The sequence below is a fragment of the Micromonospora sp. NPDC047756 genome (assembly GCF_055587245.1).
This window is the reverse complement of sequence record NZ_JBVJGQ010000006.1, coordinates 72,273-126,454: the sequence shown is the minus strand read 5'-3', so window position 1 is coordinate 126,454 and position 54,182 is coordinate 72,273. Positions and strand designations below refer to the sequence as shown.

55 protein-coding genes (1 of these 55 only partly in view) are annotated in these 54,182 nt (G+C 73.1%); 22 read left to right on the top strand and 33 right to left on the bottom strand.

Annotated elements, in window-relative coordinates; all coding sequences use genetic code 11:
• Positions 1-681: the 3' portion of an aldo/keto reductase gene (locus ACZ6NZ_RS20570; protein WP_112587412.1), read on the top strand. The gene continues 291 nt to the left of window position 1, outside the view; 681 of the gene's 972 nt are visible here — the last part of the coding sequence; the start codon falls outside the window, past its left edge; its stop codon occupies positions 679-681.
• 230 nt (positions 682-911) lie between these two features.
• Here ACZ6NZ_RS20570 and ACZ6NZ_RS20565 read toward each other — a convergent pair whose 3' ends face one another.
• Positions 912-1,832 (bottom strand): hypothetical protein, encoded by a 921-nt coding sequence (locus ACZ6NZ_RS20565; protein WP_465859587.1) that lies wholly within the window; start codon positions 1,830-1,832, stop codon positions 912-914.
• Between the two features lie 697 nt (positions 1,833-2,529).
• Between ACZ6NZ_RS20565 and ACZ6NZ_RS20560 the strand changes: the two genes are divergently transcribed.
• A complete protein-coding gene (locus ACZ6NZ_RS20560) occupies positions 2,530-2,721 on the top strand; it encodes a DUF5703 family protein (RefSeq protein ID WP_053655860.1) in 192 nt (63 codons plus the stop codon).
• Positions 2,722-2,772: 51 nt separating this feature from the next.
• On the opposite strand, the gene ACZ6NZ_RS20555 is transcribed toward ACZ6NZ_RS20560, so the two are convergent.
• Together ACZ6NZ_RS20555 and ACZ6NZ_RS20550 are read right to left on the bottom strand one after the other, a co-directional pair.
• Positions 2,773-3,435 carry a hypothetical protein gene (locus tag ACZ6NZ_RS20555; protein ID WP_465859585.1) on the bottom strand — a complete coding sequence of 221 codons (663 nt, stop codon included), beginning with the start codon at positions 3,433-3,435 and terminating at the stop codon, positions 2,773-2,775.
• Between the two features lie 58 nt (positions 3,436-3,493).
• Complete coding sequence (locus tag ACZ6NZ_RS20550; protein ID WP_465859583.1) at positions 3,494-4,822, bottom strand: M20/M25/M40 family metallo-hydrolase; 1,329 nt, start codon at positions 4,820-4,822, stop codon at positions 3,494-3,496.
• A 148-nt stretch (positions 4,823-4,970) separates the two neighbouring features.
• On the opposite strand from ACZ6NZ_RS20550, the gene ACZ6NZ_RS20545 reads away from it, so the two are divergent.
• The 3 genes from ACZ6NZ_RS20545 (at position 4,971) to ACZ6NZ_RS20535 (ending at position 6,953) form a co-directional block, all read left to right on the top strand.
• On the top strand, positions 4,971-5,582 hold the full coding sequence (locus ACZ6NZ_RS20545; RefSeq protein ID WP_366611217.1) for a hemerythrin domain-containing protein: 612 nt from the start codon (positions 4,971-4,973) through the stop codon (positions 5,580-5,582).
• 84 nt (positions 5,583-5,666) lie between these two features.
• Positions 5,667-6,647: a LysR family transcriptional regulator gene (locus tag ACZ6NZ_RS20540; protein ID WP_366611215.1), complete on the top strand. Its 981-nt coding sequence runs from the start codon at positions 5,667-5,669 to the stop codon at positions 6,645-6,647.
• Between the two features lie 60 nt (positions 6,648-6,707).
• Entirely contained in the window at positions 6,708-6,953 is a 246-nt protein-coding gene (locus tag ACZ6NZ_RS20535; protein ID WP_366611213.1) for a hypothetical protein, read from the top strand.
• A 58-nt stretch (positions 6,954-7,011) separates the two neighbouring features.
• On the opposite strand, the gene ACZ6NZ_RS20530 is transcribed toward ACZ6NZ_RS20535, so the two are convergent.
• The 3 genes from ACZ6NZ_RS20530 to ACZ6NZ_RS20520 are packed head-to-tail and all read right to left on the bottom strand — an operon-like array spanning position 7,012 to position 10,132.
• A complete protein-coding gene (locus tag ACZ6NZ_RS20530) occupies positions 7,012-7,362 on the bottom strand; it encodes a DUF3140 domain-containing protein (RefSeq protein ID WP_091408434.1) in 351 nt (116 codons plus the stop codon).
• Entirely contained in the window at positions 7,362-7,577 is a 216-nt protein-coding gene (locus tag ACZ6NZ_RS20525; protein ID WP_465859580.1) for a hypothetical protein, read from the bottom strand. The genes ACZ6NZ_RS20530 and ACZ6NZ_RS20525 overlap by 1 nt, the downstream gene beginning before the upstream one ends.
• Positions 7,574-10,132: an ATP-dependent Clp protease ATP-binding subunit gene (locus tag ACZ6NZ_RS20520; protein WP_366611209.1), complete on the bottom strand. Its 2,559-nt coding sequence runs from the start codon at positions 10,130-10,132 to the stop codon at positions 7,574-7,576. Before ACZ6NZ_RS20520 ends, ACZ6NZ_RS20525 begins: the two co-directional genes overlap by 4 nt.
• A 140-nt stretch (positions 10,133-10,272) precedes the next feature.
• Between ACZ6NZ_RS20520 and ACZ6NZ_RS20515 the strand changes: the two genes are divergently transcribed.
• The 5 genes from ACZ6NZ_RS20515 (at position 10,273) to ACZ6NZ_RS20495 (ending at position 15,506) form a co-directional block, all read left to right on the top strand.
• A complete protein-coding gene (locus ACZ6NZ_RS20515; RefSeq protein WP_366611207.1) occupies positions 10,273-10,665 on the top strand; it encodes a PIN domain-containing protein in 393 nt (130 codons plus the stop codon).
• 152 nt (positions 10,666-10,817) lie between these two features.
• A complete protein-coding gene (locus ACZ6NZ_RS20510; RefSeq protein WP_030332749.1) occupies positions 10,818-11,078 on the top strand; it encodes a hypothetical protein in 261 nt (86 codons plus the stop codon).
• 6 nt (positions 11,079-11,084) lie between these two features.
• A complete protein-coding gene (locus tag ACZ6NZ_RS20505) occupies positions 11,085-12,179 on the top strand; it encodes a hypothetical protein (RefSeq protein ID WP_465859577.1) in 1,095 nt (364 codons plus the stop codon).
• Positions 12,172-14,847, top strand: coding sequence for an FtsK/SpoIIIE domain-containing protein (locus ACZ6NZ_RS20500; RefSeq protein WP_465859576.1), 2,676 nt, complete (start codon positions 12,172-12,174; stop codon positions 14,845-14,847). Before ACZ6NZ_RS20505 ends, ACZ6NZ_RS20500 begins: the two co-directional genes overlap by 8 nt.
• Positions 14,844-15,506, top strand: a complete 663-nt coding sequence (locus ACZ6NZ_RS20495) for a hypothetical protein (RefSeq protein ID WP_465859574.1) — start codon at positions 14,844-14,846, stop codon at positions 15,504-15,506. The genes ACZ6NZ_RS20500 and ACZ6NZ_RS20495 overlap by 4 nt, the downstream gene beginning before the upstream one ends.
• Positions 15,507-15,723: 217 nt before the next feature.
• On the opposite strand, the gene ACZ6NZ_RS20490 is transcribed toward ACZ6NZ_RS20495, so the two are convergent.
• Both ACZ6NZ_RS20490 and ACZ6NZ_RS20485 read right to left on the bottom strand, forming a co-directional pair.
• Positions 15,724-17,001 (bottom strand): cupin domain-containing protein, encoded by a 1,278-nt coding sequence (locus ACZ6NZ_RS20490; RefSeq protein WP_465859573.1) that lies wholly within the window; start codon positions 16,999-17,001, stop codon positions 15,724-15,726.
• 9 nt (positions 17,002-17,010) lie between these two features.
• Positions 17,011-17,316, bottom strand: coding sequence for a hypothetical protein (locus ACZ6NZ_RS20485; RefSeq protein ID WP_091408405.1), 306 nt, complete (start codon positions 17,314-17,316; stop codon positions 17,011-17,013).
• 157 nt (positions 17,317-17,473) lie between these two features.
• On the opposite strand from ACZ6NZ_RS20485, the gene ACZ6NZ_RS20480 reads away from it, so the two are divergent.
• On the top strand, positions 17,474-18,235 hold the full coding sequence (locus ACZ6NZ_RS20480; protein WP_465859572.1) for a DUF72 domain-containing protein: 762 nt from the start codon (positions 17,474-17,476) through the stop codon (positions 18,233-18,235).
• A 44-nt stretch (positions 18,236-18,279) separates the two neighbouring features.
• Here ACZ6NZ_RS20480 and ACZ6NZ_RS20475 read toward each other — a convergent pair whose 3' ends face one another.
• The 10 genes from ACZ6NZ_RS20475 to ACZ6NZ_RS20430 form a co-directional block, all read right to left on the bottom strand.
• On the bottom strand, positions 18,280-18,708 hold the full coding sequence (locus ACZ6NZ_RS20475; RefSeq protein ID WP_347661067.1) for a DUF2267 domain-containing protein: 429 nt from the start codon (positions 18,706-18,708) through the stop codon (positions 18,280-18,282).
• Complete coding sequence (locus tag ACZ6NZ_RS20470; RefSeq protein WP_396795076.1) at positions 18,701-18,886, bottom strand: hypothetical protein; 186 nt, start codon at positions 18,884-18,886, stop codon at positions 18,701-18,703. The genes ACZ6NZ_RS20475 and ACZ6NZ_RS20470 overlap by 8 nt, the downstream gene beginning before the upstream one ends.
• A gap of 111 nt (positions 18,887-18,997) precedes the next feature.
• Positions 18,998-19,870 carry a DUF72 domain-containing protein gene (locus tag ACZ6NZ_RS20465; RefSeq protein WP_465859571.1) on the bottom strand — a complete coding sequence of 291 codons (873 nt, stop codon included), beginning with the start codon at positions 19,868-19,870 and terminating at the stop codon, positions 18,998-19,000.
• 48 nt (positions 19,871-19,918) lie between these two features.
• Positions 19,919-20,317, bottom strand: a complete 399-nt coding sequence (locus tag ACZ6NZ_RS20460; RefSeq protein WP_124823205.1) for a TraR/DksA family transcriptional regulator — start codon at positions 20,315-20,317, stop codon at positions 19,919-19,921.
• 164 nt (positions 20,318-20,481) lie between these two features.
• A complete protein-coding gene (locus ACZ6NZ_RS20455) occupies positions 20,482-21,144 on the bottom strand; it encodes a nucleoside/nucleotide kinase family protein (RefSeq protein ID WP_465859570.1) in 663 nt (220 codons plus the stop codon).
• A 41-nt stretch (positions 21,145-21,185) separates the two neighbouring features.
• The gene (locus tag ACZ6NZ_RS20450) at positions 21,186-21,791 is read right to left on the bottom strand and encodes a winged helix-turn-helix domain-containing protein (RefSeq protein WP_355007887.1); all 606 of its coding nucleotides are present in this window, start codon (positions 21,789-21,791) and stop codon (positions 21,186-21,188) included.
• Between the two features lie 247 nt (positions 21,792-22,038).
• Positions 22,039-22,572 (bottom strand): winged helix-turn-helix domain-containing protein, encoded by a 534-nt coding sequence (locus ACZ6NZ_RS20445; protein WP_465859569.1) that lies wholly within the window; start codon positions 22,570-22,572, stop codon positions 22,039-22,041.
• Between the two features lie 50 nt (positions 22,573-22,622).
• The gene (locus tag ACZ6NZ_RS20440; RefSeq protein WP_465859568.1) at positions 22,623-23,111 is read right to left on the bottom strand and encodes a rhodanese-like domain-containing protein; all 489 of its coding nucleotides are present in this window, start codon (positions 23,109-23,111) and stop codon (positions 22,623-22,625) included.
• Positions 23,112-23,152: 41 nt separating this feature from the next.
• On the bottom strand, positions 23,153-23,608 hold the full coding sequence (locus ACZ6NZ_RS20435; RefSeq protein ID WP_465859567.1) for a cysteine dioxygenase: 456 nt from the start codon (positions 23,606-23,608) through the stop codon (positions 23,153-23,155).
• Positions 23,609-23,720: 112 nt separating this feature from the next.
• The gene (locus ACZ6NZ_RS20430) at positions 23,721-24,098 is read right to left on the bottom strand and encodes a signal peptidase I (protein ID WP_465859566.1); all 378 of its coding nucleotides are present in this window, start codon (positions 24,096-24,098) and stop codon (positions 23,721-23,723) included.
• Between the two features lie 64 nt (positions 24,099-24,162).
• Between ACZ6NZ_RS20430 and ACZ6NZ_RS20425 the strand changes: the two genes are divergently transcribed.
• On the top strand, positions 24,163-24,555 hold the full coding sequence (locus tag ACZ6NZ_RS20425; RefSeq protein WP_366611183.1) for an ankyrin repeat domain-containing protein: 393 nt from the start codon (positions 24,163-24,165) through the stop codon (positions 24,553-24,555).
• Positions 24,556-24,586: 31 nt separating this feature from the next.
• Complete coding sequence (locus ACZ6NZ_RS20420; RefSeq protein WP_465859565.1) at positions 24,587-25,537, top strand: DUF3500 domain-containing protein; 951 nt, start codon at positions 24,587-24,589, stop codon at positions 25,535-25,537.
• A gap of 336 nt (positions 25,538-25,873) precedes the next feature.
• Here the strand turns inward: ACZ6NZ_RS20420 and ACZ6NZ_RS20415 are convergent, their stop codons facing one another.
• The 7 genes from ACZ6NZ_RS20415 to ACZ6NZ_RS20385 all read right to left on the bottom strand — a co-directional run bounded on the left by ACZ6NZ_RS20415 (position 25,874) and on the right by ACZ6NZ_RS20385 (position 34,686).
• Positions 25,874-26,632, bottom strand: coding sequence for a class I SAM-dependent methyltransferase (locus tag ACZ6NZ_RS20415; protein WP_465859564.1), 759 nt, complete (start codon positions 26,630-26,632; stop codon positions 25,874-25,876).
• Between the two features lie 92 nt (positions 26,633-26,724).
• Positions 26,725-27,216 carry a DUF2231 domain-containing protein gene (locus ACZ6NZ_RS20410; RefSeq protein WP_465859563.1) on the bottom strand — a complete coding sequence of 164 codons (492 nt, stop codon included), beginning with the start codon at positions 27,214-27,216 and terminating at the stop codon, positions 26,725-26,727.
• Positions 27,217-27,455: 239 nt separating this feature from the next.
• Complete coding sequence (locus tag ACZ6NZ_RS20405) at positions 27,456-28,196, bottom strand: GAF and ANTAR domain-containing protein (RefSeq protein ID WP_465859562.1); 741 nt, start codon at positions 28,194-28,196, stop codon at positions 27,456-27,458.
• A 180-nt stretch (positions 28,197-28,376) separates the two neighbouring features.
• Positions 28,377-30,668 carry an accessory Sec system translocase SecA2 gene (gene secA2 / locus ACZ6NZ_RS20400; RefSeq protein ID WP_366611177.1) on the bottom strand — a complete coding sequence of 764 codons (2,292 nt, stop codon included), beginning with the start codon at positions 30,666-30,668 and terminating at the stop codon, positions 28,377-28,379.
• 76 nt (positions 30,669-30,744) lie between these two features.
• Positions 30,745-32,553, bottom strand: coding sequence for an ABC transporter ATP-binding protein (locus ACZ6NZ_RS20395; RefSeq protein ID WP_465859561.1), 1,809 nt, complete (start codon positions 32,551-32,553; stop codon positions 30,745-30,747).
• Positions 32,554-32,594: 41 nt separating this feature from the next.
• Entirely contained in the window at positions 32,595-33,683 is a 1,089-nt protein-coding gene (locus ACZ6NZ_RS20390) for a zinc-dependent alcohol dehydrogenase (RefSeq protein ID WP_465859560.1), read from the bottom strand.
• Positions 33,676-34,686: a Gfo/Idh/MocA family protein gene (locus ACZ6NZ_RS20385; protein WP_465859559.1), complete on the bottom strand. Its 1,011-nt coding sequence runs from the start codon at positions 34,684-34,686 to the stop codon at positions 33,676-33,678. The genes ACZ6NZ_RS20390 and ACZ6NZ_RS20385 overlap by 8 nt, the downstream gene beginning before the upstream one ends.
• Positions 34,687-34,890: 204 nt before the next feature.
• Between ACZ6NZ_RS20385 and ACZ6NZ_RS20380 the strand changes: the two genes are divergently transcribed.
• From ACZ6NZ_RS20380 to ctaD, 5 genes are all read left to right on the top strand, one after another.
• Positions 34,891-35,901: a glucosyl-3-phosphoglycerate synthase gene (locus tag ACZ6NZ_RS20380; RefSeq protein ID WP_465859558.1), complete on the top strand. Its 1,011-nt coding sequence runs from the start codon at positions 34,891-34,893 to the stop codon at positions 35,899-35,901.
• A gap of 23 nt (positions 35,902-35,924) precedes the next feature.
• On the top strand, positions 35,925-37,064 hold the full coding sequence (locus ACZ6NZ_RS20375) for a glycosyltransferase (protein ID WP_465860106.1): 1,140 nt from the start codon (positions 35,925-35,927) through the stop codon (positions 37,062-37,064).
• 84 nt (positions 37,065-37,148) lie between these two features.
• Positions 37,149-37,607: a DUF4383 domain-containing protein gene (locus ACZ6NZ_RS20370; RefSeq protein ID WP_465859557.1), complete on the top strand. Its 459-nt coding sequence runs from the start codon at positions 37,149-37,151 to the stop codon at positions 37,605-37,607.
• Between the two features lie 112 nt (positions 37,608-37,719).
• Positions 37,720-38,448 (top strand): ATP-binding protein, encoded by a 729-nt coding sequence (locus tag ACZ6NZ_RS20365; protein ID WP_465859556.1) that lies wholly within the window; start codon positions 37,720-37,722, stop codon positions 38,446-38,448.
• Positions 38,449-38,573: 125 nt separating this feature from the next.
• Complete coding sequence (gene ctaD, locus ACZ6NZ_RS20360; protein ID WP_465859555.1) at positions 38,574-40,565, top strand: aa3-type cytochrome oxidase subunit I; 1,992 nt, start codon at positions 38,574-38,576, stop codon at positions 40,563-40,565.
• 64 nt (positions 40,566-40,629) lie between these two features.
• On the opposite strand, the gene ACZ6NZ_RS20355 is transcribed toward ctaD, so the two are convergent.
• Complete coding sequence (locus ACZ6NZ_RS20355; RefSeq protein ID WP_366611166.1) at positions 40,630-41,778, bottom strand: SigB/SigF/SigG family RNA polymerase sigma factor; 1,149 nt, start codon at positions 41,776-41,778, stop codon at positions 40,630-40,632.
• A gap of 222 nt (positions 41,779-42,000) precedes the next feature.
• Positions 42,001-43,443 carry a hypothetical protein gene (locus ACZ6NZ_RS20350; RefSeq protein ID WP_465859554.1) on the bottom strand — a complete coding sequence of 481 codons (1,443 nt, stop codon included), beginning with the start codon at positions 43,441-43,443 and terminating at the stop codon, positions 42,001-42,003.
• Positions 43,444-43,588: 145 nt separating this feature from the next.
• Here ACZ6NZ_RS20350 and ACZ6NZ_RS20345 point away from each other — a divergent pair, with 145 nt between their 5' ends.
• Positions 43,589-43,819 (top strand): CDGSH iron-sulfur domain-containing protein, encoded by a 231-nt coding sequence (locus ACZ6NZ_RS20345; protein WP_357351444.1) that lies wholly within the window; start codon positions 43,589-43,591, stop codon positions 43,817-43,819.
• Positions 43,820-44,935: 1,116 nt separating this feature from the next.
• Here the strand turns inward: ACZ6NZ_RS20345 and ACZ6NZ_RS20340 are convergent.
• From ACZ6NZ_RS20340 to ACZ6NZ_RS20330, 3 genes are read right to left on the bottom strand one after another with little or no spacing between them, the layout of a single operon-like run.
• A complete protein-coding gene (locus ACZ6NZ_RS20340) occupies positions 44,936-46,036 on the bottom strand; it encodes an iron-containing redox enzyme family protein (protein ID WP_465859553.1) in 1,101 nt (366 codons plus the stop codon).
• A 49-nt stretch (positions 46,037-46,085) separates the two neighbouring features.
• Positions 46,086-47,840: a thiamine pyrophosphate-binding protein gene (locus ACZ6NZ_RS20335; protein ID WP_465859552.1), complete on the bottom strand. Its 1,755-nt coding sequence runs from the start codon at positions 47,838-47,840 to the stop codon at positions 46,086-46,088.
• On the bottom strand, positions 47,833-48,957 hold the full coding sequence (locus tag ACZ6NZ_RS20330) for a baeRF2 domain-containing protein (protein WP_357230877.1): 1,125 nt from the start codon (positions 48,955-48,957) through the stop codon (positions 47,833-47,835). The genes ACZ6NZ_RS20335 and ACZ6NZ_RS20330 overlap by 8 nt, the downstream gene beginning before the upstream one ends.
• Before the next feature lie 142 nt (positions 48,958-49,099).
• On the opposite strand from ACZ6NZ_RS20330, the gene ACZ6NZ_RS20325 reads away from it, so the two are divergent.
• Positions 49,100-49,648, top strand: coding sequence for a hypothetical protein (locus tag ACZ6NZ_RS20325; RefSeq protein WP_357206973.1), 549 nt, complete (start codon positions 49,100-49,102; stop codon positions 49,646-49,648).
• 48 nt (positions 49,649-49,696) lie between these two features.
• Here the strand turns inward: ACZ6NZ_RS20325 and ACZ6NZ_RS20320 are convergent, their stop codons facing one another.
• Positions 49,697-50,035 carry a DUF3817 domain-containing protein gene (locus tag ACZ6NZ_RS20320; protein WP_465860105.1) on the bottom strand — a complete coding sequence of 113 codons (339 nt, stop codon included), beginning with the start codon at positions 50,033-50,035 and terminating at the stop codon, positions 49,697-49,699.
• Between the two features lie 153 nt (positions 50,036-50,188).
• Between ACZ6NZ_RS20320 and ACZ6NZ_RS20315 the strand changes: the two genes are divergently transcribed.
• Positions 50,189-51,667: a glutamate-cysteine ligase family protein gene (locus ACZ6NZ_RS20315; protein WP_465859551.1), complete on the top strand. Its 1,479-nt coding sequence runs from the start codon at positions 50,189-50,191 to the stop codon at positions 51,665-51,667.
• 34 nt (positions 51,668-51,701) lie between these two features.
• Here the strand turns inward: ACZ6NZ_RS20315 and ACZ6NZ_RS20310 are convergent, their stop codons facing one another.
• A complete protein-coding gene (locus tag ACZ6NZ_RS20310) occupies positions 51,702-52,088 on the bottom strand; it encodes a DUF2267 domain-containing protein (protein WP_366611157.1) in 387 nt (128 codons plus the stop codon).
• A 252-nt stretch (positions 52,089-52,340) separates the two neighbouring features.
• Here ACZ6NZ_RS20310 and ACZ6NZ_RS20305 point away from each other — a divergent pair, with 252 nt between their 5' ends.
• Positions 52,341-53,435: a S66 peptidase family protein gene (locus ACZ6NZ_RS20305; protein ID WP_465859550.1), complete on the top strand. Its 1,095-nt coding sequence runs from the start codon at positions 52,341-52,343 to the stop codon at positions 53,433-53,435.
• A 3-nt stretch (positions 53,436-53,438) separates the two neighbouring features.
• Here the strand turns inward: ACZ6NZ_RS20305 and ACZ6NZ_RS20300 are convergent, their stop codons facing one another.
• Entirely contained in the window at positions 53,439-54,020 is a 582-nt protein-coding gene (locus ACZ6NZ_RS20300) for a GNAT family N-acetyltransferase (RefSeq protein WP_465859549.1), read from the bottom strand.
• Positions 54,021-54,182: the final 162 nt, after the last annotated feature.

Here is a 54,182-nt window from a genome sequence, read left to right as displayed (position 1 = left end):
CTGCTGCGCACGTTGGACGCGTCGCTACGCCGGCTCGGCACCGACCACGTCGACCTGTTCCAGGTGCACGGGTACGACCCGGACACCCCCCTCGAAGAGACCCTGGCCGCCCTGGACCACGCGGTGGCCAGCGGCAAGGTTCGCTACGTCGGGGTGTCGAACTTCTCCGGCTGGCAGACCGCACGGGCCGCCGCCTGGCAGACCGCCTGGCCGGGGCGGGCGCCGGTGGTCGCGTCCCAGGTGGAATATTCGCTGCTGGAGCGCGGCGTCGAGCGGGAGGTGCTGCCCGCGTGCGACGCGCTCGGCCTCGGCGTGCTGCCCTGGTCGCCGCTGGGGCGGGGCGTACTCACCGGCAAGTACCGGCACGGCCGTCCGGCCGACTCCCGGGCAGCGTCGCCGCACTTCGAGCGGTTCGTCTCGACCTACCTGGAGCCGCGCTGCTCCAGCATCGTGGAGGCGGTGGCGACCGCGGCCGGTGGGCTGGGGGTGTCTCCGCTGGAGGTGGCGTTGGCCTGGATCCGCGACCGGCCGGGCGTGACCGCGCCGATCCTCGGCGCGCGCACGGTCGGGCAGTTGCTCGGCGCGCTCGCAGTGGAGCGGATCACCCTGCCCGAGGAGATCACCACCGCGCTGGACGACGTCTCCGCGGTGCCGGTCGGCTACCCCGAACGCGACGGCTGACCATCCGGCCGGGTCAGGCTGGCCCCCGCGGGCCAGGTCAGGGCCGGGCACGCGGGCCAGGTCAGGGCCGGGCACGCGCGCCGGGCCAGGGCCGGGCACGCGCGCCGGACCAGGGCCGGGCACGCGCGCCGGACCAGGGCCGGGCACGCGCGCCGGACCAGGGCCGGGCACGCGCGCCGGGCCAGGGCTGACTTCTGGGTCAGCGGCCTGGCTGGTTCCGCCTGGCCGGCTCAGGGTTGAGGGCGTCGCCCGGGGAGGTCGTGGATCGCGGTCAGAAAGCGCGACTGGTCGTCGCGGAGCGCCGGCTGGGTGAGCCGGATCCACGAGCCGTCGTCGAAGACGATCGTGGACGTCAGCTGCACGAGCCCGGTCGCGCCGCGCTCCGAGTCGACCCGGGCCACCCGCTCGCGTCGCACACTCCACAGCACCCGAGGTTGCCGTCGGTCGGGCCGGTCGGCGTCCGGACGGGGCCCCATCCGCAGCAGGTGCAGGTGGGTATCGGTCACCGCCAGCGGAGTGCCGCTGTAGCGCTCCAGGAAGAGCAACAGGCTGCCGGCGAGGGTGGCGAGGTCGCCGCTGAACACGAACCGGCGACGGTAGGCGATCTCGGCGAGCTGCTCGGCCAGCGGGCGGTACAGGCTGAGACGGAACAGGGCGCGGAACGCCTCCTGCTCCTCGGTGAGCGGGACGGGATCCCGCTGCGCCCGCTGGTGTGGTGCGGCCGGCTCCGATCCGGCCGGCTCAGGCCCGGCCGGCTCTGGCACACCGGCGGCGACGGCACCGGCCTTGCCGGGCAGCAGCAGCACGCCCGCGGCCAGCCGGACCGGCGTCAGCACCGCGTCCACCCAGACCACCGGGTTGACGATGTTGAGTAACCCGAACAGCACCTTCGGATCGAGCGAGTCGACGAACTCGTCGGCCATCACATCGGCCAGCTGCCGACCGGCCTTGTGGGTCTGCGGGGCGCGGACCGGGCCGAGCCCCACATAGCGCAGCTCCTGCCCCGCTAGCAGGGGCGCGACGAGAGCACGTTCGGGTTCGTCGCTGGTGCGGAACTCGTCGCGCAGCTCACGGGCCTTGTCCCGGGCTGCCCGCGCGCCGTCGAGCACCGCGTCGCTGAACCGACCGAGCCGGCCACGCTCCCCTGACATCACGCGTACCTCCCTAGCGGCCCGCCGGCTGACCCGCCGGTGGCGGCCCGGAGACATTCTGCTCGACCCAGTCCGCCCCGCCCCGCCCACACCGTCTGGTCGACCTGTCCGCTACCGGGAACAGAAAGCCGGCCGGTCAATGCGACCGTCCGCCACCCGACACCCTGGACGACGAATTCCGGCAAGTCCACGGCACGCGGGTCGCCCAGCCCCACCCACCCGCGAAGCCCCCGGCCCCGACTCTCTGCCCGTGCCCCACCACCGTGCCCCACCAGCGCGCCGTCGATCATGGAGTTGTGGTGCCCGATCGAGCCAGATAACAGGCCTTTTGTCACCCACCACAACTCCATGATCGACGGGGGGTCGGCGGGAGACGCGCGCGGCGGGGTGGGGTTCGAGGGCGGCCGCGTCGATCTTGCAGTTTCTGTTGCCGTTTCAGTGCGGCATGACCGTTTTGTCACGACAGAAAGTGCAAGATCGGCGCGGCTCGGGGCTGGGCGGGGGGCGGCGCGAACCCGGTCAGCCCGGCTGGGGGGTGGGCAGGGCGCGGGGCGGTGTGGAAACGAGCAGCGCGGCGAGGGGGCGGGCAGGGCGCCGGGGGGCGGCGCGACCGAGCAGCGCGGCGAGGGGCGGGTGGCGTTGTTGGTCACCCTGGAGGGGGTGGCAAACGGTCGCTGGGCTGGGCAGCATGGAGGGCATGGACTACGAGTACGCGCCACTGCGGCTGCCGCCGAACGTCGACCGGTTGACCGCAGCGGCGCAGTTGGCGATCCAGGCGGAGTTCTCCGGATGGGAGTTGGCCCGGGTGCGGCTGTTCCGGGACGGCACACGGCAGGTGGTGCTGCGTCGTCGGCGGGTCAACCAGCCGCAGCCGGGTCTGTCGTACTGACGACCGGGCGGTGCCGCCCGAGGCCGGAGTCGGCCCCGGGCGGCACCCGGCCTAGTGCTGGTGCCCGGCGTGGTCGTGATCGTCGTCGAGCTCCAGGAACGGGTGCTCGTCGAGCCGACCGACCAGCCGGTCGTCGGCAGCCGGCTGGAACGGGCCGACCGCGTCGTCGTCGTCGAACGACTCCAGGTCGACCGGGGTGCCCACCTCGCTGACCATGACCACCCCGTCGAGCGGCTCCAACTCGGGGACGTCCAACGCGCCGAGCGAGCCGTCACCACTTTGCAGCAGCTCCAGCACCGCCTCGCCGACGCCCTCCACCGGCGCCGGCTCGTCGTCCTCCGGGGTGCCCTCGCGGCGGGCCGCCTCGGCCACCCGCAGCAGCGCGGCGACGCTCGGCACCCGGTAGTCGCGACGCTGACGCACCGAGATCACCCGGGGGTGCGGGTCGCTGGCCTCGGTACCCTCGCCGCCGCCGAACCGCTCGTCGGCCTCGTCCGGGTCGATCGAGTCGACATCCCACGGCGTCACCTCGCCGAAGGCGTCGAGCAGCCGCTCGTCGTACGCGAAGGAGGCGTTGTTCAACGCCACGTACGCCTGCCAGACGTCGTCGTCGTCGACGCGGCCCTGCGCGGCGCGTACGGCGGCCAGGTGGTGGCGGGCCGCTTCGATCACCCGCTCGAGAGCGGCGTCCAGCTCACCATGCTGGTCGGTCATGTGGGGCAGTCCCTTCACGATGGGGAGGTTGCGCGCCGGCGGCCACCGCCGGACGCGACTAGCAGGTGCGGAGGAACCGGTCGAGAACCCGCACGCCGAACTGTAGTCCGTCGACCGGAACGCGCTCGTCGATGCCGTGGAACAACGCGGAGAAGTTCAGGTCGGCGGGCAGTTGGAGCGGGGCGAACCCGAAGCAGCGGATGCCGAGCTGCGAGAACGCCTTGGCGTCGGTGCCTCCGGAGAGCATGTACGGGACGGGCCGCGCCCCCGGGTCCTCCGCGCGCAGGGCCGCCGACATGGCCTCGACCAGGTCACCGTCGAAGGTGGTCTCCAGGGCCGGCTGCCGCTGGATGTACTCGATCGCGATGTCCGGGCCGACCAGCTCGCGCAGTTGCTGCTCCAGCAGCTCGGACTGGCCGGGGAGGCTGCGGCAGTCGATGGTGGCGGTGGCCCGGCCGGGAATGACGTTGTCCTTGTAGCCGGCGCTCAACCGGGTCGGGTTGGCGGTGTTGCGGATGGTCGCCCCGATGATGTTGGCGATGGGGCCGAGCTTGGCGATCGCCGCCTCCGGGTCGTCCGGGTCCAGCTCGATGCCGAGCAGGTCGGAGACCTCGGTGAGGAAGGCCCGCACGGTGTCGGTGACCACCACCGGGAAGCGGTGCCGGCCGATCCGGGCGACCGCCTCGGCGAGCGCGGTGACGGCGTTGTCGTCGTGCATCATCGAGCCGTGCCCGGGGCGGCCCTTGGCGTGCAGCCGCAGCCAGTCGATGCCCTTCTCGGCGGTCTCGATGAGGTAGAGCCGCTGGCTGTCGTTGACCGAGTAGGAGAAGCCGCCGACCTCGCCGATCGCCTCGGTGCAGCCGTCGAAGAGGTCGCGGTGGTTGTCGACCAGGAAGTGCGCGCCGTACTCGCCGCCGGCCTCCTCGTCGGCGGTGTAGGCCAGCACGATGTCGCGCGGCGGGCGTACGCCGGTGCGCTGCCAGTGCCGCACCACGGCGAGCACCATCGCGTCGAAGTCCTTCATGTCGATGGCGCCCCGGCCCCAGAGGTAGCCGTCGCGCAGCTCGCCGGAGAACGGGCCCACCGACCACTCGTCGGCGTCGGCGGGCACCACGTCCAGGTGGCCGTGCACCAGCAGCGCGCCCCGGCTCGGGTCGGCGCCCGGGATGCGGGCCACCACGTTCGCCCGGCCCGGCGCGGACTCGTGCAGGACGGACTCCACCCCCACCTCGGCGAGCTTCTCCGCCACGTACTCGGCCGCGCGGCGCTCGCCGGCGCTGGTGTCGTTGTCACCGGTGTTCGTGGTGTCGATGCGCAGCAGGTCGCGGCAGAGGTCCACGACCTCTGCGGTGGGGTCGGGCAGGGCGGAGGCGGCATCGCTCGTCATCGCCTCTTCATACCAGCCCAGGCCGCTCGACCGGCCGGCGCGGGTGGACGCATCGACGGGTCGGTTTCGCGTCGGTCGCGTTCGGGTACCGCCGCCCACGACCGAACGTCCCTGCCGGAGCTTCCGCCCGCCAGTCGAGGAGGGCACCATGTCCGCTGTTCCCCTGCCGCCGCTGCCGCCCGCGCCCGCACCCGAGGAGGGCTACCGACCCGCCGGTCGTAGCATCGCCGACATCGTCGACCGGGAGCACCGGCAACTGCTGGCGCTGCTGGATCAGCTCTCTGGCCCGGACACCACGCCGCAGGAGGGGTTGGCGGTGCTCACCGCCGCGCTGTCGCGACACCTGTCCGCCGAGGAGCAGTACCTGCTGCCGGCGGTCCGCGCGGCGCTGCCGGCGGCCACCGAGCGGGTCGATGCGGAGATCAGCGCCGACGCGGCTCTGCTGAGCGCCCTGAAGGGGCTGACGGACGAGGCGCTGACCGAGGTCGCCGAGCGGGTCCGCCGGCATGTCGAGGGGGTTGGCGCGCTGGTCACCGAGCTCCGCGCGGTCGCGACCGAGGAGGAGCTGATCCGGCTAGGCAACCGGTTGGAGATCGCCGAGGAGGCCGCGCCGACCCGACCGCACCCGGGCACGCCGGCCACTCCTCCGTGGAACCGCATCGTGGAGCCGGCGGTCGGGGTCGTGGACAAGGTCCTCGACGCGGTGACCCGGCGGCCGACGTACCTGGCGGACCTGCCGGAGCCGCCGCGCGAGCGGTGACCCGGCGACCGCCGGCACTGCATTCATTATCACCGATCCGCTCGGGCTATTCCGCCAGCAGACGCGTAGTCCTACCGTCACCCTATGAACCTGGAGCTGCGTCACCTGCGGGTGGTCTGCGCGATCGCGGAGACGGGAAGTGTGACGAAGGCGGCCTCGGCGCTCGGCCTGGCCCAGCCGGCGCTCACCGCCCAGCTCCAACGCATCGAACGGACACTGGGCGGCCCGCTGTTCGACCGGGACCGGCGCGGGGCTCGACCCACCGCGCTCGGTGAGCTGGTGCTGGCCCGCGCCCGGGTGCTGCTGCCGGCGATGAAGGGGCTGCAGGACGAGGCCGCCCGGCTGGCCGGGGCGGGCGACGCGCCGCCGTGCTACCGGTTCGGCGGGGTGAACAGCCCGATCCTGGGTCGGCTGGTGCACCGGTTGGCGGCCGAGCAGCCGCCCGCCCAGATCACCACGTACGCGTCGTGGTCGGTGGACGAGTTGGCGCAGTTGGTGGCCGGCGGTCGGCTGGACTTCGCGCTGGCCGGGGTGTGCGGGGACGCCAGTCCGTCGGCCGGGTTCGGGTTGAGCTGGCAGGAGGTGGCCGTCGACCCGGTGCTGGTGCTGCTGCCGGAGACCCATCCTCTCGCGGGGCAGGATGAGGTCCGCCTGGCCGACCTGCGTCATGAGCAGTGGGTCGCCGCGCCGGGTGACGGCTGCTTCGCCGACTGCTTCGCCGCCGCCTGCGCCCGCGCCGGCTTCACCCCCCGCAAGGTGTACGAGACCGACATCCGCGGCTGCGTCGACCTGGTGGAGGCCGGCGTGGCGGTGGCCCTGTGCCAGGCGACGTTCCGTCCGGTCAGTGGTCTGGTCACCCGTCAACTCGCCGGGACGCCGCTGCGCTGGCGCCTGCTGCTCGGCTGGCATCCGGACTCCCCCGCCGCCCAGGGCGCGCAGCTCGTGCTGGAGAGCGCCAAGGCGGCGTACGTCGACTCGTTGGCGCCGCACCCGGCGTACCTGGCCTGGCTGCCCCGCAACCCGGGGTTCGGCGTCCGGCACCCCACCGGGGTACGGCCGGGCTGAGCTGCCGGTATTCCGGGCCGCGGGCGGTGCGAACCGGCGTGGGCCGGGTATCTGGCGAACATGACCGACCTCTACCCGCCCGCCGACGACCGCGAACTGCTGCGCGAGGCGGCTGCCGCGCACACCGCCGCCACCCGTGCGGTGGAGGCGTTCCTGCGCCGCCTGCCGACGGTGCCCGACCCGGCCGACGTGACCGAGTACGCGAATCTGCTCACCCGGGAGGACCAGACCCGGGGTGACCGGGACGCCGCCGCCGACGCGGCGGGTCTGACCATCGCGAGCCTGGAGCCCGACCAGGGCCAGTAGCGCGCCGCGGCGGTGCCGTCCCGGGTTTCGGGACGGCACCGCCGCGGGTGGACCTTGCTCAGCGTTCGACGAGCGGGTCGTGACCCAGGTCCAGCAGGGAGTGCCGCCAGCTGTCGTCGGCGTTGCCGCGCGACGGTTTGGCGTCCATCAGCTCGCGGATCCGCTCGACCGCCTCCCGCATCACCTCGATGTCCTCCGGGGTGAGGTCCACCTTGCGCTTGTTGAGCACCTTGAGGATCTCCCGGCCGGGCTGGGGCAGGTCGAGGTTCGGGTTCGGGCTGAACGACTCCTCCCCCGAGCCCCGGGTCAACAGCCAGGTCCGCAACTGCTCCGACGGGACGTTGACCTCGGCGTGGAAGTCCTCCCAGAGCACTTCCACCTCGGGGTCGAGCCGCGCTTCGCGTACCATCAGGTCTCCTCTCGCAGCGGCGGCCCGGACGTCTCCGGGTCGTCCTGGTCGGTCTTCGGATGCAGGCCCTCCGCGGGCACCCGTGTCCGGCGGGGGTTGGCGGTGGGCGACGCCAGGATCGGGTCGGGATGCTCGTCGTCCTCGTCCCGGGGTTTCGCGGCCTCCGCGCGCTCGTGCGGGTCCTCGTGCTCGTCGCTTCGCGCCGGCCCGCTCATCGCGGGTGTGTGGTCGTGGCGGCGGTGTACCCCCGCTCGCCCGCTGTCACGTCGAAGGTGAGCGCCCCGTCGCGGACGTCCACTGTGACCTTCTGCCCCGGCGAGATCGCCGACTCCAGCAGCATCCGGGACAGGTGGTTGTCCACCTCCCGCTGGATCACCCGGCGCAGCGGGCGGGCGCCGAACTCCGGCTGGTAGCCGTGCTCGGCGAGCCAGTCGATGCCGGCGGTGGTGAACTCCACCTGGAGGTCCTGGGCGTGCATCCGGCGGCGGGTCTCCTCCAGCAGCAGCGCGGTGATGTCGCGCAGCTGCTCGGCCTCCAGCCGGCGGAAGATGATGACCTCGTCGATGCGGTTGAGGAACTCCGGGCGGAAGTTCTCCTGCAGGCGGCGCATGAGGCGCTCGCGCAGCTCGTTGCTCTCCTGCTCGCTGCCCACGTCCCCGGTGCCGAAGCCGACCGAGCGCTGGGCGCCGGTGATCAGCTCGGAGCCGAGGTTGCTCGTCATGATCAGGACGGTGTTCTTGAAGTTCACCGTGCGACCCTGACTGTCGGTGAGCCGCCCGTCGTCGAGCACCTGGAGCAGGATGTTGAAGACGTCCGGGTGGGCCTTCTCGATCTCGTCGAGCAGCACCACCGCGTACGGGCGGCGACGCACCGCCTCGGTGAGCTGACCGGCCTCCTCGTAGCCGACGTATCCGGGCGGCGCGCCGACCAGTCGACTGACCGTGTGCCGCTCCTGGAACTCGCTCATGTCCACCCGGACCATCCGGTCCGCCTCGCCGAACAACGCCTCGGCCAGGGCCCGCGCCAACTCGGTCTTGCCGACACCGGTCGGGCCGAGGAACAGGAAGCTGCCCATCGGCCGCTCCGGGTCGGCCAGCCCGGCCCGGGAGCGGCGCACCGCCTCGGCGACCGCGGTGACCGCGTCGTCCTGACCGACCACCTTCTGGTGCAGGTGCCCCTCCAGGCGCAGCAGCCGGTCGCGTTCCTCCTCGGTGAGCTGGCTGACCGGGATACCGGTGGCCCGGGAGACCACCTCGGCGATCTCCTTGGGCCCCACCTCGGGCACCTGGGATCCGGACGAGCCGTCCTCGCCGTTGGCGCGCCGGATGTCCTCCTCCAGCTCGGAGATCCGGTCACGCAGCGCGGAGGCCCGCTCGTACTGCTCGTCGGTGACGGCCTGTTCCTTGTCCCGGCGTACCTCGTCGAGTTCCTGCTCCAGCTCGCGCACGTCGGACGCGGGGGTGCGGGTCCGCAGCCGCACCCGGGCGCCGGCCTGGTCGATGAGGTCGATCGCCTTGTCCGGCAGGAACCGGTCGGTGACGTACCGGTCGGACAGCTCGGCCGCCGAGACCAGCGCCTCGTCGGTGAAGCGCACCTGGTGGTGGGCCTCGTAGCGGTCGCGCAGCCCGCGCAGGATGGCGATGGTGTCGTCGACGCTGGGCTCGGGCACCAGCACCGGCTGGAAGCGCCGGGCCAGGGCGGCGTCCTTCTCGATGCTCTTGCGGTACTCGTCCAGCGTCGTCGCGCCGATCACCCGCAGCTCACCGCGGGCGAGGGCGGGTTTGAGCATGTTCGACGCGTCCATCCCGCCCTCGCTGCCGGCGCCACCGGCTCCGACCAGGGTGTGGATCTCGTCCATGAAGATGATCAGCTCGTCCCGGTGCGCCCGGATCTCGTCGATCACCTTCTTCAGCCGTTCCTCGAAGTCGCCCCGGTATCGGGTGCCGGCGACCAGACCGGCCAGGTCGAGCTGGACGACCCGCTTGCCGAGCAGGGTCTGCGGTACGTCGCCGTCGCAGATCCGTTCGGCCAGCCCTTCGACGATGGCGGTCTTGCCGACGCCGGCCTCGCCGATCAGCACCGGGTTGTTCTTGGTCCGCCGGGACAGGATCTCCACGGCCTGCTCGATCTCGTCGGCCCGCCCGATCACCGGGTCGATCTGGTCGTTGCGGGCCAGGTCGGTGAGGTCCTGCCCGTACTGGTCCAGGGTGGGGGTGCCGCGGTCCGGCTTCGGCCCGGTCATCGGCCCGCGCTCGGCGTTGGCGGCCTGCAGCGACTCGGGTTGGATCCGGCCGGCGGCCAGCATGCGCCCGGCCGGCGACTCCGGGTTGAGCGGGAGCGCCATCAGGATGTGCTCGGGGCCGATGTAGTTGGCGCCCATCGCGCGGGACAGCTGGTGGGCGTCGAGCAGCGCCCGCTTGGCGGCGGGGGTCAACGACAGGTTGGGCGGCACCTCTCCGCGGGGCGCGCCGTCGCCCTTTCCGCCGAGGGCGTTGAGCAGGGTGTCCGGGTCGGCCCCGGCCCGACTCACCAGGTCACGCAGCGGTTCGCGTTGCAGCGCCGCCCAGAGCAGGTGGTCGGTGTCCAGGTCGCTGCTCTGCCGTTGCGCGGCCCGTCGGGCCGCGTCGGCCAGCATCTCGCGGGCGTCGGCCGTCATCAGTCGGGTGATGTCGACCCGGTGCGGCGGTCGGCGCCCTCCCTCGCCCCGGCCGAAGTACCTGGCCAGGAATTCGTCCCACGGGTCGGAGCCGATGTCACCGGGTCCCATCATGTCTGTCCTCCGCAGTAGGGCTCGGCACGGTCGGCAGGGGCTACCCGGCGCGCGCCCCGACAAACGCCGCAGGTGGCGGAGGACCGGCATTGCGGGAGTGGCGTCGGGCCTGGGCCGGGCGGTGGTGGCAGGCTGACCGGATGGATGAGACCCCGCTGCTGATCGTGGATGGCGCCAACGTGGTGGGCTCACGCCCGAACGGGTGGTGGCGTGACCGTGCCGGGGCCGCTGCCCGGTTGCGCGACTCGCTCGCCCCGGTGGCGACCGTCGGGTTGCCGGCCCGGCTGACCGCCCCGGTGGAGGTGGTCCTGGTGGTTGAGGGGGCCGCTCGGGGCGTGCCGGGCACCGAGGGTGTGCGGGTGGTCTCCGCCGCCGGCTCCGGCGACGACACGGTGGTCGAGCTGGTGGAGGGCGCGCCGCGGCGTCGGCGGCTGGTGGTCACCGCCGACCGGGAGTTGCGCGGCCGGGTGACGGCGCTGGGCGCCGAGGTGTACGGCCCGCGCTGGCTCCGCGAGGACCCGACCAACAATTGAGAAGTTCTCGCACTGGGACTCCCACAGATCGGACTCCCGGCACTTCCGAGGGCCTTCCGGACAGGCGGGCAGGAACACCGACAGGGCGGATGTTCTTTCGGAACCGGCGATAGGCTCTAATGGAGATCTCCCCGCCCCCAGGAGGTTCCGCCGTGGCGAGCGTCGCCGAGCTGAAGGCTGCCATCGATGTCGCCCTCCAACAGATCGGAGACGGGCAGACAGCCGTGCAGGCGGCCGGCGAGAAACTCTCCGAGGCACAGCAGACCCTGGCCGGTGCGCTGGAGGGCAGCGGGCACGAGACGGTGGAGGCGGCCCAGGCGTCGCTCACCCAGGCCAGCCAGGAGCTGGAGGAGTGTCTCGCCGCGACACTTGTCGCGGTGGAGCAGGCGCAGCTCTACGTCTCCACCCTGTAGGCCGCCGTGTCCATCATCGAGGATGTCGGCGGGCAGGTCCGTGCCGCCACCGAGGAGTTCCCGGTGGCGCTGCTCGGGCAGGCGCTGGAGAAGTTCGGCCTGGCCGCGGAGCGGCTGCGCTGGGTACGACAGGAGTCGGCCAACCCGATGGGGGTGCCCGAGCTGTCCGCCGCCACCGAGCACGCCGAGAGCGCCGGCTACGCGCTGCGGGTGGCCCAGGAACAGCTGTCGGCGTACCTGACGGCGATCGGGCTCGGCGCGGACGGCGCCCCGGCGCCCCGCCCTGAGCAGCAACGCGCTCCCCGACACGACACACCCCCGGTGTCCGGGCCCGCCACGGTCACGCCGGAGCCGGCCGAGCAGGTGCGGATGCGCCGCTGGTGGTCGGTGCGGGTGGCCGAGCTGACCGGCGGGCGCGAGGGCACCGACGAGGAACCCGACGAGCGGGTGAACGACTCCCAGGAACTGCTGCGCCGAGTGGTGGGTGGTGTCCGCTCCGGCGACCGGGACCGGCTCCGCAAGGAGCTGCGTCGAGCCCCGGCCGACGTGGGGCTGGGCATGGCGGCGCTGGCGCCGCCGCTGCTGCGTGAACTGGCCGGCGAATTGCTCGGGCACCCGCCACGCGCCACCGATCTCGGGCGGCTGCGCGGCGAGCTGGACGGGCGCGTGCGCGACCTGCTGCCCGGTCTGCCGCCGCCGGTGCTGGAAACGTTGCTGACCCGGGTGTGCCGGATGCCGCCGCCGCGCGCCTCGGGGGAACCACCGCACGCCGCCGACTCCGCGGTGACCGCCGGGGTGGCGACCGGGCTGCTGCTCGCCCGCCTCGGGCGGGACCTGCCGGCCGGCGGGAAGGAGCCGTCGGGTGCGGAACAGCGGGGCGATGTCGGGCAACCGGCGCGGGGCAGGCAACCGGCGGGCACGCAGCAACCGGGCGGGGCCGGGCGGCCGACGGGCGCGGTTCCCCGCGCCGGCGGCGCGGTGCAGCGCTCCGGTGGTCTGCCGCCGCGCTCGGATGCGCCGCCGCCCCGCCCCGCCGGGCCGCCCCCACGCTCGGGCAGCCCCTGGCGGGACGCGCCGACGCGTCGGGGCTCCGATGGCTGACCGGCGCGGTCAGCTGGCCAGCCGGGTCCGGGACACCCTCGCCGAGGCGTTGGGCGCCACCCGCACCCGGCTCTCCGCCGCCCAGGCCGACCTGAGCGCCGGGCGGGAACGACTGGCCCGGGTCCAGCGGGCCGCAGCCGCCGTACCGGAGCGGGTGGGCGCCCAGCGCGACCGCCGCATCGCCGAGATCGACGCCCGCTACTCCGCCCGGCTCGCGGAGCTGGCCCGCCGGGCCGCCGACGCGGCCCGGCAGGAGGCGCCCGGCTGTGCGGGGGCCGACTGGGCCGGGTGGGCGCCGACGCCCGCCCGCCGGGCCGAGCCGCCCGGCGCGCTGCGGGTCGGCACGGTCCGGATCGACGGCGTCGACCCGGTGCCCGCGCTGGTGCCGCTGCTCGACGCGGGGCACGTGCACCTCTCCGGGGACGACCGCGCCGGCTGCGACGCGGTGGTGTCCGCGTTGCTGCTGCGGGCCGTCGGCCGTGCCGACCCCGGGGCGGTACGACTGGTCGGGTACGACCCGGACCAGCTCGGCGGCGGCCTGGCCGGGTTCGCCCCGTTGGGCACGGCGGGGCTGCTCACCTTCGTCGGCCCGGGCGGGCTGGGCCCGCTGCTGGACGACCTGGTGGAGCAGATCCGCCGGATCAACGAGACGGTCCTCGCCGGCGAGTACGCGTCGCTGCGCGAACTGGCGGCGGCGACCGGCCGACGACCCGAGCCGTGGCGGGTGGCGGTGCTGCTCGGCGGGGAGGAGCTCAACCGGCACGAGCGCGGGCAACTGGACCGGGTGGTGCGGGCCGGCGCCGCCTGCGGCGTACACCTGGTGGTGCACGGTGTGCCGTTGCCGGAGGATCCGACGGTGACCCGGGTGGTGGCCGGCGGGTCCGGCGCGCGGATCGGCGGCTCGGCCGGGCTGGCGGTCCGGCTGGACCCACCGCCACCGGCGGCGCTGGTCACCGAGACCTGCCGGGACGTCGCCGCCCGGGTGAACGCGGGCCCGCCGCCGACTCCCTTCACCGACCTGCTGCCCGCGCCCGAGTTGATGTGGCGGGAGGACTCCGCCGACGGGCTGACCGCGCCGATCGGTGAGGGCCTCCAGGGCCGGCCGGTGCGGTTGACGCTCGGCGACTACCCACCGCACGCGCTGATCGGCGGGCCGTCCGGCACCGGCAAGACCAACTTGATCTTCGCGTGGATCGGCGCGCTGGCGGCCCGCTACTCCCCTGCCGAGCTGGAGTTCTACCTGCTGGACTTCAAGGAGGGGGTCTCCTTCGCGCGGTTCGCGCAGGGCCGGCGCGACCCGAGTTGGCTGCCGCACATGCGGCTGGTCGGCATCAACGTCAACACCGACCGGGAGTTCGGGCTGGCGCTGTTGCGCTTCCTCGCCGAGGAGTTGCGCCGACGCGCCGACGCGGCCAAGAAGCACGAGGTGACCAAGCTGGCCGAGCTGCGGGCGGTCGACCCGACCGGGCACTGGCCGCGCATCGTCGCCGTGGTGGACGAGTTCCAGATGTTGCTGGCCGGCCGGGACGTGGTCGCCCGGGAGGCGGCCGACCTGTTGGAGGACCTGGCCCGCCGCGGCCGGTCCCAGGGCATCCACCTGGTCCTGGCATCGCAGGACGTGCGGGGCATCGAGGCGCTGTGGGGCCGTCCCGCGCTGGTCGCCCAGTTCGCCCTGCGCATCGCGTTGCCCAAGGCGCTGCGCATCCTCGCCGAGCGCAACGACGCGGCGCAGTCGCTGCCGCGCTGGCACGCGGTGGTCAACGCCGAGTCGGGCATGGTGGAGGGCAACGAGGTGGCCCGCATCCCGGCGGCCAGCGACTGGGAGACCTGGAGCGGCTTGCAGCACCGGCTGTGGCGGATGCGCGCCCCCGACGCGGCGCCGGCCCGGCTCTTCGACGGCGACGCGATCCCCCGGCTGGCGGACGCCCCGGACTTCCGGGCGCTCGCCGCACCTCCGGACGGGACCGCGCCGCGCAACCCGGTGGCCCTGCTCGGCGAGATCATCGACGTGCAGTCCCGCTCGGCGTCGCTGCGGCTGCCGCGCGCACCGGGCCGCAACCTCGCGGTGCTCGGCACCCGCGTCGACGAGGCGTGCGCGGTGCTCGACGCGGCGGCCCGGTCGCTGGCCCGTCAGCACCCGCCGGGAACCGCCCGGTTCTCCATCGCCTGCCTCGACCCGGACGCCGACCCGATCGCCCGCGCCCTCTACGACGACCTGGCCGACGACGCCGCCTGGTACGACGAGGAGACCGTCGGGGAGCTGATGGCCGAGACGGCCGACGGGCTCGGCGGCCCGGGAAGTCCGCACTATCTGCTGCTGTTCGCCGTCGACGCGGCGGCGGGCGCGTTGGCCGCCCGCACGGGTCGGCGGACCGGCCTGGAGCAGCTCCGCCGGATCATGCACGACGGGCCGGAACGACGCACGCACGTGCTGGCCTGGTGGCGGGGTGTGGCCCGGATGCGCGCCGATCTCGGTGGGCCGGCTGCCCGCACCGACCAGATCGGCGCCTGGGTGGCCCTGGACGCGCACGGCGGGGAGCTGGGCTCGTCGCTCTATCCGGGCACCGGCGGCCCGGACTGGTATCCCCGCCCCTGGCGGGGGCTCTTCTTCGACCGGGCGGTGCACCGCACCGGACAGGTGATCATCCCGTATGGACCGACACGATGAACGAACCGGTGACCAGCGAGACGTACGCGGCGCAGCTCCGGCGGCTGGCCGATCTCAGCGCGCGGGTACGCGAGCAGCGCGCCGAGGCGCACACCTGGCACGAACGGCAGTGTGGTGCCGCCGAGCGGGCCGTCGCCGAGGCGGCCGACCAGCTCCAGCGCGCCGAGGAGGAACTGGTCGCCGCCCGTGAGCAGCAGGAACGGGTCGACGCCGAGGTGGCCCACCTGTGGCAACAGGTCCGTTCACGCCTCGGCGCCCGCCGTCTCGGTGGCCCGCCCGCCCCGGCGAACGGCGTCGGGGCCACCGACCCGGTGGTGCTGCTCGCCAAGGCCAGTGACCTGCTCGACCGGGCTGGTCAGCCGGGCGAGCTGCCGGGCTCGGTCAACCCGCTGCTGGCGCTGTGCGGGGTGGCCGGCGCCGTGCTGACGTACGCGCTGGGGGCCGGCGCCCGTGCGCTCGGCACCGGGTACGGCGGCGACCTGGCGGTCGGACTACCGGTGTTGGCGCTGGTGGTGACGCTGCTCGGGCCGCTGGTCGGTCTGGTGCCGGCGCGGGTCCTGGCCGATCGCCGGCACGCGGTGCTCGGCCCCCGGCCGATCACCGTGGTCCTCGGTGCGGGAGTGGTCGCCACCGGGCTGCTGCTGGCCCTCGGCCGCTGACCCGGAGCGCGGCAGCACCGTCGAGCGCTGGCGTGATCGACTCGGTTTCCTGAAAACCGCGCTGTCCTGGCCTCCCGGTCACCGCTGTCCTGGCCTCCCGGTCACCGCTGTCCTGGCCTCCCGGTCACCGCGACTTCCGGAAGACCGAGTCGATCACCACCAACCGGCTGATCATCGCCGACCCGCCGATCAGACCGGGCCGATCGCCCCGCCGGCCTTAGGCCGGGACCAGGACGGCCTCTCGGAGCAGGCGGCGGGCCAGGGTGACCCGGTCGGCGTCGTCGGGCAGTCCGGGCAGGTCGCCGACCCGGGTGACCACGTTGCTGAGCAGGGCGCGGGCGGCCGGCTCGCAGGTCGCCGGCAGGGTGATGGTGCGGTCGAAGACCCGCAGCGCCACGCTGTCCGACCCGTGCGGCACGAGCTGCCACCGCAGGCCCGGCCGCAGGGTGAGCCGGGAGTCGGCGTCCAGTGTGGCCAGCGCGTCGGCCTGGGCGAGCGGCCGGATCGGCGCCGGGCGGGCGGCCGGCCAGGCGCGCTGACGCAACCGCGCCGCGACGGCGCTCGGGTCGGCGCGCAGCAGCCAGTCCCGCAACGCCTCCACGGTCTCGGTCAGCTCCGGCTCGATGGCGTCCGGGTCGGCGACGTCGGTGCCGAACGGCAGGCTGGCCCGCAGTCGCTGGTCCTCGGCGGACAGCGCCAGCAGCTCCTCGACCAGGGCGTAGCGGGTGAGCGCGCGGATGCCCACGGTCAGGTGCAGCGAGCTGGCGTCCTGTGCCTGCGCGCTGTGCAGCCACCCCCGGGGCAGGTAGAGGGCGTCACCGGGGGCGAGCACCACGTCCAGCGCGGCCGGACCCTGCGCGGTGGCGCCGACCTCGTCGGCGCGTCCACCCCACGGCTGCTTCTCCAACGGGTCCGGCAGGACCGGCGGGTGGATCCGCCAGTGTTTGCGGCCGTCGACCTGGAGCACGAACACGTCGTGGGTGTCGTAGTGGGTGGCGAAGCCCTGACTGCCGGCCGGAGTCAGGTAGGCGTTGATCTGCAACGGCTGGTTGAGCGCGAGGCCCAGGTCGCGGGCGAAGTCGATGAGCGGCGGCCAGATCCGGTGCAGCCCCTGCAACACCAGGGTGGCCCCGGACGCGTACTGCTCCAGGACCCGCTCGTCGAGCACCTGGTCGCCGATCTCCGCGCCCGCGCCGCCACCGCCGGTCCAGCGCGAAGCCGCGACCAACTGGCCGTCCTTGGCAACGCGCAGGAACGGGGTACGCAGACCGCGCCGGCTCAGCAGGTCGTCGGCGTCGGCGGGGCTGAGCAGGTCGGTGAAGCCGGCCGGGTCGGGCAGTTCGGCGGCTCGGGACAGCAGCGGGGTGTGCCCCCAGTGCGCGGCGGCGAACTTGGCCGGTTCGACCGAGACGCAGCGGGCCAGCGCCGCGGTGGCCTCGGCGGACGGAACCGCCGGGCGACCGTGGTGGCCGCCCGGCGGGTCGAGGTAGGTCATGGCGAGCCGCTACCGGGCGCTGCCGTCAGCGCCACCGTCCTGCTGGCCCGGGGTGGCACCACCGTCGGCGGGACCCTCCGCGCCGCCGTCGGCGCCACCGTCGTGCTGACCCGGGGTGGCACCACCGTCGGCGGGACCCTCCGCGCTGCCATCGGCGCCACCGTCGTGCTGACCCGGGGTGGCACCACCGTCGGCGGGACCCTCCGCGCCACCGTCGGCGCCACCGTCGTGCTGACCGGGGGTCGCGCCGCCGTCGGCCGGGCCCTCCGCGCCGCCGCCGCCGGTGGTCTGCATGTCGTCATCGTTGAGTGCCATCGGTACTCCCTCGGGTGTGCCGCCCCGCCGTACGCCGGGGTCCGTCGTGCTGCGGGTGGTACCCCACGCGCGATCTTCTCTAACCCTCACCGTAGACGCCGAACCGGGGCGACACGGGCAGTTCGCGAGCGGCGGCGGAGAGTGCCAGGATGGGTTGGTGATCCTGGTGGGCACGTCCGGCTGGCAGTACCGTGACTGGCGCGGCCGCTTCTATCCGCAGGGGCTGCCGCAGCGGCTCTGGCTAGAGCACTTCGCGGCCGGGTTCGCCACGGTCGAGGTCAACAACGCCTTCTACCGGTTGCCCGAGCGGGACACCTTCGCCGCCTGGCGGGCGCGCACCCCGGCTGATTTCTGCGTGGCGGTGAAGATGAGCCGCTACCTCACCCACATCAAGCGACTGCGTGACCCGGAGGAGCCGGTGGCCCGGTTCCTCGGCCGCGCCACCGCGCTCGGTGACCGGCTCGGCCCGGTGCTGCTGCAACTGCCACCGAACCTGCGGGCGGACGTCGAGGCGCTGGACGCGACGTTGCGGCTGTTCCCGACGCAGGTGCGGGTAGCGGTCGAGCCCCGGCACCCCTCCTGGTGGACCGACGCCACCCGGACGGTCCTCGAACGGCGTCGGGCAGCGCTGGTCTGGGCGGACCGGCTGGGCCGCCCGGTCGCCCCCCGCTGGCGCACCACCGACTTCGGCTACCTGCGGCTGCACGAGGGGCGGGCACGGCCGTGGCCGCGTTACGGTCGGGCCGCGCTGCGGTCCTGGGTGGGCCGGCTGACCGACGCCTTCGACGCCCACGAGCCGGCGTACGTCTACTTCAACAACGATCCGGGCGGGGCCGCGATCGTGGACGCCGTGGCGTTCGCCGCGCTGGCCCGCCGGGCCGGGCACCCGGTGTCGCGGGTGCCCGCCGAGGACGACTGAGCCCGCCCGACAGCGGTCGGGCGGGCTCGCGGTGTGTCAGACCGTCACGGCATCATCGTGGCGAGGTCCTTGGGCATGGTGTCCTTCACGTCCTGCCACTCACCCTGGGTGACGTGGCGGCGCAGCGTGTCCAGCACCACCTGCGTAACCCGCTCCGGGCCACCCTCCGCGTCGTACGGGAAGCCCTGCCGAACCTCGTAGAGGAAGTCGTCACGGTTGAGCTTGATCGGCACGTCGGACGGCACCCAGCCATCGAAGTAGATGCCCCGTACCAGCACCGGCAACTGCTGGGCGAACTCCACGCTCTCGTCCACCGGCAGCCGGTCACGCAGCAGGTGCAGCACCGTGCGCAGGGCCGCGTACGACTGGTTGCGTCGTTCCTTCGGCCAGCCGTAGGCGTTCTCGATGTCCTTGAGAATGAGGTTCGTCTTGTCCAGCGAGGACTCGAACGCCGAGATCATCGAGTCAGCCATCGGTCGACCCCCGTTCCGTGGTGTCCCACCGTCGGTCGTCGGCGCGGCGCGGCGGCCCCACCGGGCCACGGCGGGCCCGCACCGGGCTGCCCTGCGGGGCGCGCCGGGCGTTGTCGGGCGTGCCGACCACGTGCAGGACGGCACCGCGCCGTCGATCCGTCACCACTCGAACCGTCATCCCCGTCACCTCCGTGTCGTCTCCGGCGTCGGCCGCCCGAGGACGGCCGAACCCACCGCGTCCAATCTGCCGGCGGGTGGGGTGAGGGGGCACCACCCTGATCGGGTGAGGTCAGTCGACGTCGAGGAGAGCCGCGAGGGTCGCGGCGTTGGTCTGCGCGTAGTCGCGGTAGCAGTTGTTCATGAGCACGTGGGTCTGGCCGGCCTCGTCGGCCAGCTCCCGCAGCTTCGGCGCCCAGTCGGCCAACTCGCGCTTGGAATAGTGGTAGCCGAACTTCTCGTGGATGTCCTTGCTGGTCCACTTGTCGCTGTGCCCGTGGAAGCGCATGACCGCGAGGTCCGCGGTGGCGGCCAGCACCGGGGGTAGCGACGAACGGTGGCCCTGGGGCATGTCCACGCAGACGTACGGCAGCTCGTGCTCGCGCAGAAAGGCCAGGGTCTCGTCGGCGTTGTCGCCGTCGAACCAGGAGGCGTGCCGGAACTCGTATGCCGGGCGCAGCGGGGCGCAGCGCTTCGCCACCTCCAGCAGGTACTGCTTGTTGGCCCGCTTGATGGTGAACCAGGGTGGGAACTGGAACAGCAGCGCGCCCAGCTTGTCGGCCTCGACCAGCGGGTCCAGCGCGGACAGGAAACGCGTCCACACCTCCTCGTACGACTGCGCGGGCAGGTCGTCGGGGTAGACGTTCTTCTTGTCGGTCTCCGGGCGCAGGTCCTTGTAGAGCGCGCTGACCCGGGTGGGATGCCCGGTCAGCAGGCTGAACGCCTTGATGTTGAAGGTGAAGCCGGCGGGGGTGCGTTCGGCCCACAGCCGCGCGGTCGCCTCGGCGGGCGGCGAGTAGTAGGTGGCGTCCACTTCGACCAGCGGGAACTGCCTGGCGTAATAGGCCAGCCGCTTCTCCGGGGTGTCGGCGGTCTGCGGATACCACCCCGAGTCCAGCAGCGTGCGGTCGGTCCAGGACGCGGTGCCCACGAGGATGTCACCCATGGCTGAAGTCCATCGCGTCCCGGACCGACCGGCAACCGCTGAGGTGGCTCAGGCCGCCCGCCGCTCGCGAGTCTGCTTGCACGTCACACAGGTGGTGGCGGACGGGAAGATCTCCAGCCGCTCCACCGGAATCGCCGCCGAGCAGCCCTCGCACCAGCCGTAGGTGCCCTCCTCGAGCCGGCCGAGGGCGTGCTCGTACTGGGCGCGGCGGTCGAGGATGGTGCGCAACAGGGACTGGGCGGTGTCCCGCTCGGCCGTCTTGGTGCCGCTGTCGGCCTGGTCGTCGCCGGCGGTGTCGCCGACCTCCACCAGCCGCAGCACCTGGCTCTGGAGCACCGCCTGGTCGTACTCCGCGGTCAGCTCGTCGTAGCGCGCCTGGAGCGACTGTCGGATCTGGTCGATCTCCGTCTGGGACCGGGCCGTACCGACCGTGTCGTGGACGAGCATCGCTGCCTGCCTTTCCTGGGCCTGTGGCTCAAGGTGAACCGGGTGCCGGCGGCGCGGGGCCCCGGTCACGGTAGCGTTCGGTGCGCGGGCGATCACCCGTGCTCTGTGAGCCGGGCGAGTACCCGCCGGACCAGCCGGGCAAACCGACGAATTCTCGGTTGTTGTCAGTCGTTTTCGCCGGGCTCCACGAGCGCCGGTCGGCGGGGGTCGTCGGCGCGTACCACGACGTCGGCGAAGCTCGCCGGGACGACCTCCTCGGCGTACCGGTCGAAGGCCGGCAGCGCCCAGCGCTGGGCCGCTTCGGTGCGTCGGCGAAGCGCCGCCGGGGACAACTCCAGGTGGACGGTCACGTCGAAGGGCAGACCGCCGCCGAGCAGCAGTGAGCCGCTGACCAGGACGACGCCGCCGGGTGCCAGGTCGACGTAGCGGGCGCGGCTGGCCCGGTCGGCGTCGGCGTCCCAGAGCGACGGGAGCAGCCGGCCGCTGCCGCCGGCGGCGGCCGGGTCGAGCACCTCCCGGCGCAGCCCGGCCTCGTCGACCCAGGCCTCGTAGAAGGAGTCCGGGTTGGTGCGCCCCAGTTCGAAGCGCAGCGACGCGGGGCGCAGGAAGTCGGTGGCGCGCACGTGCAGCACCGGGTGGCCCTGGGCGCGCAGCGGGTCGACCAGCGCCGCGGCCAGTTCGTCGGCGCCGGCGGCGGGAGCGCCGTCCACTGCCACCCGCAGCCGCGCGGGCCCGGCCGCGGCGCTCGCGGCGCGGGTCGCCTCGTCGGCCAGCCGGCCGGTCAGCTCGGTGACGAGCAGGTCGGGCGAGATGGGGCGGATGCGCACCGGACCATCCTGCCCCGTGCCGGGTACGCGGGTGTGGCCGGTCAGCCGCTGCGGTCGATGGTGACCCGGGCGTCGTCGGCCAGCCGGTAGCCCACGCCGTAGACGGTGGTGACCAGTGGAACGTCGACGCCGACCTTGCCGCGAAGCCGACGCACGTGCACGTCGACGGTGCGCACGCCGGCGTGCTCGTAGCCCCACACGGCGTTGAGCAGTTGCAGGCGGGTGAACACCCGGCGCGGGTGGGCGACCAGGTGCAGCAGCAGGTCGAACTCCAGCCGGGTCAGCGGCAGCGGTTCCTCGTCGCGCAGCACCGAGCGCGACGAGGCGAGGATGTGCAGGGCGGGGATGGTCGGGCTGATCGGGCGGGCCGGCGACCGGTTGGCGGGTGCCTGGTCGGGGCGGCGTTCGGTCGGGACCGAGCCGATGATCACGCCTTCGCCCCGCTCCAGCATCTCGCGGGCGGCCTCCAACAGCCGGCGTGCCGCCGGGGTCAGCGACTCCTCACAGGCCAGCGGGATGGACAGCGTCACAGTGAGCACGGGCGCGGCGGTGTTCGCCGGGCGACGCTGGCCGCCGGGAGGTCGACCGGGCACCGCGGGTTGGGACGTATGCCATCCGGCACGCGACGAGGCGGGGCTGACCGACATGGTCCTCCTTGGGCTGGTCCGGGTATCTCCCCACGGCCCGGGACGCCGCTTCATCGATGCTTCCCGGCGCCTGGGCGAGGGTCAAGAGGCGGCTGCGTTGCATGAATGTGACAATTGACGAACACATCGGAGCCGGATGCTCGCTCTGCGTACGAGTCCTGATGATTACAGCAGAGTCGTCGAGTTGCCCCGTTACGGGGGTCCCCGACCGGTTCACCAGGCGGTCACATCGCCTCCGGACCAGGGCTCAGCTGCCGTGATCCACGCTGATCAGGGCCTCGTCGGCCAGCCGGTAGCCGACGCCGTAGACGGTGGTGACCACCTCCGAGCCGGCCAGCTTGGCGCGCAGCCGGCGGACGTGAACGTCCACCGTCCGGGCCACCGCGTGCTCGTAGCCCCAGACGCTGGAGAGCAGTTGCAGGCGGGTGAAGACCCGGCGGGGCCGTTCGGCCAGGAACAGCAGCAGCTCGTACTCGATGCGGGTCAGGGCGACGACCCGGTCGCCCTGGCGGACCAGCCGCGAGCCGGCCAGGATGCGGACGTGGTCCGGTGCGGCGGGGCGCGGGGCCGGTCGCGACCCTGCCGCGGGCTCCTCCACGCCACGCAGTTGACCCTCCCCCGATTCGGCCAGCTCGCCGAGCAACTGCACGAGCCGGGCCAGCCGGGGGCTCAGCGGCCCGGGGACGAGGTCGAGGGTGATGGTCAGGGTCGGGCTGGTCCGCGGACGGGCCGACGGGCGCCCGCCGGGGTGACGGCGCGTGGGGATGGCGACGACGGACATGGTGCCTCCTGAGTGGCGGTACGCGCGCCACGCCGGGTGTGGCGTGACGGTCAGCGGCGCGCCCACCCGGCGTTGACCGGGGACGCGAGGGGTGAAGGGTGGTGCAGTGGGGTCGGGCCGAGGGCCGGCAGGCCGGCGATGCGCCAGGCCGCGAACCCACCGACCACATCGGTGGCCCGGTGCAGGCCGACGTCCTGCAACGCGGCAGCGGCCAGCGACGAGGTGTAGCCCTCCTGGCAGAGGATCACCACCGGCACGTCGTAGTCGACGGCCTGCGGCAGCCGGGCCGCGCAGCGCGGGTCGAAGCGCCACTCCAGCACGTTGCGTTCGACGATGAGCGAGCCCGGCACCACGCCGTGCGCGGCCCGCTGTGCGGCCGGGCGGATGTCGACGAGCAGCGCTCCGCTCCGGTACGCGAGGTGCGCCCGCTCCGGGTCCAGCCGACGCAGCCGGGCCCGCGCGGCGGTCAGGATCTCGTCGATGCCCCGGGAGCCCGGTGGCGGCACGGGAGCGGGACAGTGTTCGGCGGTTATCTGCATTCTCGGATTCCTTCCGGTGACAGGGTTCTCGGGGCGCGCGACTACCAGGACCGGCCGGCCTCGGCGACCTCGGCGACCCGCAGCCGCCCGTCCAGAAGGTGATAGCGGGTCATTCGCAGCAGCGCCGGCCGGTAGACGTGCACGCTGACCGCCGGATCGACGCCTCGGTTGGTCACCTGGTGCACGTGCCGGGGGCCGAAGCGGCGGCCCGCACCGGCCGGCAACAGTCGAGGGCGTAGTCGGCCGGCGCTGACCGTCTCCTCGGTGAGCGCGCCGCTGACCACCCGGAACGCTCCGGAGGAGCCGCCGTGGTCGTGCAGGTCGGTGCCCTGCCCGGGCAGCCAGCTCAGCGCCCACACCTCGTGGTCGTCGCCGACGGCGAGGCGGGCGTACCAGCGCTCGGCTGGATCGAAGCGCAGCGCGACCGGCCAGCCGGCCGGGTCGGCCCACCCGGCGGCAACGGTGAGCAGGTCGGGCTCCGGGCGGTGGTGCGTCATGGCGGTTCCTCGCGGGTCGTTCGGCGGGGTGCCCTCGTACTCTAGACGGCAAAGCCTATAGGTTTAGTAGGTAATTCCGTCTGGTGGGACACGGGTCATCCGCTCGGGTGAATCAGCGCAGCACCGGCGGGTCCGTGCGATAGCCCGGCAACGAGGGCCAGCGCACTGTCAACACCACCGACGCGCGCTCGGCGAACCACGAATGGTCCACCCCACGGGCCCACACCACGTAGTCGCCCGGAGCGGCCAGCCGTACCGTCCGGTCCGGCAACTCCACCCGGAAACACCCCTCGACGAGTACGAGCAGAGTGGTGCGCACCTCGCCGGTCGCCCACCGCGACCGGGCCTGCCCGGGCGGATGCACGCCCCACTTCACCTCGACGTCGGTGCTGTGCCGGATCTCCCCCGGCGGCGCGAAGTGCCCGAGCAACCAACCAGCGTTGGTGGCGCCGTCGACGCCCGCGTTGCCCACGTACACCGTCTCACCCATCGGACCCCCCACCCTGCGCGCCGGCCGAGCAACCTATCAGGAGCGATGTCGTTAACCTGGACCGGTGACCGACAACCTCGACGCCGAGACGCTGGCGTTCGCGCACCGGATGTTCGACCTGGCCCGCGCCGGCGCCACCGACGAACTGGCGGCGCAGATCGACGCCGGCCTGCCGGTCAACCTCACCAACGACAAGGGCGACACGCTGCTCATCCTGGCCGCGTACCACGCCCACCCGGACACGGTGGCCGCCCTGCTCAGCCGCGGCGCCGACCACACCCGAGCCAACGACCGAGGTCAGACCGCGTTGGCGGCGGCGGTCTTCCGCAGCAGCGCCGAAGGGGTCCGCGCACTGCTCGCCGCCGGCGCGGATCCGGCACACGGCAACCCGTCGGCCGTCGAGACGGCACGCTTCTTCGACCTGCCGGAGATGACAGAGCTGCTGCGCGTCGGCTGACACCGGCACGGCCGGCCGGTATACAGGGTCGGTGGAAGATCCCCTGCCGGAGCAGATGCGGGCGGCCGCGACCGCGCTGCTGACCGCGCTCGACCCCGCCGCCCGCGAGAGCGCCGTGCACTCGTTCGACGACGAGGCGGCCCGACGCTGGCTGGAATACCGGCCCCGACCCCGACCGGGCGTCTGCCTCGCCGAGCTCGACGTCACCGCCCGCAAGGCCGCGCACCGGTTGCTGGCCACCGCGCTCAGCCCCCCGGCGTACGCACAGGCGATGGCGATCATCTCGCTGGAGGAGGTGCTGGACCGGGCCGAGGGCTGGCAGCGCGGGCGGCACAGCGCCGACTACTGGGTGGCCGTGTTCGGTGACCCCGCACGCGACGACCGGTGGGCGTGGCGACTCGAAGGTCACCACCTGTCGGTGAACATGACAGTGGTGGACGGTCAGGTCTCCCCCGCGCCGATCTTCTTCGGCGCCAACCCGGCCGCGGTCCGCTACGCCGGCCGGCCCGTCTCCCGCCCACTCGGTGTCGAAGAGGACCTGGCCCGCGCCCTGCTCGACGCGCTGGGCCCCGCCGAGCGAGCCGCCGCGATCATCGCCGACGAGGCGCCGGCGGACATCATCAGCGCCACCCGTGGACGGGTCGACGCGCCGCTGGAACCCCTCGGCGTACCGGCACAGCGGCTCGGACCGACCGGCCGCGCCCTGCTCGACCAGGTGGTCGCCCTCTACCTCGACCGGTTGCCGCCCGAGCTGGCCATCCGGGAGGCGACCCGACTGGACGCCGGCCCGTTGCACTTCGCCTGGGCCGGCCCGACCCACCCCGGGCGGCGGCACTACTACCGGGTGCAGGGCGACGACCTGCTGATCGAGTACGACAACACCACAGCGGACGGCAACCACGCGCACACCGTGCTACGCCGCCCCGCCAGCGACTTCGGTGCCGACGTCCTGGCAACCCACCACCAGACCCACCCCCACTAACCCCACCCGCCCCGCCCCGACCCGATCCGCCCCGGCCCGGCCCGGCCCGCCCCAACCCCGGCCCGGCCCTTCCCGACTCGCGCCCCGCCGCGCCCCGACCCGACCCGGCCCGGCCCGGCGATCTTGCAGTTTCGGTGGTCGGATTGCCCTTATCGGAGTGCTTTGCCGGGACAGAAAGTGCAAGATCGACGCGTGCGGGGGTCCGGCGCGGGGACAGGGGCGACGCGTGCGGGTCCGGCGGGGACGGGGGCGACGCGTGCGGGGGTCCGGCGGGGACAGGGTTCGACGCGTGCGGAGGGTTCGGCGGGGATGGGGTGCGGGACGGGGTGGGGTGGTTCAGGGGCGGGTGGCGTCGATGAGGAAGCGTTGGGCGTGGGCGACGAAGGGGCCCTCTTCGGCGATGCGGTGGTGGAGGTTCCGCAGAGGTGTGCGGTAGCGGTCGACAGTGAACCCGGGCACCGTCCAGATCACCTTGCGCAGGAACCAGACCACCGCGCCGATGTCGGCGAAGGTCGCCCGCAGCGTGGCCCGGCGCAGGTCGACCACCCGCAGGCCGGCGTCCTCGGCGGCGGCGGCGGCGTGCTCGGGGTGCCGCTGAGTCGGCGGTGGCAACGGCCCGAGGATCGCCTCACTCAGCTCCCGCATGGTGCCGGCACCGATCTGCTGCGACAGGAACGTCCCGCCGGGCCGTAGCACCCGCGCCGTCTGAACCCAGTCGGTACGCACCGGATGCCGGCTGACCACCAGGTCGAACGAGGCGTCGCGAAACGGCAGCGGACCATCCGGGGCGACCGCGACCACCGACGCGCCGACCCGGCGCAGGGTCCGGCGGGCGACCGCCACGTTCGGCGGCCACGCCTCGGTCGCCGTCAACACTGTCGGGGGACGCGGCACTTCGGCGAGCACCTCCCCGCCCCCGGTGTCCACGTCCAGCGCCGCGTCGGCCCGCGCCATCCGGTCGGCGACGAGCCGGGCGTACCCCCAGGGTGGACGCTCCTCGGTGGCCCGGCCGGCCAACCAGCCGAAGCCCCAACCGTCGACGGGCGCGGCGGCGGCCTCCGCGATCAGGTCCTCGGCGTCACGCTCATCGGTCATGGCGGTCAGCCTCGCGATCGGCCACCCGGCCGGCAACCCAATTGCCACCGCCCGGCCGGGGGTGGCAAGCGCGATCTTCGGGAGCGAAGGTGTCAGCGGCTCGTGGATCGACCAGCCGCACGGATGCCGGCGAGCGCGTCCAGGCCGCCGGCCTCGGTACGTCCGCTGTCGAACTGGCGCATCAGCCGTGCGCCCAGGTGCACGCCGACCGCGCCGACCGCCAGGGCGACCAGCTCGGTGGCGAGGATCGTGACCGACGCGCCGCGCTGCGGGGAGTGTGACCGGACCAGGCAGGTGAGCAGGAACATGGCGGCCATCACCGCGTTCACCAGGTTGAAGGCGACGGCGGTGCGGCGGGTACGGTCGCCCGGCACGTCCCACAGGTCGACCATGCCGGCCACGGCGGTCAGGGCGGCGGCGACGAGCGCGGCGACGCCCGTCCAGTAGCCGACCTCGCCGAGGAACGCGGGCCCGCCGACGACGTCGGTGAGGTCGAAGACGGTGGCGCTGACGAAGAGCCCGAGCGGGAACGTCACGAGCATTGGTTGGATCGGGTGCCCCTGCACCCGCAGCCGGCTCTGCATCGGTCCTCCCCCGGGTCGGCGCAGCTCACCTGACCAGAGTGCTACCCGAGGCCGGTCGCGACGAAACGATGCCGCCCGACTCGCCGGCAGTAGGGAGAACGGGCACGGGGGCCGCCGCCGGACCAGCGCTGATCAACTCGGTTTCCCGGAAGTCGGGGCGTCCGGGCGACTGTGACACCGCGGGTTCAAGGGATTCGCGTGGATCACGGGCGGCACCACCGTCGAGATGCCGGCCGGGGTCAGTTGTCGCGTTGGCGGGAGACCGTCCGGACCAGGCGCTCGGCCACCTCGCGCAGCGGGATGTCCAGCGACGAGGCGGCGGTCCGCAGCACGTCGAGGGCCTCGGCCGGGGGGCACCCCCGCTGCGTCATGATGACGCCGACGGCCTGGCCCACCACCCCGTCGTGCAGGAGTGAGGCGTCCCGTTCGGCGGCGAGGGCGAGTTGTCGGTTGCGGTCCCGGACGGCGGCCAGCAGCAGGCCGGCATGTTCGGCCAGCAGCATGGCGGTCAACTGGTGTTGCGGGGTGAGCAGGTCCGGCGCGGCGGCGTACAGGTTGATCGCCCCGATGACCTGGTCGTCGATGTCGACCGGCGCGGAGATCACCCCGCGTACGCCGAGGTCGTGGGCGTGCGCCGTCCAGGCCGGCCAGCGGGGCTCACCGGTCAGGTCGGCGGCGAGGATCATCTCGCGCAGGTGGATCGCGCTCATCGCCGGCGTGTCCGGCCCGTGTCGCAGGTCGTCCAGCCCGGCCAGCCCGTCGTCGGAGGCGGCCACCCCGGCCGGCTCGCCGGCCCGCAGGGCGGTGAACCCGCACCAGCGCACCCCGGCGACGGCGTCCCGGGTGACGCGGACCAGGGCCAGCAGCGCCTCATCAAAGTCGGTCAGGGCGATCAGCCCGGCGGTCAGCTCCCGCAACAGTGCGGCTGCTTCCAGCACACCGAGGGTGTGCACCACCGGTTCCCGCGTGTCGAGATTCACCGGTACGCAGCCTCCGTGCGGTCTCGCGCCTGCCCGGTACGCATCGTCACCTGTGTCATCGTCTGCTCTCTCCCGACTCGACCGACCAGCCCTACTACCCTGGGAAACCTGGGTCGAAACGGCGTAAATCGGGGCCCCGGTCGCGCGCGCAGGCGCGGTCGGGGCCCCGACGGTCGAACGTCAGCGCGAGCCGCCGCCGAGCCGCCGCCCGATCGACGCGATCAGACGATCGAGCTCGGACCCGAACGGGTTGTCGTGCACCAGGTACGTCCAGGTGGCGGTGGGCCGGACCAGGGTGCCGTCGTCGGGCTGCCAGTCCTCATCGAATTCGGTCTCGGTGAAGGTGGCGATGGTACGGGCCTCGATCTCCGGGATCAGGTCGTTGAACGCCGGCACCGCGGCCCGGTGGAACTCGTCCAGCGGGTCGAGCCGGCCCAGCGCGCGCAGGTGCACGCCCTCGCGCACCTCGGACAGCTCGGCCAGGTGCTCGGCCCAGAGCCGGTCCAGGTGGTAGAGCGCGATCGACCGGGCGGCACGGGCGAGCAGGTCCTCGTCCATCTCGCCGGCCTTCTCGGGCTCCTTCTCCAGCAGCATCACCGCGGCCACGTCGCTGGTGAGCAGCCGCTCCCGGCGGGCGGCAAGGGCCTTGCGCTGCTGCTCGATCACCACGCTGTAGCGCCAGGTGTTGCGGTGGATCTCGTGGTTGACGCCCTCGGCGACCCGCTGGGCGTGCTCCACCGCGTAGTCGACCTGCTCGTCGGTCACCAGACCGTCGGCGTTCATCCGCGGCGACGCCGGCACCGAGTCGGCGGCGTGCCGGACGACGAGGTCGTCCTCCAGGCTGACGAAGAAGACCGAGCCGCCCGGGTCGCCCTGCCGGCCGGCCCGACCACGCAACTGGTCGTCCACCCGGCGGCTGTCGTGCCGGCCGCTGCCGATCACGTAGAGCCCGCCCAGCTCGGCGACCCGCTCCTGGTCGGTCTGGTCGCTGCCGCCGAGGCGGATGTCGACGCCACGACCGGCCATCTGGGTGGAGACGGTGACCGCGCCGTACGCGCCGGCCTCGGCGATGATCGCGGCCTCTTCGTCGTCGTTCTTGGCGTTCAGCACGACGCACGGCACCCCGGCGGCGTTCAGCCCGGCGGCGAGCCCCTCGGACTCCTTGACGTCCAGGGTGCCGATCAGCACCGGCCGCCCCTTGGCGTGCGCGCGCTGGATCTCGTCGACGAGCGCCTCGTCCTTCTCCGCCCGGGTGGCGTAGATGCGGTCCGGCTCGTCCTCGCGTATGCACGGGGTGTTCGGCGGGATCACCGCGACCTCGAGGCTGAAGAACTCCCGCAGCTGGTCGCCGACGAGCACCGCGGTGGCGGTCATCCCGCACACCTTCGGGTAGAGCGCGATGTACGCCTGCATGGCGATGGTGCCGAGCACCTCACCCTCGGCGGTGGCGTCCAGCCCCTCCTTGGCCTCGACGGCGGCCTGGAGACCGTCCGGCCAGCGGCGGCGCTGGGCCACCCGGCCACGCATCTCGTCGACCAGCTCGACGGAGCCGTCCCGGACGATGTAGTCCACGTCGCGGTGCAGCAGGGCGTGCGCGTGCAGCGCCACGTTGACCGCGGAGAGCTGCTCGACGTGCTCCTCGTCGTACAGGTCGATGCCGAGCTTGGCCTCCATGGCGGCCAGGCCGGCGGAGGTGAACGCCACGCTGCGCCCGTCCTCGGCGACCGTGTAGTGCTTGCCCTTGCGCAGGCCACGAACGAGCGCGGCGGCGGCGTGCACCGGGTCCTGCTCGCCCGGCACCGCGCCGGCCAGGACCATCGGCACCCGGGCCTCGTCGATCATGATCGAGTCGGCCTCGTCGACGATGGCGGTGGTCAGCGCGGGCTGCACCCGGTCTTCGACGTCGGTGACCAGCTGGTCGCGCAGGTAGTCGAAGCCCGCCTCGCTGACCGAGACGTAGGTGACGTCGCAGGCGTACGCGTCGCGTCGCTCCTGCGGGGTGGAGGCCTCGTTGACCCAGCCGACGGTGAGGCCGAGCAGGGTGTAGACCGGCTCCATCCACTGGGCGTCGCGGCGGGCCAGATAGTCGTTGATGGTGAGCACGTGCACCGGGCCGTTGCCGAGCCGGACGTGACCGTACGCGGCGATCGTCGCGGTCAGTGTCTTGCCCTCACCGGTGGCCATCTCGGCGACCTTGCCGGAGAGCAGCGACATCGCGCCGAGCAGCTGCACGTCGTACGGCCGCTGGTCGAGGCCGCGGCGGGCGGCCTCACGGCCGACGGCGCAGATCTCCTCGTAACCGACGGCGGCGCCCGCGGCCGCGGTCAGCTCGGCGTCGTCGAGCGCGCTGAGGTCAGCCTCGCGCGCCTCGATGGCCGGGAGCAGCTTCTCCAGCGGAGCAAGATCCACGGTCGAGCCGGGGCGCTGGAGGAACCGCCGGAACTTGCTCTTGAACCGTTGCGACACACCCATGAGCGGCAACGGTACGCGATTCTGGCCGGCGTGCGCGGCCCGGTCGCCCGGCAAGTTCGCCGCGACCGCGCGTCGGTCACCCGACCAGCAGTTGGTGACTGGCGAGTTCCCGGTACAACGGGTCGGTGGCGGTGAGTTCGGCATGGGTACCCACGGCCACCACCCGGCCGCCGTCGAGGACGACGATCTGGTCGGCGTCGACCACGGTGGCGAGCCGGTGCGCCACGATCAACAGGGTCCGGCGGACGGCCACGGCGTCGATGGCGCGGCGCAGCGCGACCTCGTTGCGGGAGTCGAGGTTGCTGGTCGGCTCGTCGAGCAGCAGCACCGGCGGGCCGGCGAGCAGCGCGCGGGCGATGGCGAGCCGCTGCCGCTCACCTCCGGAGAGGAGCACGCCGCCCTCGCCCACCTGCACGTCGAGGCCGAGCGGGGTGCGCTGCGCCAGGTGGCCCAGGTTGACCTCGTCCAGGACGTCGCGCAACCGGTCGTCGCTGGCGTCCGGGGTGGTGATCAGCAGGTTCTCCCGCAGCGTGCCGGCCAGCACGGGCGCCTCCTGCTCGACGTAGCCGAGCCGGGCCCGCAGCGCGTCGCGGGGCAGGTCCCGCACGTCGGTGCCGTCGAGGCGGACCGCGCCGGCGCTCACCTCGTAGAAGCGTTCGACCAGGGCCAGCAGCGTGGACTTGCCGGCACCGGACGGACCGACCAGGGCGGTCCGGGTGCCGGCGGCGACCGCGAAGCTGACCTCGTGCAGCACCGGCTCGCCACCCGGGTAGCCGAAGCCGACCCGGTCGAACTCGATCATCGGGGTCGGGCGCCGGGGGTTCGCCGTCGCGCTGCCGGGCGCCGGCCGGTCGTCCGCGCCCTCCGCGGGGACGGCCAGGATCTCCTCGATCCGCTGGAGGGCGCCCAGGCCGGACTGCAACTGGGTGTACGCCCGCAGCACCTGACCCAACGGCAGCGCCAGCAGGAACAGGTACATGACGAACGCGACCAGGTCACCGACCGAGATCGCCCCGGCGGCGACCCGCGCCCCGCCGATGCCGAGCACCAGCAGGAACGCGCCCTGCACGGTGACCGAGCCGATCGGCCCGACCACCGCCTGCACCCGGGCCACCCGCAGCCCCGCCGCGTACGCCTCGCGCGCGCTGCCGGTGACGGTCTGCGTCTCCCGGGGCTCGGCGCGGCTGGCCCGGATGGTCCGGGCCGCCGAGATGGCCCGCTCCACCGCCGAGGTCATCTCGCCGATCCGCTCCTGGGCGACCCGGGCCAGCGTCCGGACCCGGCGGGCGAAGGTGGCGGCGAAGATGAGCCCCAGCGCCACCCCGAGCAGGGTGACCCCGAACAGCAGCGGGTCGAGCAGCACCATGGCCGTGCCGGCGCCGACCACCGTCACCGCCCCGGTGACCGTCTCGAACAGCCCGGAGGTGACGACGGCGCGCAGCAGCGTGGTGTCCGAGCCGACCCGGGAGAGCAGGTCGCCGGTGCGGCGGCGGTCGTACTCGGCGATGGGCAGCCGCAGCAGGTGGGCGGCGAGCCGACGCCGGGTGCCCAGCACCACTCCTTCGGCGGTGCGTTGCAGCAGGTAGTCCCGCAGCCCACCGATCACCGCACCGAACACCACGAGGGCCACCAGCACCGCCACCAGCCGGGACACGCCCTGCTCGGCGCCGATGCGTTCGAGCACCGACCGGGTGAGCAGCGGCTGCGCCAGCGACGCCGCCGAGCCGATCAGCGACAGCGCGCCCACCACCACCAGGGTGCCCCGGTGCTCCCGCAGGTACTGCAGCAACGCGGCCAGGCCGACCGATCGGCCTGCGGGGTTGCCGCCGGCCGGCCGGCCGGTCGGGGTGTCGCCGGGAACCGGCCGTTCCTGCACGGTGCTCATGTCGCGAACGGTAGCCGCCCCCGGCACGCGGCGACGGCGGCTCAGGCGGCGAGCACCACCTGAAGCTCCTGGCGACGACGCTCGGCCAGGTCGGTGAGGAGGGCGGGGGCCTCGTCGAACGGCACCACCGCCGAGACCAGATGTTTACCGATCGCGTCGCCGTACGTCCGGAGCAGGTCGACGGTCTCGGCGGAGAGCCGTTCGCGGTCCCAGGTCGGCGCGAGCCCGCGGGGCACCCGGCCGATCTGGGCGCAGCGCAGCGACAGCCCGTTGTGGTGGAACTCCTCACCGAGGCGGACCGCGTCCGCGCCGCCCTGGTAGAAGGCGAGGTCGATGACGGTGCCCTGGGGCCGCAGCAGCCGCAGGGCGAGGTGCAGCGCCCACGCCTGCCCCCGGCACTGGAACACCACATCGGCGCCCCGGTCGCCGGCGGTGTGCGCCCACCGGGTCTTGAGCACCACCGCCGGGTCGTCCGCGTCGGGGTCGAGGGTGTCCAGACCGAGCGCCTCGGCGACCTGGCGGCGCTGCGGGGTGGGGTCGAGCACCACCACCGAGGCGGCGCCGTTGCGTCGGGCGAACAACGCCGTCAGCAGCGCCACGACACCGGCGCCGACGACGGCGACCCGTCGGCCGCGGACCCCGTCGCCGAGCGCGCGCACGTCGGTGCCGTGCAGGTCGGCGGCGGCGTGCAGCAGACCGTTGGCGCAGATCGGGCCCATGTGCGCGACGTAGACGCCGAGCAGCGGGTCCAGGTCGTCGGGCAGCGCCACGAACCGTTCGGCGACCGGGTCGGCCAGCCAGCCGGTGCGGTGCCCGTACGTCATCGCACCGACGGTGCCCACCGCGACGGCCGGGGTCTCGCTCTCCACCACCCGGCCGACCTGCATGTAGCCGAGTCGGGTCACCGGATAGGGCGTGCTCGCCGCGCCCGGCTGGAACAGCCCCAGGTCGGGGTTCCAGGTGACGTTCAGGTAAGGATTCGTGCCCTTGACGTAGCTCAGCTCGGTGCCGGCGGAGACACCGCTGAACAGCGTCTCGACCCGGAACGTGCCGGGGCGCAGCGGGGCGGCGTCCTGCTCGACCAGGTCGACCCGGCCCGGGCCGGTGACCACCACGACCTTGTCACGCATCGACTGCCACCCCGCTGGTGAGCACCGCCGGCGCGGTCGCGGTGGCGAGCCGCACCGTCGTTCCGGTACGGGCCGAGTCGGCCACCGCGAGGGCCAGGCGCTGGGTGGCGAGGGCCTCGGCGTACGGCACGCGCACGTCGTCGCCGATGCCACGGACGGCGTCGACGAAGGCGCGGTCCACCGCCACCCGGGCGGCTTCCGGGTCGGCCGGGACGTGTCGTTCGCCGTCGGCGTCGCGGATCGACAGCCCCTCCTCGGTGATCGCGAGGGCCAGCCCGTCGGCGAGGATCTCCAGGCCGGCGCGGTGCTTCCAGCCGAGGACGCAGGCGGCGCTGAGCGTGCCGACCGCGCCGTCGGCGAAGCGCAGCGCGGCCGTGGTCACCGAGTCGATGTCGGCGCCGTCGACCGGCGGTGGAGTGCCGTTGCCGTACGCGGTGACCTCGGTGACCTCGCCGGCCAGTACGCGGATCAGGTCGAGCACGTGGGCGGCCTGCTCGACCACCGGGCCGCCGGAGCGGTCCCGCCGCGACCACCACGCCACCGGGGGCACCTTGTCCAGCCAGGCGCCGCTGACCATCCGCACCGGGCGGTCGGCGAGCAGGTCGCGGGCCTGGTCGAGCACGCTGAGGTAGCGCCAGTGGTGGCCGACGGCGGTGCGCAGCCCGCGCCGCGCGACCAGGTCGGCGATCCGCTCGGCGGTGCGCAGGTCGACCGCGACGGGCTTCTCCACGAACATCGGCACCCCGGCCTCGATCACCGCCTCCTCGGCGGGGCCGTGTGCGAACGGTGGCACGCAGACGTACACGGCGTCCAGATCGGCGGCCAGCAGCGCGGCGACGTCGGCGAAGGCCCGCCCGCCGTGCTGTGCGGCCAGCGCGGACGCCGCCTCCGGCGCCACGTCGGTGACCCCGACCAGATCGACGTCGTCGAACCCGGTCAGCACCCGCGCGTGACGCTGTGCCACGCCGCCGGCACCGATGAGCCCCACCCGACAGTTCCGCATCCCCCACACCCCTTCGAAGACATTTCACCTGCGATGGGAGCAGTCCCCTGGGCTGCGCGCAATCAAACGTTCATCCCCCGGGAACGAATTGTCGTCACCTCTGTGATCAAGCTGTTGCCGAGAATGCGGTTAGCGCGTGATGAGGAATGGGAACAACCAATTTCGGTTTTTCCACGCACGAACGGAGGGGTGCCCGTGCGGGATATGACATCGAGTGTGTCGCCGGTGGTCGAGGCGTGGGCTACGTACCGGACGACGTCGGCGGCCGACTGGCCGACCCGTCGGCTGATGCGTGCCAAGGGTGAGACCCGGGTCAGCGTGGTGCTGCCGGCGCGCAACGAGGAGGCCACCGTCGGCGCGATCGTGTCGACCATCCGGGAGCACCTGATGGACCGGGTCGCACTGGTCGACGAGCTGATCGTGGTGGATTCCCGCTCGACGGACCGGACCGCGCAGGTGGCCCGTGCCGCCGGCGCGGAGGTGGTCAGCCAGGACGCGATGACCCGCGGGTTGCCCCGGCTCACCGGCAAGGGCGACGCGCTCTGGGCGGGGCTGGCCGCCGCCGAGGGAGACGTGGTGGCGTTCATCGACGCCGACCTGCGGGAGTTCCGGCCGCACTTCGTGAGCGGACTGCTCGGCCCGCTGTTGACCGACCCGTCCGTCGACTTCGTGAAGGGCTTCTACCACCGCCCCCTGGTGGGCGCCGCCAGCGTGGAGCAGGACGGCGGGGGCCGGGTGACCGAGTTGATGGCCCGGCCGCTGCTCAATCTCTTCTGGCCCGAACTGGCCGGCTTCGTGCAGCCGCTCGCCGGCGAGTACGCGGGCCGCCGGGACGTGCTGGCCCAGGTGCCGTTCGTCTCCGGGTACGGCGTGGAGACGGCCATGATGATCGACCTGCTCGACCTGGTCGGCCTGGACGCGCTGGCGCAGGTCGACCTCGGTGAGCGCAAGCACCGCCACCAGGACACCGCCGCCCTGGGCCGGATGTCCGCGCAGATCATGCTGACCGCCTGGTCCCGGCTGCAACGGCGCGGCTGGGCGACCCCCGGGTTCGCGCCGGAGTCGTTGCTGACCCAGTTCCGTCGCGGCGGTTCCGACACCCTGCCGAACCTGGACCGCGAGATCGTGGTCAGCGACGTGTCCATCGAGGAACGCCCGCCGTTGGCCGAACTGCGCCACCGGGTGCCCCGCCGCCGCCGGGTGGCCGCCGCGTGAGCGCCGGGAGCCTCACCGTGCTGATGAACGCCGGACCGTGGCTGTCGGTGCCGCCGCCCGGTTACGGCGGCATCGAGAACGTCATCGCCACGCTGGTGCCGGAGCTGCGGCGACTGGGCGTACGGGTGGTGCTCGCCTCGGTGGGCAGCAGCACCCTGCCGGTGGACGAGCAGGTCTCGGTCTTCGCCGACGGGCAGTTCGCCGCGTTGCAGCGGCCGTACAACCAGGTCTGCGGAATCGCCCAGGCGCACCTGGCCGGGGTGGTCCGGGAGCTGCACTCCCGCGACGACATCGACCTGGTGCACGATCACGTCGAGGCGGTCGGGCTGGCCACCCTCGCCGCGATGGGCCCGTCCGGGCCGCCGACCCTGCACACCCTGCACTGGGACCTGGCCAAGCACCCGGCGCTCTACGGCAGCCTGGACGGCGGCGACCGGGTCCGGGTCAACGGCGTCTCCGCGTCGCAGCTGGCCCGCGCCCCGTTGGCGCTGCGGGAGCACTCGGTGGGGCACGTGCACCTGTCCACGCCGCTGGCCGTCGACGCCGACCGGCGGCCCCGAGCGAACAAGGGCGAGCACCTGCTCATCCTGGGCCGGATCAACCCGGGCAAGGGGCAGGACGTGGGTGCCCGCCTCGCGCACCGGGTCGGTATTCCGCTGGTGCTGGCCGGCCCCGTCGGCCCGTACCACCGGCCGGCCGACCTGGCCGCCGCCGGCGACGAGGCCCGGCAGAACCCGGATGTGCGGTTCTTCCTCGACGAGGTGGCGCCGCACGTCGACGGTGACCTGGTCCGCTGGGTCGGCACCGTGGCCGGGCAGGAGCGCGACGACCTGCTGGCCAGCGCCCGCGCGTCGCTGTTCCCGCTGCGGTGGGAGGAGCCGGGCGGCACGGCCGTCGTCGAGTCGCTCGCCCTGGGTACGCCGGTGGTGGCCACCGCCCGGGGTTGCCTGCCGGAGCTGATCGAGCACGGTCGTACCGGCCTGCTCACCACCGACGAGGAGGAGTTGGGTGATCTCGTCCTCGCCGCCGAGTTGCTCGACCCCGACGAGTGCCGGCGGGTGGCCGCGCAGCGCTTCACGCCCGCGGTGATGGCCCAGCGTTACGTCGAGCTGTACGAGCGGGTCCGGCAGTCGGCGAGCGCCCCGAGGTTGTTGCCGGCGTGACCGGTGGCGGTGCCGGCCGGTTTGCCGGCCGCGCCGGCGGGTAGCCGGCAACGCTCATGCCCGCCGCGCGACGAGGAGCCGGGAATGGTCGGACCGATGGCGCACTCCCGGGCCCGACCCAACCCGGCCGACGGCAAGCCGCCGGTCCGTCGCGCGGCGGCCACGGTGGGGGTGCTGTTCCTGCTGGTCGGCGTGCTCGGCTTCGTGCCGGGGATCACCACCGGCTTCGACGCGCTGCGCTTCGCCGGCCACGACTCGGACGCATACCTGTTCGGGGTCTTCCAGGTGTCGGTGCTGCACAACCTGGTGCACCTGGCGTACGGGGTGGTGGGTCTGCTGTTGGCCCGGACGGTCACCGGTGCTCGGGCGTTCCTGATCGGCGGCGGCGCGGTCTATCTGGTGCTCTGGCTCTACGGGCTGGCGGTGGACCACGACACCGGGGCGAACGTGCTGCCGGTCAACGACGCCGACGGCTGGCTGCACCTGGGACTCGGCGTCGGCATGATCGCCCTGGGTGTCCTGACCGCCCGGCCTCGTCGCTGACCTGGGGTTGCGGCGAGTGACCTGCCTCGCCCCGCCGTCGGTCCGGTTTCATCGGGAACGGCCGCGGGTAGTTGGCAGATCCCGACCCAGCGAGCAGCGAATCGAGGCGCCGATGTCGAGCGGGATCACCTGCGAGGTGCGCACCACGGCACCGGTGGCGGTCGTCCGGCTCACCGGCCCCCTGCACCTGGGCACGATGCGTTCGGTGCACCAGGCGCTCAGCGACGCGTTGGTCGACCAGCCGGAGGCGCTGGTGGTCGACATGGCCGGGGTACGCGTGGAGGACCGGTTGGCGCTGTCGGTGTTCGCCGCGACGGCCCGCCGGGCCGAGGAGTGGCCGGCGGTGCCGGTGCTGCTCTGCTCCCCGTCGCCGATCGCCGCACGATGGCTGGCCGAGTCGACCACGTGCCGGGTGCTTCCGGTCTCGGCGGACTGCGCCGAGGCGACCCGGTTGGCCGGCACGACGTCGCCGTTGCGGATGCGGACCCGGCTGGAGCCGGTGGCCGGGGCCTGTCGGCGGGCCCGGGAGCTGGTCACCGAGGCGTGCACGCGGTGGAACCTGCCGGACGCGTCCGGCCCGGCCGCGTTGGTGCTCAGCGAGCTGGTCGGCAACGTGGTGCGCCACGCCGGCACGCCGATGCAGGTGACGGTGACCCTGCGCCGGCCGTATCTGCACCTGGCCGTGGTGGACGGCAGCAGCGCTGAGGCCCGTGCCGGCGGGATGGACCTGCACGCCGAGGGTGGGCGCGGGTTGATGCTGGTCCGGGAGCTGACCCAGCGGTGGGGCAGCGTGCCGGCGGGGCAGGGCAAGGCCGTCTGGGCGATGCTGCCGGCAACCTGAGCGTTCGAGGCGCTTGCGCCCGGTACCAGCGTTCTGACCGAATTTCCCGCTCTGGCCTGGTTACATGGTTCGAGGGCCGGGTAGGCACGCCCGTCCTTTCTGCCGTCACGACGGGGTGAGCAGCCATGCCCAAGCGGGTAACCACGGAACCCGGTCGCGATCGGGGCCCGGCGATCCTGGCACCGGCCCGTTTCGGGGGGTTTCCCGGAGCGGTACGGGCACCGGTCCCCGGCAACTCCCTGATCAAGTTCCTCGCCACGACCGACCACAAGCAGATCGGTCTGCTGTATCTGCTGACCTCCTTCGGCTTCTTCCTGGTGGCGGGGCTCCAGGCGATGGTGATGCGGGCCGAGTTGGCCCGCCCGGGAATGCAGTTCCTCTCCTCCGAGCAGTACAACCAGCTTTTCACCTCGCACGGCGCGGTGATGCTGCTGCTGTTCGCCACGCCAGCCGCGTTCGGGTTCGCGAACTACATCGTGCCGATCCAGATCGGCGCGCCGGACGTGTCGTTCCCCCGTCTCAACGCGCTCGCCTACTGGCTGTACCTCTTCGGCGGCCTCATGGTCATCGGAGGGTTCGTCACCCCGGGCGGTTCGGCGGACTTCGGCTGGACCGCGTACAGCCCGCTCAGCGACGTGGACCACAGCCCCGGCGTGGGGGCGAACATGTGGGTGCTCGGCCTGGTCGTGTCCGGGCTCGGCACCATCCTCGGCGCGGTCAACCTGATCACCACGATCCTCACCCTGCGCGCGCCCGGCATGACCATGTTCCGGATGCCGATCTTCACCTGGAACATGCTGTTCACCAGCGTGCTGGTGATCCTCGTCTTCCCGCTGCTGGCCGCCGCGCTGCTCGCGCTCTCGGCCGACCGGTTGCTCAACGCGCACGTGTACGACCCCGCCACCGGCGGCCCGATGCTCTGGCAGCACCTGTTCTGGTTCTTCGGCCATCCCGAGGTCTACATCATCGCGTTGCCGTTCTTCGGCATCATCACCGAGATCATTCCGGTCTTCTCCCGCAAGCCGCTCTTCGGCTACACGGGAATCGTGCTGGCCACCGTCGCCATCACCGTGCTGTCGATGACGGTCTGGGCGCACCACATGTTCGCCACCGGTCAGGTGCTGCTGCCGTTCTTCAGCATCCTGAGCTACCTGATCGCGGTGCCCACCGGCGTGAAGTTCTTCAACTGGATCGGCACCATGTGGAAGGGTCAGCTCACCTTCGAGACGCCGATGCTCTTCGCCATCGGCTTCCTGGTCACCTTCCTGCTCGGCGGCCTCACCGGCGTCCTGCTGGCCAGCCCGCCGGTCGACTGGCACACCCACGACAGCTACTTCGTGGTGGCGCACTTCCACTACGTGGTGTTCGGCACCGTGGTCTTCGCCCTGTTCGGCGGCTACTACTTCTGGTGGCCGAAGATGACCGGACGACTGCTCGACGAGCGGCTCGGCAAGGCGCACTTCTGGACCATGTTCATCGGCTTCCACGGCACCTTCCTGGTGCACCACTGGCTGGGCGCCGAGGGCATGCCCCGCCGGTACGCCGACTACCTGCCCACCGACGGCTTCACGGCCCTGAACACGGTCTCCAGCATCTTCGCGTTTATCCTCGGTCTGTCCACCCTCTTCTTCATCTACAACGCCTGGAAGTCCTGGCGGTACGGGGCGATCGTGACGGTGGACGACCCGTGGGGCTTCGGCAACTCCCTCGAGTGGGCCACCAGTTGCCCGCCGCCGCTGCGCAACTTCGACCGGATGCCCCGGATCCGTTCCGAGCGCCCCGCCTTCGACCTGAAGTACGGCCCGCTCGTCGCCGATCTGGGACGCGACCTGCCGCAGCGCACCACCAAACCGCCGCAGCAGTTCGCCGAGGAGTTCCACCTGGAGCACCGCGCCCCGGAGTCACCGGCCGCCGAGGGCGCGCACGGGGCCCGCGACGCGGTCGACTACCAACCCGCGCCGCGCTCCGGGGCCCGGCCGGTGGACGTGCCGGAGCCCGAGGGGGTCCGCCGGCCCAGCTTCGAACAGTCCGACCCGCCGCAGGACGCCGAGGACGCGCCGAAGCCGCACGAACGCTGGCGCCACCCGCACAGCGACGGCAACACCGAAGAGCGCTGACCAGGGGTACGCGCGCAAGGGCCGACACCCGGCGGGGTGTCGGCCCTTCGCCTGTCCGTACGGGTCAGTCCCGGGCCGGCGCCAGGCCGGCGGCGGTGAGCGAACGGCGTACCGCGGGCTGGACCCGGGTCAGCCGCAGCGGCACCCCGGTGCGCTCCGCCGCGTCCCGACCGGCCATCAGCGCGGCGATCCCACCGGCGTCGAAGCCACCCGCGCCGACGAGGTCGACGACCACCTCGCTGGGCTGGCCGGTGACCGCCTCCAGCATGGCCCGGCGCAACTGGTCCGCGCCGTCGCGGTCGATCTCGCCGCCGACCTCGACCACCACCGAGTCGCCGTTCTGCTTGACCGAGATCCGGGTCTTGCCCGGGTCGGGTTCGGCGGCGCCGTTCTGCCACGGCGGCGGCGCGTCGGCGAGCATCGCCTGACGCAGCCAGGTGAGCGCCCGCGACAGCAACCGGGACACGTGCATCTGCGAGATGCCGAACCGGGCGGCGATCTCGGCCTGGGTCTGGTTGCCGTAGAAACGCATCGCGAGGATCCGTCGCTCCCGCCAGGGCAGTCGGTGCAGCAGACCGCTCACCGTCACCCGGTCGTCGACCGACTCCAGCGCGTTGTCGGACTCGCCCACCAGGTCGCCGAACTCGGCGGAGCTCTCCCCGCCCACCGGCGCGTTCAGCGAGGCCGGGCTGTAGCCGGCCGCCGACTCCAGGGCGGCGAGGATCTCCTCCTCCGGGGTCTCCAGCCGGGCCGACAGCTCGGCCACCGACGGGGCCCGGGACAGCTCGCTGGTGAGCGCGGCGGTGGCCTGCCCCACCTCGAGGATCAGGTCGCGCAGCCGGCGGGGCACGTGCACGCCCCAGGTGCGGTCCCGGAAGTGCCGTTTGATCTCGCCCACGATGGTGATCGCGGCGTACGCGGTGAAGGAGCCCCGTTCCGGGTCATATCGGTCGACGGCGTTCACCAGCCCCAGGCGGGCCACCTGCTCCAGGTCCTCCAGCGGCTCCCCCCGCCCCCGGTACCGGCGGGCCAGCCGGCCGGCGAACGGCAGCGCGAAGCGCACCAGGTCGTCCCGGGCCTCCCCCCGGCGCTCCGGCGGCAGCCCGGCGATCCGGGCCGCGTACGCCATCGCCGCCGCGTCGAGATCCTCCAGACCCCGATCGTTGGGTGGTGGTGGGGTCGTGGTCGTGCTCGTGCTCGTCTGTCCGAACATCCGCGCCTCCCTCAGGAAGGTCCCCCGCCCGGATCGGGAAACCGGTCGTGCGCGTGGTCGAGCCACGCACCGGGCCGGAAAGTGGGTCAGTGACTGGGATGCCAGCGGGCGACAACGCCTCTACGCAGCGAAATCAGGCCGTCGCAGCCAGCGATGTTCCCGCTCCGTAGGTACTCAATCACGGGACCCCGGGTTCGCGAGGAAGTTTCGGCGTCCTCCGTCTCAGGAGACCAACAACCCCTGGTGGCCACCGCTGTCGCGGAGCACCGCGAGGGCCTCGGCGACCCCCAGCGGGGGCGGCGCGGGCAGGTCGTACGGCTGGGCGCGCAGCACCTCGGTGGCCCGGCGGGTGGGCACCGAGGTGACCGGGTACCCGCGGGCGGTGGTGCGGTCCAGCGCCCGACGCCGTCGGCCGAATCCGGCGACGGCCAGCCACTGCGGCAGCCCGGCCAGCGCGGGTGAACGCACCCCGGGTGGCTCGGGCAACACGTCCACCGAGCTGAAGGCCTCGCTGCCGGCCAGCCACCACTCAGCCTCGTCGACGCTGCGGCGGGTGGCGTTCTCACACCAGTACGGCACCAGCCCCGCCCGCACCACCTGCCACGGGTCGAGCAGTCGACCGCACTCCACCACCAGCCGGTCACCGGTCTTGCCCGCGCGCCGCAACCACCGCCGGTACAGGTCGGCCACGCCCGCGCTCAACGCCGCCGGCCGGGGCACCAACACTCGGTGCAGCGGATGCTGGTGCCGGGCGGACCAGTCCCGCGCCGCCAGCTCGAAGCCCGCGTCGACGCCGTGCTCGGCGTACGCCGACGGCACGGACACCTCCGGTGGCTCCCACCGGGTCGCGTCCCCGCCGACGGAGCGCAGCACCTGCCGCAACGCGTGGCTGTCCGGGTGGAAGTCCACCGGGTCCAGCCCACTGCCCGGGCAGCCGACCTGGAAGCTGTGCCCCGGTCCGCGCTCCAGCACCGGCCACGTGCGCGCGTCGCGGACCAGCAGCACGGGGGCGCCCGGCACCAGCCGGTCGGCCAGGAACCGCGCGTACGCGGCCGGCAGGGCCCTCCACGTGGCCGTCAGCGACACGGTCGCCCCGGTCAACGCGCCCCGGCTGGCCGGGCAGTGCACCTGGCGCAGGTGCAGGTCGGCGTTGCCGACGAGCAATCGGGTGGAGAGTGCCGCGCCATGCTCCGCGGCGTCCGCGGGGCGGTCCACCGCGCCGTCGGACCAGTGCACGGTCATCTCGAACCCTGCCGGCAGCCACGGCACACCGAGGGCCACCGCGAGGTGCGCGGCAGCGCCGTGCGGAGAGCCGATGAGCACCCCGGGATAACGCCGGCGCGGGTACTGGTCGACGAACCAGCGGGCCACCCTCGCCGCGTCCACCTCGTCGATCTGGGCCACGGTGAGCGCCACCCGGCCGGCGGCGCGGGTGACCGCGGCACGGCGTACCGGTTCGGGGGCGCCGGGGAACCGCGACGTCGGCCCGGTGTGCCCGAGGTCGGCGCAGTCGACCCCGCGCAGTGCCCGCGCGGTGGCGGCGACCAGCACCCGGGCGGAGCTGCCCGCGGCCACGACCCGGTCACCGGCGAGACCGGCGCCATCGGCCGTGAGCCCCTTGTGCACCTTGTGCACCGGCCCCACCTTGCCTCGTTCGCTCACCACGCGGCCCGGCTTCCCGTCCCGATGGGGTTCAAACGGGGCATCACCCACCCGGCGGCACATTCCGCTGGTCAGTGGGGTGGCCCGGTCATGACCGGCGTTCGGCGGCGCGGGTTTCGTCAGGGCCAGGACGGGCACTTCCGGGGCCATGCGCACCGACGACACCAGCGAGCCAGCCGCCGCCACGATCACCCCGTACGAGGACGGACCACTGCTGGTCCGCGGCGACTTCGCGTTGGTCACCCCGGACGGCGAGCGCATCGACGCGCGGCGGGGCACCGTGGCGCTGTGCCGGTGCGGCAAGTCGGCGCTCAAGCCGTTCTGCGACGGCACCCACAAGGCGATCGCTTTTCGGGCGGGCACCACCCGCGAGGGGTGAGCCCACCCCTCGCCCCGTCACCCGCCCGCGGTGAGCGCAAGGGTCGACCCAAGCCCTCGCGCAACGCCCAGCCCGCGCCCGAGCCCGCGCCGCCGAGCCCGTGCCGCCCAGCCCGCGCCCGAGGCCACGCCGCTCAGCCCGAGCCGCCCAGACCGTGCCGCCCAAGCCGCGCCGCCCAGGCCGCGCCCGAGCCCGCGCCGCCCAGCCCGTGCCGTCCAAGCCGCGCCCGAGCCCGCGCCGCCCAGCCCGTGCCGCCCAGGCCGCGCCCGAGCCCGTCCCGCCCAGCCCGTGCCGCCCAGGCCGCGCCCGCGCCCGTCCCGCCCAGCCCGCGCCCGAGGCCACGCCGTCCGCCCGTGCCCCCCAAAGCCGCGTGCGCCCAGACCGTGCCCCGGAAGCCGCGCCCCCGAAGCCGCACCCCGAGGCCCTGCCCCCAGGACCGTGCCCCGTGAGCAACGCGCCGAACACGAGCATCGCGCCGATCTTGCAGTTTCGGCTGTCGAACTGAGGTGATATGCCCCTTGTGTCACGACAGAAAGTGCAAGATCGCGAACCTGGGGCAGCCCTTTTCGGCGATCATGGAGTTATGGTGCCCGGTTCATCATTTTGCGTACCTTTTATCACCCACCACAAGTCCATGATCGACGCGGGAGGTGCCGAGCAGGCAGCGCGCCGGGAGGCGGACAGCCTCGTCTACCGGCGCTTCGTGAAGGCCGAGTCCCGCGTGGAGGTTGCGCGTGGGGGGTTGCACCTGGGGGTTGCGCGCGTGCGTGGCGCATCGGCGGGTGCAGAGCAAAGGGCGGCCCCGACGCGGGAGACTCCCAGCCGCACGACCCAAGGGCCGGGTATCCCAGCCGCACACTTAAGGGCCCGGGCACCCAGCCGCATACTTCAGGGCCCGGGCACCCCAAGCGCGAAACCCAAGGGCCGGGCACCCGGCCGCACAACTTAAGGCCCGACAACCACTCAAGGCCCGGCACCCGCTCAAGGCCCGACACCGCAGCTCAAGGGCCGACTCTCCACACCCCAGCACCGGCAGACAGACACCCCGCCCGGGCCCGGGTGGATCTGTACGTGGGTGCCCGTTCGCGCAGCGAGTGCGGCCGGGTGGGCCGAGGGTCAGACGAGGGCGGGTGGGGCCGGCGGAGCCACCACCGTGGCCGATGCGACGAGCGGGACGGTGGGCGGCAGGGCCGGCGGGGCGGGTGCGCGCAGTGAGCTGAGGCCGGCGGTCCAGCTGTCCAGCAGGTGCCCGGCGAACAGCCGGTCCACAGCGAGCCCGACCGACGCGCCGAACAGCACGTCGCGGGCGAGGGCCGGCTCGACGCGGACCAGTCCACCGCACATGTCGTGCGCGGCGATCTGCTCGTGCACCGCGTCGGCCTCGACGTGCTCGTCGTAGAAGCGGGTGGCCGCCTCGTCGAAGCCGAGCCGGCGCAACCCGTTGCCGTAGCGCCGGTTGGGCTGCGAGGAGGTCATCTCGAACGCGGCCAGGTGCCCGAGCAGCGCGCCGCGCAACCGCCGGTGCAGCCCGAACAGCGACATCAAGTTGTTGGTCGCCAACGTCACTGCTGGTGCCACGTCGATGTACGCGCCGTAGGCCGTGTCCAGGCCCAGCCGGTCGAGGGTGTTGCGGAACAGCTCGGCGTGCATCCGGTCCAGCCGCCCGTTGCCGTACTCGTCGGTCTGGATCTCCACGAGCGCGGCCTTGGCCGGGCCACCGAGGCGGGGCAGCGCCCAACTGTGCGGGTCCGCCTCCCGCAGGTGGTAGACGGAGCGGTGGGCGACGAACTCACGGAACTGGGTGAGGTCGGCGCGGCGTTGCAGCGTCGCGGCCAGCGCCGGACCGTCGTCGGCGGCGACCACCTCGGTCAGGCCGGCCGCCACCCCGGCGGCGGGCACCGACGGCGTGCCGACCAGCCGACGCAGCGCCGCCTCGAAGACCCGTTCGCAGCGGGCACGCAGCGCCAGCAGCGTCGGCTGCCACTCCCACGACTCGTCCACCCCGAGCCAGCCCCGGTAGTGCAACTCGTAGCAGAGGAACAGCGTCAGCTGCAGGTCCTCGTCGGTGATCGGGTCCGCCGGGTGGAGGTCGACGCCGAGATCGGCCGGCAGGTCGTGCGGCGGGTGCCGCAGAGCATCCACGACCGCTGCGGATAGCGGACCGCGGGCCCTCGGCACTGTCGCGGGACCGTAGCGGCGGTCGGCGGGCTCGGACATGGGACCTCCAGCGTCATCGGGCCGCTACTCATGCCCTGGTCCGGGGTGGCTAAACGAGATCGTCAGCGCTCGCGGTGACTTCGACCTGCTCGCGGACCTTCCGGGCCGGAGCGCCCTCGGCGTACAGGCCACGCAGGTCGGCGAAGGCGGGCTCCGGCGGCGCCAGCGACACCGCCGGGTCGACGACCGCCTCCAGTACGCAGGGTCGGTCGGCGGCGAGGGCCTCGTCCCAGGCCGCGCCGACCAACTCCGGGCGGTCCACCCGCACCCCGTGCAGCCCCAGCAGCCGGGCCCACCCGGCATACGGCACATCGGGGCGGCGGTGCTTCGGGTCGGACGACGGCCGTCGCCCGCCACCCATGCCGTTCTGGTCCCGGTTGTTGAGCACCAGCACGACCAGCCGCGGATCGCGCCACTGCTGCCAGAGGTGCGAGACGGTGATCAGTTCGGCGAGACCGTTGAGCTGCATCGCCCCGTCACCCACCAGCGCGACCACCGGTCGGTCGGGCGCGGCGAGTTTGGCCGCCACCGCGTACGGCAGCGCGCAGCCCATCGAGCCGAGGGTTCCGCACAGCTGCGCGTTGACCCCCGGTGGCAGGGTGAGGTGCCGGGCGTACCAGTAGAGGACTGAGCCGACGTCGACGGCGACCGCGCCGGTGCCCGGCATCCGGGCGGACAGCTCCTGCAGGACGAGCTGCGGGTTGACCGGGTCCGCGGCGGCGGCGGCCCGCTCGGCCGCGACCTCGCGCCAGCGGTCCACCGAACTTTCCACGGTGGCGCGCCACTGCTGTTCGGACCGACCGCGCAACCGGCTCAGCAACGCTCGCAGCGTCTCGGCGGCATCGCCGACCAGCGGAACGTCGGCCGGGTACCGGGTGCCGATCCGGCGGCCGTCGATGTCGATCTGCACCGTGCGCGCCTGCTCGGGCATCGGGAAGTAGTCGGTCCACGGGTCGTTGGTGCCGACCATCAGCAGCGTGTCGCAACCACCCATCAGCTCGGCCGCCGCCGGGGTGCCGACCTCGCCGAGCACCCCGGTGTGGAACGGCAACCGCTCGTCGAGCACCGGCTTGCCGAGCAGCGAGGTGGCCACCCCGGCGCCCAACCGGTCGGCGATCTCGATGATCTCCGCGGCGGCGTCCCGACCACCCTGGCCCACCAGGATGGCGGTCCGCTGGCCACCGTCGAGCAGCTGCGCGGCGGCGTCCAGGTCCGCCTCGTGCGGCAGGACCCGGGCCAGCGGTTCGCCGGGGGTGGCCGTGATCACCCCGGCACCGTACGACTGGAGGTCGGGTACCAGCGCCTCCTGCAACTGGCGCGGCAGCACCACGCACGTCGGGCTTCGGGTCGCCGCCGCCGTCCGGAACGCCTGGTCCAGCAGCGCCCCCACCTCGTCGGGGCTGCGACCGTAGCGGACGAACTGGTTGCACACGTCACCGAAGAGCCGGCCCAGCCCGATCTCCTGGTGCGCCCCGCCGAGCGGCCCGGAGATGTCCTCCCCGACGATGGCGACCACCGGTTTGCTGTCCAGCTTGGCGTCGTAGAGGCCGTTGAGCAGCTGGACCGCGCTGGGGCCCTGGGTGGCGAGGCAGACTCCGATGCCACCGGTGAACTTGGCGTGCCCGGTGGCCATGAACGAGGCGGTCTCCTCGTGCCGGGCCGGGATGAACGCCGGCTCGCCGCCGGTGCGGTCCAGCGCGTCGACCAGTGGAGCGATCGCCTCGCCCGGGTACCCGAAGGCGCGGGGTACCCGCCAGGCCAGCAACCGCTCCACCGCGACGTCCGCAACCGTACGGTCAACCATTGCCGCGCCCCGGTGTGCTGGGGTCGACGTAGCGCAGTACCGCGCCGACGCCGTCGGTGAGGTCGGGCGCCTCGTCGGCGCCGAGCACGGTCAGCGCCGCGTCGGTGCCGACGAGCGCCCGGACCAGCGCCGCGTCGGCGCGTACCCGCTGCGGGTCGGCCACCGACATGGCGGCCAGCTGCCCCGGGTCGACGGCGATCTCGGTGGGTTCCGCGCCGATCCACAACTCACCGTTGGCCGACGGGTCGTCCACAATGATCATCATGTCGACCTGGTTGCGTTGCAGGGCCGAGACGACCGCGTCGAGCCCGCCGCCCACGTCCTCCTGCACGCCGAACTTGTCCAGCGCGGCGCTGATCCGCTGGTCGGCGATCTCCGCGATGGTCTGCACGGTCAGGTCGTCCAACATCGTCTGGTCGGCGCCGCCGGCCCGCGACCCGGCATCGGTGCGGACCACCAGGTCCTGCCAGCGTTCCGGCATCTGGGCGGCGATCATCCCGGTGGCCCGGACGTCACCGGCGACCACCACCACGTCCGCGCCGACCCGGTCGGCCAGCTGCACGGTCGCCGCGGTGACGTCGCCGGCGTTCTGGTGCCACGCCTCCATGGCCGCCCGCTGGTAGCGGGACTGGGACCAGCCGCCGGGCTTCGCCCGTCGCAGCGGATACTCGTCCCGGCCGGCGACGTGCGCCCGGCGGGGTACCCCGCCGGCGCTGACCGCCATGGCGTCGGCACCGAGGCGGTCGGCGACCACACGTACCCAGGCCACCTGCTCGCCGCGTTGGGCGAGCAGCGGCATCACGTGCGGCAACGGGCCGACGTGGGCCAGGTCCCGCAGTGGCGGCGCGGACAGGTACTCGGAGAGCACCACCTGGCCGTGGCTGGCGAATACCGCCAGTCCGTAGTCCCCGACCATCGGGTCGTGACCTCGGACCACCCGGTCCAGCGCGGCGATGTTCGCCTCGTCCGCCCCCTGTTCGGCCAGGCTGCGTTCCAGGGCACGCCAGCGCAGATCCAGTGCGGGTTTGGCGTCCTCCGTGTCGGCGGAGGCGTCCAGATACACCGAGCACCACGGCCCGGGACGGTCGTAGAGCGGGCGCAGGAAGGACAGCTGCATGCTCGACCCCTTTCCAGCTCGGCCCCCCGCTTACCCGGGTCGCGGGGGATGTCACCTCGCGGCCGTGAGCCCGTGACCAGGTTTCATTCACGTCGTTCAACCGAGGACGTCGATACGATCTGTGAACACATGCGGACTCTCGGTGGTGGAAATGGACAGCGGACTCGACACGCGGCGGATCGTGCACCCGACGGAACGAATCGTCACCGGGCGGCTGATCCGCCTGCTCGACGGCTACACCCGTGAGGTACGCGTCGGTCAGCCGGTGCTGGTGGCGGTGCTCGCCGCGGCGGCCTTCGCCCGGCTGCCCGCGCTGCTACTGCGCTCACTCTTCTCGTTCGGCGGTGGCGGCACCCGCCGTCGGTGGAAAGAGCTGAAGCAGGGCCCGGAATACCTGGTCACGCCGGTGCGGCTCCGCAACACCGCCGGTCAGCTCTGCGAGGTGGAGCTGCACGGCCACCTTCCGCAGAGCGCCCTGCACCCGGCGGATCAGGTGCAGCTCACCCTGCGCCCGCAACGCGACCCGGAGTTGCCGCCCCGGATCGAGCGGATCGTCAACCTCACCACCGGGCAGTTGCTGACCCCGCGTACGGCGACGCTCTGGTCGCATCTCGGGCCGCCACTGCTGTTGCAGGCGTTTCTCGGCACGCTGCTGCTGGCCGGCATCGCGGCCTGCTCCGCGCTGACCTGACCGGCCCCGGCGGCGCGGCTCAGTCGGGCTCGCTGGCGGTTCGGCGGCTCAGCCGACCGGGGCGGGTTCGCGGGCCGGTCGCCGGTCGACGCCGAGCATGCCCCGGCGGCGGGCCCAGCGCTCGAAGACCAGGGTGGCGAACGGCGGCACCGCGCTGGCCAGGGCCACCGCGGTCGCCAGCAGACTCCAGCGGTGCAGCCGGGCGACTGCCAGCACCAGCAGGACGTACGCGACGAACAGGCCGCCGTGGATCGGCCCGAAGATCTTGACGCCCAGCTCGTTGTCCGGCGGACCGTACTTCACCAGCATGCCGACCAGCAGGGCCAGCCAGGAGCAGGCCTCGGCGATTGCCGCCGCGACGAACAGCCTGGTCACCTTCTCGCGCATCCGCACGCCACCACCTCTCGGGGCGCAATGCTATCGGTCCGTTCGGGCTGGGCTAACCGGGCTGGCAGTTGGGTAGAAAAGGGTCCTCGGGTCTTTCCCCGCCCGCCGACAACGTGCGAGGTTAGGGGGACCAGCGGTGACAGGGTGGTGACCATGGGCGAGGACGTCGGCGTACGAACCTTCAGTCGAGAGGATCGAGCCCGATACCGCGACAAGGTCCGCCGCTGCCTGGATGTGTTCGCCGAGATGCTGCGCGAGTCGCGCTTCGACCTCGACCGGCCGATGACCGGCGTGGAGATCGAGCTGAACCTGGTCGACGAGGCGTCGAACCCGACGATGCGCAACGCCGACGTGCTGGCGGCCGTCGCCGACGAGAGCTTCCAGACCGAGCTGGGCCAGTTCAACGTCGAGATCAACGTGCCGCCGCGCCGGCTGACCGGTACCGGCACCGCCGACTTCGAGGACTACGTGCGGGCCAGCCTCAACGCCGCCGAGCTGAAGGCCCGGGCGATCGGCGCGCACATGGTCATGATCGGCATCCTGCCGACGTTGCGCCCCGAGCACCTGACCGCCGAGACGCTGTCGGCCAACCCCCGCTACAAGTTGCTCAACGAGCAGATCTTCGCGGCCCGCGGCGAGGATCTGCCGATCGCCATCAGCGGGGTGGAACGGTTGGTGGTCACCGCCGACACGATCACCCCGGAGGCGGCCTGCACCAGCACCCAGTTCCATCTTCAGGTCAGCCCGGCCCAGTTCGCCGACTACTGGAACGCCGCCCAGGCGGTGGCCGGCATCCAGGTCGCGGTCGGCGCGAACTCGCCGCTGTTCTTCGGCCGGGAGCTGTGGCGCGAGACCCGCATTCCGCTGTTCCAGCAGGCCACCGACACCCGGTCGGAGGAGATCAAAGCCCAGGGGGTACGCCCCCGGGTCTGGTTCGGCGAACGCTGGATCACCAGCGTGTTCGACCTGTTCGAGGAGAACGTACGCTACTTCCCGGCGCTCCTGCCGGTCTGCGACCCGGAGGACCCGGGGCAGGCCCTCGCGGCCGGTGAGGTGCCCAATCTGGCCGAGCTGCGCCTGCACAACGGCACCGTCTACCGGTGGAACCGCCCCGTGTACGACGTGTCGCGGGGCCGGCCGCACCTGCGGGTGGAAAATCGGGTGCTGCCCGCCGGTCCGACCGTGCTGGACACCATCGCCAACGGCGCCTTCTACTTCGGGTTGGTGCGCGCCCTCGCCGAGTCGGACCGGCCACTGTGGTCGCAGATGTCGTTCAGCGCCGCCGAGGAGAACTTCACCAGCTGCGCCCGGCACGGCATCGACGCGCAGGTCTTCTGGCCCGGTCTCGGTTACCTGCCGGTCAGCGAGTTGGTGCTGCGCCGGTTGCTGCCGATGGCGCATCACGGTCTGGACCGGTGGGGCCTCGACCCGGCCGAGCGCGACCGGTTGCTCGGCATCATCGAGCAACGCTGCCTGACCGGCCGCAACGGCGCGACCTGGCAGGTGGAGACGCTGCACCGGTTGGAGTCGGCCGACCACCTGGACCGGCCGGAGGCGCTGCGCGAGGTGGTCAGACACTACGTCGACCTGATGCACAGCAACCGGCCGGTGCACGAGTGGCCGATTCCGTGAGCACACCGGACAGGTGGCCCGATCGACGCGAAGCTCAGCCTCGCGGGGTGGGCACACCGAAGAGGTCGATGATGCCGCCGGGAAGCTGGGCGAGCAGGTCGTGTCGCTCGTCGTCGTTCAGCGCCTCGGCGACGGTACGCAGCACCGCCTGGGCGTGTTGACGCACCTGGTCCGCGTTCGCGACCTGTTCGCGGTCGGCGACGTTCTTCAGGAACTCGCCGACATCCCACCGGCGGCCCTGCGGGTTACGGGTGACGGACCCGTTGAGCCGTTCCGGTAGTTGTGCCGCCAGGTTGTCCGCTTCCTGTCCGGCGAGCCGTTCACCGAGCACCGACAGGACGGCCTGGATGGACCGCACGGCCTCGTTCTCACCGAGGCCCGCGCGCTGTCGTACCGTGGCGATCATCTGCTCGTACTCCATGCCCCGCTCCTTCGGTCTCGTCGGTATGCCGTCACGACTGCCTGGTGACGAACGGGGCGAGTTCCCCGGCTCCCCGGCGACAAACGGGCACGGGCGAATCGGACTTTCCGCCATCGACGGGCGGAGCCTCACAAACATGCCTGTCACCCCGCCTGAGCGCGCATCATCCCTTGTGGACCCCCATGCGAATCGATGACTGTCGTAGGCTGTGGCAGCTCGCACACATCGTCTGATCACGATGAGGGGACGCCGGTGGCCACTTCTGGAACAGACCCCGCCACGATCGAGGGCCCGGCGCGGATGCCCCTGTCCCGTCGGCACATGCTGCGGATGGGAGCGGCGGCGGCCGGTGGCGCGGTGCTCGTCGGCTCGGCGGAGACCGCGTCCGCACAGGCCGCGCCGGTCGGCGCGAAGCGCGTCCTGCGGGCACCGGCGCTGGCACCCGGTGACCGGGTCCGGGTGGTCTCGCCCGGCAGCACGCCCGACCCCACGAACATGGCTCGCGGCATCGAGATCCTGCGCAGCTGGGGCCTGGAGGTCGAGCTGGGCGCGCACGTCTTCACCAAGTACGGCTATCTGGCCGGCACCGACGCGCAGCGGCTGGCCGACCTGAACGCCGCGCTCACCGACCCGGGCATCCGAGCCGTCTTCGCCGCACGCGGTGGTTACGGCACGCAGCGGATCGTCGACCAGATCGACGTGTCCGTTCTACGCCGCGACCCCCGGGTGGTCGTCGGTTTCAGCGACATCACCAGCATCCACGGCAAGCTCTGGCGCGAGACGGGCCTGGTCACCTTCTACGGCCCCATGGTCAACTGGAGTGACGCCCGCACCGGCCCCGAGTCGGCCGAGGCGCTCCGCAGGGCGGTGATGACCACCGCACCGGTCACCATCTCCCGGGACCCGGCCGAGACAGCCGCCTCCGTCGTGGTGCCGGGGCGGGCATCGGGGCCGCTGCTCGGCGGTTGCCTGACACTGATCTCCACCTCGCTCGGCGCGGAGGACTCTCCGAAGTTCGACGGCGCGATCCTCTTCTTCGAGGACGTGGACGAGGCTCCGTACAGCATCGACAGCATGCTGACCGAGCTGCGTCGGGTGGGCGTGCTGCGCAGGGTAGCCGGTGTGGTCATCGGCCAGATCACCAACAGTGTCGGCGAACCCGGCGAGTGGGACGCGGCAGCGGTGCTCAAGGACCGCCTGTACGACCTCGGCGTGCCGGTCCTGGGCGGGCTACGGCTGGGGCACGGCAACGGGCAGCTCACCGTTCCGCTGGGCTCGCGCGCGACGATCGACGCCGCCGCGGGGACCCTGACGGTGGAGCCTGGGGTCCGCCCACGCCAGGCCTAACGCTCAGACCTGCGGCGGCGGGTCCCAGGGGGACGGGTCGTCGCGCAACCGGCCGTACAGGTAGCCGTCGCGCCACTGACCGGCCCGAAACTCGCTGGCCCGCACGACGCCCTCGAGCTGGAAGCCGGCCTTCTCCAACGCTCGTTGCTCGGCGACGTTCTCCGGGTGCGTGCCGGCCTGGATGCGCTGGGCCGGGCTGTGGTGGAAGAGGTAGTCGCAGAGCAACGCCTGGGCGCGCCAGCCGATGCCTCTCCCCCGCCACTGCGGCAGCAGGACGACGCCGATCTCCCAGTACGACGCCCGTCCGGCGTAACGCCCGGCGGTGTAGCTGACGATGCCGGCGGCGGCCTGCTCCTGCTCCTGCTCGACCTCCACGACGAGCCGTCCGTCGTCTTCGCCGAGGTAGCCGTCGACGGCGAACCGCCGTGCCGGCGCCCCGGCGTCGAGGAAGCCGGCCCAGTCCAGGCCGATCAGGCCGGGCTCGGTGCGGAACCGCCGGAACATCGCCAGGTCCGGCTCGGCAACCGGCCGCAGCCGGACAGTGAGATCGGCCGAGACAGACATCGACATATCGCCACGTTCCATGGCGACACGCTAGCTTGCGCAGAGCCGAGTGCGGGTGCGCGCAGAGCGACCGGCGTTGGTAGCCGAGGCGTTGGTAGCCGAGGCGTTGGTAGCCGAGGCGTTGGTAGCCGAGGCGTTGGTAGCCGAGGCGTTGGTAGCCGAGGCGTTGGTAGCCGAGGCGTT

Excerpts from the sequence above, each read along its gene's own strand:
- ACZ6NZ_RS20565 (WP_465859587.1), bottom strand. The coding sequence starts at position 1,832 with ATGTCAGGGGAGCGTGGCCGGCTCGGTCGGTTCAGCGACGCGGTGCTC.
- ACZ6NZ_RS20560 (WP_053655860.1), top strand. The coding sequence starts at position 2,530 with ATGGACTACGAGTACGCGCCACTGCGGCTGCCGCCGAACGTCGACCGG.
- ACZ6NZ_RS20555 (WP_465859585.1), bottom strand. The coding sequence starts at position 3,435 with ATGACCGACCAGCATGGTGAGCTGGACGCCGCTCTCGAGCGGGTGATC.
- ACZ6NZ_RS20550 (WP_465859583.1), bottom strand. The coding sequence starts at position 4,822 with ATGACGAGCGATGCCGCCTCCGCCCTGCCCGACCCCACCGCAGAGGTC.
- ACZ6NZ_RS20545 (WP_366611217.1), top strand. The coding sequence starts at position 4,971 with ATGTCCGCTGTTCCCCTGCCGCCGCTGCCGCCCGCGCCCGCACCCGAG.
- ACZ6NZ_RS20540 (WP_366611215.1), top strand. The coding sequence starts at position 5,667 with ATGAACCTGGAGCTGCGTCACCTGCGGGTGGTCTGCGCGATCGCGGAG.
- ACZ6NZ_RS20535 (WP_366611213.1), top strand. The coding sequence starts at position 6,708 with ATGACCGACCTCTACCCGCCCGCCGACGACCGCGAACTGCTGCGCGAG.
- ACZ6NZ_RS20530 (WP_091408434.1), bottom strand. The coding sequence starts at position 7,362 with ATGGTACGCGAAGCGCGGCTCGACCCCGAGGTGGAAGTGCTCTGGGAG.
- ACZ6NZ_RS20525 (WP_465859580.1), bottom strand. The coding sequence starts at position 7,577 with ATGAGCGGGCCGGCGCGAAGCGACGAGCACGAGGACCCGCACGAGCGC.
- ACZ6NZ_RS20520 (WP_366611209.1), bottom strand. The coding sequence starts at position 10,132 with ATGATGGGACCCGGTGACATCGGCTCCGACCCGTGGGACGAATTCCTG.
- ACZ6NZ_RS20515 (WP_366611207.1), top strand. The coding sequence starts at position 10,273 with ATGGATGAGACCCCGCTGCTGATCGTGGATGGCGCCAACGTGGTGGGC.
- ACZ6NZ_RS20500 (WP_465859576.1), top strand. The coding sequence starts at position 12,172 with ATGGCTGACCGGCGCGGTCAGCTGGCCAGCCGGGTCCGGGACACCCTC.
- ACZ6NZ_RS20495 (WP_465859574.1), top strand. The coding sequence starts at position 14,844 with ATGAACGAACCGGTGACCAGCGAGACGTACGCGGCGCAGCTCCGGCGG.
- ACZ6NZ_RS20490 (WP_465859573.1), bottom strand. The coding sequence starts at position 17,001 with ATGACCTACCTCGACCCGCCGGGCGGCCACCACGGTCGCCCGGCGGTT.
- ACZ6NZ_RS20485 (WP_091408405.1), bottom strand. The coding sequence starts at position 17,316 with ATGGCACTCAACGATGACGACATGCAGACCACCGGCGGCGGCGGCGCG.
- ACZ6NZ_RS20475 (WP_347661067.1), bottom strand. The coding sequence starts at position 18,708 with ATGGCTGACTCGATGATCTCGGCGTTCGAGTCCTCGCTGGACAAGACG.
- ACZ6NZ_RS20470 (WP_396795076.1), bottom strand. The coding sequence starts at position 18,886 with ATGACGGTTCGAGTGGTGACGGATCGACGGCGCGGTGCCGTCCTGCAC.
- ACZ6NZ_RS20465 (WP_465859571.1), bottom strand. The coding sequence starts at position 19,870 with ATGGGTGACATCCTCGTGGGCACCGCGTCCTGGACCGACCGCACGCTG.
- ACZ6NZ_RS20460 (WP_124823205.1), bottom strand. The coding sequence starts at position 20,317 with ATGCTCGTCCACGACACGGTCGGTACGGCCCGGTCCCAGACGGAGATC.
- ACZ6NZ_RS20450 (WP_355007887.1), bottom strand. The coding sequence starts at position 21,791 with ATGTCGGTCAGCCCCGCCTCGTCGCGTGCCGGATGGCATACGTCCCAA.
- ACZ6NZ_RS20445 (WP_465859569.1), bottom strand. The coding sequence starts at position 22,572 with ATGTCCGTCGTCGCCATCCCCACGCGCCGTCACCCCGGCGGGCGCCCG.
- ACZ6NZ_RS20440 (WP_465859568.1), bottom strand. The coding sequence starts at position 23,111 with ATGCAGATAACCGCCGAACACTGTCCCGCTCCCGTGCCGCCACCGGGC.
- ACZ6NZ_RS20435 (WP_465859567.1), bottom strand. The coding sequence starts at position 23,608 with ATGACGCACCACCGCCCGGAGCCCGACCTGCTCACCGTTGCCGCCGGG.
- ACZ6NZ_RS20430 (WP_465859566.1), bottom strand. The coding sequence starts at position 24,098 with ATGGGTGAGACGGTGTACGTGGGCAACGCGGGCGTCGACGGCGCCACC.
- ACZ6NZ_RS20415 (WP_465859564.1), bottom strand. The coding sequence starts at position 26,632 with ATGACCGATGAGCGTGACGCCGAGGACCTGATCGCGGAGGCCGCCGCC.
- ACZ6NZ_RS20410 (WP_465859563.1), bottom strand. The coding sequence starts at position 27,216 with ATGCAGAGCCGGCTGCGGGTGCAGGGGCACCCGATCCAACCAATGCTC.
- secA2 (WP_366611177.1), bottom strand. The coding sequence starts at position 30,668 with ATGGGTGTGTCGCAACGGTTCAAGAGCAAGTTCCGGCGGTTCCTCCAG.
- ACZ6NZ_RS20395 (WP_465859561.1), bottom strand. The coding sequence starts at position 32,553 with ATGAGCACCGTGCAGGAACGGCCGGTTCCCGGCGACACCCCGACCGGC.
- ACZ6NZ_RS20390 (WP_465859560.1), bottom strand. The coding sequence starts at position 33,683 with ATGCGTGACAAGGTCGTGGTGGTCACCGGCCCGGGCCGGGTCGACCTG.
- ACZ6NZ_RS20385 (WP_465859559.1), bottom strand. The coding sequence starts at position 34,686 with ATGCGGAACTGTCGGGTGGGGCTCATCGGTGCCGGCGGCGTGGCACAG.
- ACZ6NZ_RS20380 (WP_465859558.1), top strand. The coding sequence starts at position 34,891 with ATGACATCGAGTGTGTCGCCGGTGGTCGAGGCGTGGGCTACGTACCGG.
- ACZ6NZ_RS20375 (WP_465860106.1), top strand. The coding sequence starts at position 35,925 with ATGAACGCCGGACCGTGGCTGTCGGTGCCGCCGCCCGGTTACGGCGGC.
- ACZ6NZ_RS20370 (WP_465859557.1), top strand. The coding sequence starts at position 37,149 with ATGGTCGGACCGATGGCGCACTCCCGGGCCCGACCCAACCCGGCCGAC.
- ACZ6NZ_RS20365 (WP_465859556.1), top strand. The coding sequence starts at position 37,720 with ATGTCGAGCGGGATCACCTGCGAGGTGCGCACCACGGCACCGGTGGCG.
- ctaD (WP_465859555.1), top strand. The coding sequence starts at position 38,574 with ATGCCCAAGCGGGTAACCACGGAACCCGGTCGCGATCGGGGCCCGGCG.
- ACZ6NZ_RS20355 (WP_366611166.1), bottom strand. The coding sequence starts at position 41,778 with ATGTTCGGACAGACGAGCACGAGCACGACCACGACCCCACCACCACCC.
- ACZ6NZ_RS20345 (WP_357351444.1), top strand. The coding sequence starts at position 43,589 with ATGCGCACCGACGACACCAGCGAGCCAGCCGCCGCCACGATCACCCCG.
- ACZ6NZ_RS20340 (WP_465859553.1), bottom strand. The coding sequence starts at position 46,036 with ATGTCCGAGCCCGCCGACCGCCGCTACGGTCCCGCGACAGTGCCGAGG.
- ACZ6NZ_RS20335 (WP_465859552.1), bottom strand. The coding sequence starts at position 47,840 with ATGGTTGACCGTACGGTTGCGGACGTCGCGGTGGAGCGGTTGCTGGCC.
- ACZ6NZ_RS20330 (WP_357230877.1), bottom strand. The coding sequence starts at position 48,957 with ATGCAGCTGTCCTTCCTGCGCCCGCTCTACGACCGTCCCGGGCCGTGG.
- ACZ6NZ_RS20320 (WP_465860105.1), bottom strand. The coding sequence starts at position 50,035 with ATGCGCGAGAAGGTGACCAGGCTGTTCGTCGCGGCGGCAATCGCCGAG.
- ACZ6NZ_RS20315 (WP_465859551.1), top strand. The coding sequence starts at position 50,189 with ATGGGCGAGGACGTCGGCGTACGAACCTTCAGTCGAGAGGATCGAGCC.
- ACZ6NZ_RS20310 (WP_366611157.1), bottom strand. The coding sequence starts at position 52,088 with ATGGAGTACGAGCAGATGATCGCCACGGTACGACAGCGCGCGGGCCTC.
- ACZ6NZ_RS20300 (WP_465859549.1), bottom strand. The coding sequence starts at position 54,020 with ATGGAACGTGGCGATATGTCGATGTCTGTCTCGGCCGATCTCACTGTC.